The 57,671-nt window shown below is 61.9% G+C and carries 35 protein-coding genes (1 of these 35 running past the window's edge); 13 read left to right on the top strand and 22 right to left on the bottom strand.

Annotation, left to right across the window (positions count from 1 at the left end; translation table 11 throughout):
- Nucleotides 1-311: the 5' end (the start) of an L-fucose:H+ symporter permease gene (gene fucP / locus AADW18_RS17020; protein ID WP_337344595.1), read on the bottom strand. The gene continues 976 nt to the left of window position 1, outside the view; the window shows 311 of its 1,287 coding nt (coding positions 1-311); its start codon is at nucleotides 309-311; its stop codon lies beyond the left edge, outside the window.
- Between the two features lie 262 nt (nucleotides 312-573).
- Between fucP and AADW18_RS17015 the strand changes: the two genes are divergently transcribed.
- Nucleotides 574-1,338: a helix-turn-helix domain-containing protein gene (locus AADW18_RS17015; RefSeq protein WP_337344594.1), complete on the top strand. Its 765-nt coding sequence runs from the start codon at nucleotides 574-576 to the stop codon at nucleotides 1,336-1,338.
- 163 nt (nucleotides 1,339-1,501) lie between these two features.
- Here the strand turns inward: AADW18_RS17015 and AADW18_RS17010 are convergent, their stop codons facing one another.
- On the bottom strand, nucleotides 1,502-3,571 hold the full coding sequence (locus AADW18_RS17010; protein ID WP_337344593.1) for a hypothetical protein: 2,070 nt from the start codon (nucleotides 3,569-3,571) through the stop codon (nucleotides 1,502-1,504).
- Nucleotides 3,572-3,747: 176 nt separating this feature from the next.
- Entirely contained in the window at nucleotides 3,748-6,315 is a 2,568-nt protein-coding gene (locus AADW18_RS17005) for a TonB-dependent receptor (RefSeq protein WP_337344592.1), read from the bottom strand.
- Between the two features lie 264 nt (nucleotides 6,316-6,579).
- On the opposite strand from AADW18_RS17005, the gene treF reads away from it, so the two are divergent.
- The gene (gene treF / locus AADW18_RS17000) at nucleotides 6,580-8,247 is read left to right on the top strand and encodes an alpha,alpha-trehalase TreF (RefSeq protein WP_337344591.1); all 1,668 of its coding nucleotides are present in this window, start codon (nucleotides 6,580-6,582) and stop codon (nucleotides 8,245-8,247) included.
- A gap of 26 nt (nucleotides 8,248-8,273) precedes the next feature.
- Here the strand turns inward: treF and AADW18_RS16995 are convergent, their stop codons facing one another.
- From AADW18_RS16995 to AADW18_RS16980, 4 genes are all read right to left on the bottom strand, one after another.
- Complete coding sequence (locus AADW18_RS16995; protein ID WP_337344590.1) at nucleotides 8,274-9,494, bottom strand: hypothetical protein; 1,221 nt, start codon at nucleotides 9,492-9,494, stop codon at nucleotides 8,274-8,276.
- Nucleotides 9,469-10,887 carry an MBOAT family O-acyltransferase gene (locus tag AADW18_RS16990; protein ID WP_337344589.1) on the bottom strand — a complete coding sequence of 473 codons (1,419 nt, stop codon included), beginning with the start codon at nucleotides 10,885-10,887 and terminating at the stop codon, nucleotides 9,469-9,471. The genes AADW18_RS16995 and AADW18_RS16990 overlap by 26 nt, the downstream gene beginning before the upstream one ends.
- A 230-nt stretch (nucleotides 10,888-11,117) precedes the next feature.
- Nucleotides 11,118-11,711: a glutathione S-transferase family protein gene (locus tag AADW18_RS16985; protein ID WP_337344588.1), complete on the bottom strand. Its 594-nt coding sequence runs from the start codon at nucleotides 11,709-11,711 to the stop codon at nucleotides 11,118-11,120.
- Nucleotides 11,712-11,925: 214 nt separating this feature from the next.
- Entirely contained in the window at nucleotides 11,926-12,570 is a 645-nt protein-coding gene (locus AADW18_RS16980) for a response regulator transcription factor (RefSeq protein ID WP_337344587.1), read from the bottom strand.
- Nucleotides 12,571-12,847: 277 nt separating this feature from the next.
- Here AADW18_RS16980 and AADW18_RS16975 point away from each other — a divergent pair, with 277 nt between their 5' ends.
- The 5 genes from AADW18_RS16975 (at nucleotide 12,848) to AADW18_RS16955 (ending at nucleotide 20,274) form a co-directional block, all read left to right on the top strand.
- Nucleotides 12,848-16,450, top strand: coding sequence for a transporter substrate-binding domain-containing protein (locus tag AADW18_RS16975; protein WP_337344586.1), 3,603 nt, complete (start codon nucleotides 12,848-12,850; stop codon nucleotides 16,448-16,450).
- Nucleotides 16,451-17,104: 654 nt separating this feature from the next.
- Nucleotides 17,105-17,722 (top strand): PIG-L deacetylase family protein, encoded by a 618-nt coding sequence (locus AADW18_RS16970; protein ID WP_337344585.1) that lies wholly within the window; start codon nucleotides 17,105-17,107, stop codon nucleotides 17,720-17,722.
- A 5-nt stretch (nucleotides 17,723-17,727) separates the two neighbouring features.
- On the top strand, nucleotides 17,728-18,873 hold the full coding sequence (locus tag AADW18_RS16965; RefSeq protein ID WP_337344584.1) for a glycosyltransferase family 2 protein: 1,146 nt from the start codon (nucleotides 17,728-17,730) through the stop codon (nucleotides 18,871-18,873).
- The gene (locus AADW18_RS16960; protein ID WP_337344583.1) at nucleotides 18,830-19,465 is read left to right on the top strand and encodes an acetyltransferase; all 636 of its coding nucleotides are present in this window, start codon (nucleotides 18,830-18,832) and stop codon (nucleotides 19,463-19,465) included. The genes AADW18_RS16965 and AADW18_RS16960 overlap by 44 nt, the downstream gene beginning before the upstream one ends.
- A 92-nt stretch (nucleotides 19,466-19,557) precedes the next feature.
- Complete coding sequence (locus AADW18_RS16955) at nucleotides 19,558-20,274, top strand: YaiO family outer membrane beta-barrel protein (protein ID WP_337344582.1); 717 nt, start codon at nucleotides 19,558-19,560, stop codon at nucleotides 20,272-20,274.
- A 335-nt stretch (nucleotides 20,275-20,609) separates the two neighbouring features.
- Here AADW18_RS16955 and AADW18_RS16950 read toward each other — a convergent pair whose 3' ends face one another.
- Nucleotides 20,610-21,881 carry a tetratricopeptide repeat protein gene (locus AADW18_RS16950; protein ID WP_337344581.1) on the bottom strand — a complete coding sequence of 424 codons (1,272 nt, stop codon included), beginning with the start codon at nucleotides 21,879-21,881 and terminating at the stop codon, nucleotides 20,610-20,612.
- Between the two features lie 445 nt (nucleotides 21,882-22,326).
- On the opposite strand from AADW18_RS16950, the gene AADW18_RS16945 reads away from it, so the two are divergent.
- Nucleotides 22,327-23,331, top strand: a complete 1,005-nt coding sequence (locus tag AADW18_RS16945; protein ID WP_337344580.1) for a N(4)-(beta-N-acetylglucosaminyl)-L-asparaginase — start codon at nucleotides 22,327-22,329, stop codon at nucleotides 23,329-23,331.
- Nucleotides 23,332-23,367: 36 nt separating this feature from the next.
- Here AADW18_RS16945 and AADW18_RS16940 read toward each other — a convergent pair whose 3' ends face one another.
- Nucleotides 23,368-24,657 carry a right-handed parallel beta-helix repeat-containing protein gene (locus tag AADW18_RS16940; protein ID WP_337344579.1) on the bottom strand — a complete coding sequence of 430 codons (1,290 nt, stop codon included), beginning with the start codon at nucleotides 24,655-24,657 and terminating at the stop codon, nucleotides 23,368-23,370.
- Nucleotides 24,658-25,725: 1,068 nt separating this feature from the next.
- Between AADW18_RS16940 and AADW18_RS16935 the strand changes: the two genes are divergently transcribed.
- A complete protein-coding gene (locus AADW18_RS16935) occupies nucleotides 25,726-28,647 on the top strand; it encodes a TonB-dependent receptor (RefSeq protein ID WP_337344578.1) in 2,922 nt (973 codons plus the stop codon).
- 575 nt (nucleotides 28,648-29,222) lie between these two features.
- Nucleotides 29,223-29,861, top strand: a complete 639-nt coding sequence (locus AADW18_RS16930) for a hypothetical protein (RefSeq protein WP_337344577.1) — start codon at nucleotides 29,223-29,225, stop codon at nucleotides 29,859-29,861.
- A 410-nt stretch (nucleotides 29,862-30,271) separates the two neighbouring features.
- On the opposite strand, the gene AADW18_RS16925 is transcribed toward AADW18_RS16930, so the two are convergent.
- On the bottom strand, nucleotides 30,272-31,717 hold the full coding sequence (locus tag AADW18_RS16925) for an alpha-L-fucosidase (RefSeq protein WP_337344576.1): 1,446 nt from the start codon (nucleotides 31,715-31,717) through the stop codon (nucleotides 30,272-30,274).
- A 272-nt stretch (nucleotides 31,718-31,989) separates the two neighbouring features.
- Here AADW18_RS16925 and AADW18_RS16920 point away from each other — a divergent pair, with 272 nt between their 5' ends.
- Nucleotides 31,990-32,736 carry a copper homeostasis protein CutC gene (locus tag AADW18_RS16920; RefSeq protein ID WP_337344575.1) on the top strand — a complete coding sequence of 249 codons (747 nt, stop codon included), beginning with the start codon at nucleotides 31,990-31,992 and terminating at the stop codon, nucleotides 32,734-32,736.
- Between the two features lie 133 nt (nucleotides 32,737-32,869).
- On the opposite strand, the gene AADW18_RS16915 is transcribed toward AADW18_RS16920, so the two are convergent.
- The 12 genes from AADW18_RS16915 to glk all read right to left on the bottom strand — a co-directional run bounded on the left by AADW18_RS16915 (nucleotide 32,870) and on the right by glk (nucleotide 55,818).
- On the bottom strand, nucleotides 32,870-33,865 hold the full coding sequence (locus AADW18_RS16915; protein WP_337344574.1) for a carbohydrate kinase: 996 nt from the start codon (nucleotides 33,863-33,865) through the stop codon (nucleotides 32,870-32,872).
- A gap of 35 nt (nucleotides 33,866-33,900) precedes the next feature.
- Nucleotides 33,901-34,941 carry a LacI family DNA-binding transcriptional regulator gene (locus AADW18_RS16910; RefSeq protein WP_337344573.1) on the bottom strand — a complete coding sequence of 347 codons (1,041 nt, stop codon included), beginning with the start codon at nucleotides 34,939-34,941 and terminating at the stop codon, nucleotides 33,901-33,903.
- Nucleotides 34,942-34,945: 4 nt separating this feature from the next.
- Nucleotides 34,946-36,229: a sialidase family protein gene (locus tag AADW18_RS16905; protein WP_337344572.1), complete on the bottom strand. Its 1,284-nt coding sequence runs from the start codon at nucleotides 36,227-36,229 to the stop codon at nucleotides 34,946-34,948.
- 239 nt (nucleotides 36,230-36,468) lie between these two features.
- Entirely contained in the window at nucleotides 36,469-37,851 is a 1,383-nt protein-coding gene (locus tag AADW18_RS16900; protein WP_337344571.1) for an alpha-L-fucosidase, read from the bottom strand.
- Between the two features lie 89 nt (nucleotides 37,852-37,940).
- Complete coding sequence (locus AADW18_RS16895) at nucleotides 37,941-39,773, bottom strand: beta-galactosidase family protein (RefSeq protein WP_337344570.1); 1,833 nt, start codon at nucleotides 39,771-39,773, stop codon at nucleotides 37,941-37,943.
- Nucleotides 39,774-39,980: 207 nt separating this feature from the next.
- Nucleotides 39,981-42,323 (bottom strand): GH92 family glycosyl hydrolase, encoded by a 2,343-nt coding sequence (locus tag AADW18_RS16890; protein ID WP_337344569.1) that lies wholly within the window; start codon nucleotides 42,321-42,323, stop codon nucleotides 39,981-39,983.
- Nucleotides 42,324-42,366: 43 nt separating this feature from the next.
- Nucleotides 42,367-43,821, bottom strand: coding sequence for a glycoside hydrolase family 125 protein (locus AADW18_RS16885; RefSeq protein WP_337344568.1), 1,455 nt, complete (start codon nucleotides 43,819-43,821; stop codon nucleotides 42,367-42,369).
- Between the two features lie 117 nt (nucleotides 43,822-43,938).
- Nucleotides 43,939-46,533 carry a glycoside hydrolase family 3 C-terminal domain-containing protein gene (locus tag AADW18_RS16880; protein ID WP_337344752.1) on the bottom strand — a complete coding sequence of 865 codons (2,595 nt, stop codon included), beginning with the start codon at nucleotides 46,531-46,533 and terminating at the stop codon, nucleotides 43,939-43,941.
- A 161-nt stretch (nucleotides 46,534-46,694) separates the two neighbouring features.
- Nucleotides 46,695-49,310 (bottom strand): glycoside hydrolase family 2 protein, encoded by a 2,616-nt coding sequence (locus AADW18_RS16875; RefSeq protein WP_337344751.1) that lies wholly within the window; start codon nucleotides 49,308-49,310, stop codon nucleotides 46,695-46,697.
- A gap of 101 nt (nucleotides 49,311-49,411) precedes the next feature.
- A complete protein-coding gene (locus AADW18_RS16870; RefSeq protein WP_337344567.1) occupies nucleotides 49,412-51,778 on the bottom strand; it encodes a family 20 glycosylhydrolase in 2,367 nt (788 codons plus the stop codon).
- Between the two features lie 329 nt (nucleotides 51,779-52,107).
- Nucleotides 52,108-54,705, bottom strand: coding sequence for a TonB-dependent receptor (locus AADW18_RS16865; protein ID WP_337344566.1), 2,598 nt, complete (start codon nucleotides 54,703-54,705; stop codon nucleotides 52,108-52,110).
- Between the two features lie 141 nt (nucleotides 54,706-54,846).
- Nucleotides 54,847-55,818 (bottom strand): glucokinase, encoded by a 972-nt coding sequence (glk, locus tag AADW18_RS16860; protein ID WP_337344565.1) that lies wholly within the window; start codon nucleotides 55,816-55,818, stop codon nucleotides 54,847-54,849.
- Nucleotides 55,819-56,276: 458 nt separating this feature from the next.
- Here glk and AADW18_RS16855 point away from each other — a divergent pair, with 458 nt between their 5' ends.
- Both AADW18_RS16855 and AADW18_RS16850 read left to right on the top strand, forming a co-directional pair.
- Nucleotides 56,277-57,374: a LacI family DNA-binding transcriptional regulator gene (locus tag AADW18_RS16855; protein WP_337344564.1), complete on the top strand. Its 1,098-nt coding sequence runs from the start codon at nucleotides 56,277-56,279 to the stop codon at nucleotides 57,372-57,374.
- A gap of 154 nt (nucleotides 57,375-57,528) precedes the next feature.
- On the top strand, nucleotides 57,529-57,671 hold a 143-nt coding region (locus AADW18_RS16850; RefSeq protein ID WP_337344750.1), incomplete at its 3' end, for a nicotinamide phosphoribosyltransferase domain-containing protein.

Raw genomic sequence — 57,671 nt, 5'->3', positions numbered from 1 at the left:
TAGAAGAGAAAGGCGCCCGCGGCATAGAGGGCCAGTCCGGCCAAGACCGCGCCCTTGTAGCCGAAGCGCCGCATGAAGAGCCCGGCGGGCAGGGCGAAGAAGAAATAGCCCAGGTAGAACGCGCTTTGGACCAGACCTGCCTGGAAGTCCGACAGCACGAAGGCTTTCTTGAACTGGGTGATCAGGATGTCGTTGAGATTGTTCGCCACGCCCCACAGGAAGAACAGGCTGACGATCAGGACCAGCGGTATGACCGCGATGCGTGCTGTGCTTGCGGCGGTGCCAACATCCGCGCGAATACCGTCGTGCATGTCTGTTCTCCCTTTCCCATCCGGACCTTATCGCTTCGATCAGTTAATGTAAATATGAAATGGAACTTCATATAAGAGGCGAAATGGGTTGTAATTCCCTTGACAGGAACGTTGGCAACTCGTCTTTTATTCGCTTGATTCCACCTTTGGCCAAGTCTTCGCCGGCCGGCCTGCCGCCAGACCACAGGCGCCGGGCCGGCTCCACAGAGGAGCCCCGCGAAGGATCGTTGGACGCTTTGTTGCACTGCACCGGAAGGACCATATGCCGCAGCCATCACCGAAATACCGCGCGCCCGCCTTGGACAAAGGCTTGGATATCCTGGAACTGCTGGCGGCCGCGCCCGCCGCGATGAGCATGCGGGAAATCGCGGACCGAATAGGACGTTCCAGTAGCGAGATCTTCCGGATGATGCAGGTACTGGAAGGTCGCGGCTACATCGCGCGCGACGCGGGCGACAGCTTTGCGTTGACCAATCGACTATTCGTGCTCGGCATGGAGCGCCCGCCGGTCAGGAGCATGGTGGAGACGGCATTTCCAGCAATGCACAGGCTGGCCGACCGCATCCGCCAGCCTTGCCATCTGGTGGTCCCCTCGCAGGAGCAGATAGTCGTCATCGCGCGGGTGGATGCGCCGGGCGATCTGGGTTTCGTGGTTCGCGTCGGTCACCGCCGCCCACTGGAAAACTCCACGTCCGGCCTGGTGCTGTTTGCGTTCCAGAACCAGGAAACACGCGAGCGATGGCTGGCAATGTTGGCCAAGGGCAAGCCGAGCGCCAGCCTGGCCGGTTTTGAACGCCGCGCTTCCGCGGTGCGCAATCAAGGCTATGCCAGCGCGCCCAGCAAAATGGTCGATGGCGTGGTGGATCTGTCGGCGCCATTGATCGTCCACGATCACGCAGTAGGCGCGTTGACCATTCCCTTCATCGAACGGCGTTCCGGCGGTGTCAAGGTCGACGAGGCCATCGAGCAGTTGCGCGAAACCGCCGACGAGGTCTCTCGGCAGCTGACGACGTATGGGGCTTCTTGAGGTGGGATCTGATTTCTACCCATAAACGCAACGCACGGAAGTCTTTGCTTCTGACTAGCGGCATCTCGGACTAATTTGATTACCCAGAACAACAACTTCTCGTCATCCCGGCCTGCGCCGGGACGACGTCATGACCCGCACGCAGCCCCCACTCCCCCGACTTCTACTTCTGGCTAGCCGCCTTCCCCACAGGAACACTCTCAACCGGCGCCGGAATCGCCAGATAAACCGTGCTCCACAACTGCGCCGCATTGGATTCATCGGCGTCGCCGCTGCTCTGCCCGAATGGTTCGGGCTTGTATCGGCCACCGGCATATGACCAAGACCACAGTTCGGAGGTGCGCATTGCGCGACTGGCATCGATCACCTGCCACAAACGCGTTTGCGCATCGCGCAACCGAACGCGAGTAGCAGCGGGCAGGTCCTCACGCTCCAACTGGCGCGCCAGTCCCGCGGCCAGCAGCGCCTGTTGCCACGACCACACCACGGTGCCGTGATAAGCGGTACGGCTGAACTTCCTTGTGATTTCGGCATCGGCATACACCGGATTGGCGACCACCAAGCCCGCACCTGTCAGCAGGCCGGCAGGAAAAGGCCGCAACATGCTTTCGACCATGGTGTCCAGCGTTATTGCGTCAGGCTTCTGGAACAGCAGAGCGAAACCGCCATCGGAATGCAGCACTGGAATCGGTTTTCCTTCCGCATCCAAGGCCAACGCATCGAAACGCAATCCGCCTCGCGGCAGACTGTCCAAGGCGGGCGCTGGATCGATGCTGAGTGCCTTGGCATAGCGGACGACGGCACCCCGCGCCGCCATCGCTGTTGCTTCCGTTCGGAACAGAGGCGGTGCTTGTGCGGACCATGCCGCCGCCCACTCACGCGCTGCGGAAAGCGCTTGTCGTTGCGAGGCAGCCAAATACGGTTGCAACAAACCGGCCTCCTGAAAGCGGGCAATGGCGTCCAGCGCCGCCGGCATGAATACCGCGTTGACGTCGTAGGGGTAACGTCCGCCTGCCAACCCGTCCTCGCTGTCTCGCCATTGGCCTGTGTTGCGCTCTGGTTTGAGCGACATCAGGTTTCGCGCAATCGGCTGTTGCGCGAACGCCTGCGCGGCTTGGAGGACGAAATCGACATTCCGGGCCAGCGCTGCGCCCAATGGCTCGCCACCGCTAGTCGTATATGCAAGGAATGCCGCGGCGCGGCTGCGGCCTTCGGGATGATCCAGCAGATACGCCGCCGCCACCGGTGCAAGCATCAGGTCATCGTCGATCATGGCGTAGTCGTAGATCGGCGCGTCGGCAGGTGAAGCAGAATCATCTTGTTGGCGATGGCGCAGAACAGCGAACTCGCCGATGTCTTCCTCGTGCGCGACTTCTCCTTGCGCATTGAGTCGATCGAGCACGGAAGCAAGCCCGCTTTCGATGGCCTCCGGTTGCAGGCTGGGCATCAGCAGCCGCAGCGACATCAAGGTGTCGCGACCAAAGTACGTGTCGAAACGCCAGGAGCCGGCCAGGAATTTCTCTCGGTAGCTCAAGAATTGAAGCACCTGGCGGCTGCGCACGTCTGCGCCGGCCCTATCGTTGAGCAGGTTCTCGGCGGCCAGCGGCGTGAGCGATCGTTCGCCGGTCAACGCAGTAATGCGCAGCCGCAGCGGTTTGCCGTCGCTATCCGGTGTGAGGATTACAGGCTCCTTATGGCCCCCGCGGATGTTCCCATCCAGCAACTCGATCGAGAGGGAATATCCCGGCGCGCCGTCCAGGCGCGCGCGCGCCCAGGTCACGCGCTTCGCCGAGACGCGTGCCGAAGTACGCACCGAAGCGGGATAGGCGACACCGAGCTGGAAGTCCCGCAGCACGCGCACACTACCCAATACCGCGTCGCGCACCACCAAGCGTTTCGCGGCGACGCTTGCCTCCGCCACGATGCCATGCAGCGGCCTGCCGGTTTTGTCTGGCTGCTGGACGCCTTTCACCTCAGCCAGTGTCCATTGCGCCGGTGCGTCGCTGTCCTCGAACCAGACACCCACACCGCTATTGCCCGCGGGAAACGCCACCAGCACGCGCGGCCGGCGCCCGGAACTGAGCAACAGATGAGCCGCTACGGACTCTTGCTGGTGGAAAGCATTGAGTACGTTTCCCTCAGCGACCTGAAACTGCAGCGGTTCATCGGCCGCGGTGGCAGGCCCGCCGAGGGCCGACGAGAACAATAGGACGACCAGCAGAAATCGCTTCATCGTAAAAGGACTCCGGTGCGGGTAAGCGATGCACGGGTGCTACGGACGCGGTCAGTCGCTCGGATGAGCAAGCGGATGGCCAGAGCGAACCCATACCGATTTCCGGTTGCGCGAGAGACAACGTGCGCCGAGCATTGCAGCCTCGGCGCACGATGACAAGCCGCATTCAGCTGATATCACCACATGTACTTGGCCTGGAAGTTGACCTCACGGCCTTCCAGTGGTCGCGCCAGCAACACGCCACCGGCGCCGGCGGCCGAGCCGAAAATGCGAGAGTTGCTTTCGGTCAGGCCCAGCTCGTCTGTCATGTTGGTCCCGCGCAGATTGAACTGCCAGTGTTCGCCGACATTCGAGGTCACGCCGAAATCGATCGTCTTGTACGAACCCAACTCCTGCAGGCCGGACTGGTCCTGGGTGTGGTCGCCTACGTGGGTGTAGGTGACGTACGGCATGATGTCGCCCCAGTCGAAGAGGAATGTGTAGCTGGGCGTGAACATGAAGCGCACCTTGGGTTGCCGTTGCAACTGCTTGCCTTCGATAGGCTCGCATTGCTGCACGTCGTTGATGTCGGTGTACTGGATGCAGGCGTCGTAGTCGGTGTACTCGCCGTCCAGGTAGTTGGCGACCAATTGCAGGCGCAGATTGTCGATCGGCGTCAGCACGCCGATGAAGTTGACGCCCACGGATTCGGATCCGTAGATCAGCGGACTGCCCACCGGAGTGCCGGCGTTGTCGGTCGGTTGATATTGAAGCCCGCTGAAAACACGGCGATAGGCGCTGATGTCCGCGTACAACAGATCGGACTGGTACTTGAAGCCTATTTCGTAGTTGCGGATCTTCTGCATGGGCGGCGTGTTGCCGGTGGTGCTGCCGCGGATGCCGTTATCGAAGTCCAGGAAGTGGCCGCCCGTGTTGACACGGCCGTACATCGACATGCGGTCGGTGAATGAATAGTTCGCGCCGGCGGTCCAGGACGGATGGGTCTTGTCGTATTCGATTTTTTGGAAAGTGCCGTCGCAAACCGTGTAGTTATCCGCATTGTCGTATTCGGTCAGCGGATTGCCGTCCCGATCCACGTTGATGAGGTTGCAGACATTGTTGGTCGCATCCTGGTTCTCGATGCGTCCGGAAAGATCCAGCAGCCATTTGCCGATTCGCCAGGAGTCCGACAGGTACAGCGCAGTGTTGGTCGAACTGCCGTACTGGGCGATGTTGAAGCCGCCATAGTCGAGGAAGCCCTGGGTGTCGGTGCGCTGCCGGACGTTGCCATCGGCGTCGACGTAGGTCACCGTGATTGGCGTGGCATTGGGTTCGTTGGTCATCAACATCTGGTTGCCCAGTGCCCATTTGTCGCTCATCGAATAGTGATTGACATATAGGCCGACGGTGAGCGTGTTGCCTTCGAACAGTTCCTTGCTCAGGCGGAAGTCGTTGTTGAAGCTCTTCAGATGCTTGTGGATATGCCACCAGCCCTGCGCGATCACGCTCTGATCCAACGGTACTGCCCCGCCACCGACATAATTGGCGGTAGCCGAGCCGGCCGGCAACTCAAGACCGCCGGGAGTATCGGCGGTGTACAGAAAGTCGCCCAAGGTGGCCGGATTGTTGCCCGAGAACAAAGCATTGGTATCGGCGTCGCCTTCGTCGAACAGGAACTTGTCGCTGATCGACCAGCCATTGTCGAAGGCATACTCGAAATTGCCGCCGAAGAAGAAGAACTTGGCACCGCGGCCATCGGAAAGGTCCGCCCGGGTGCCGCCGTTCGGATAACCCGGCAGCACGACATGCTGCATCGCCTTGCTGTAGTAGGTGGAAGTGAGCGGATCGAACCCGGGGTAGGCGCTGAAATTATCTTCGCCGCGCTGGATCAGCGGAATCGGCGTGATGAACTGGTTCTTGTCATTGAGGTAGCGCGCGTAGAGGACCAGTTTGCCCTTGTCGAACTCACGCGCGATCGTGGCGGTCAGCTGGCCACCTTCATCCGCCTTGAACTCCGGGTCGCGCACGCCGTCGGAAGTACGCCAGAAACCACCAATGCTGCCGTACCAGCCCTCGGCAAGCTTGAATCCGGTGAACCCGTCCAGCCGCCACAGTCCTTCGTCGCCGTAGGTCAGCCCGATGCTGCCGGTCGGTTCCTCGGTGCCGGTCTTGAGGAAGAAGTTGGCGGTGGCGCCCATCTGGCCATCCGCGAAAACGACGGATGGTCCGCCTTGCAATATCTCCACCGATTCAACGGTGTCGTCGAGCCGGAACAGCGTCGTGGTCTCGAAGAACGACAGCGTCGGCATGCCGTATATCGGCGAACCCATCACCAGCGTCGAGAAGTAGGGCGCATCGCCGCCGCCCGGAAAGCCCGCGATTTCTATGTTGGCACCGGTCTGGCCGCCGGTGGATTCGGGCCACATGCCGGGAGATATCTTGAGGAGATCCGCGGTGCTTTTGGGATTCGCCTGCTGGATCTGCTCCGCGGTGGCTGTGACGATGTTGAAGCTGGCTTCCAGTTTCTTCACGCCTCCCGCGGCGCTGCCGGTGACGACCACCGTATCGAGCGTGGTGGCGGATCTTTCTCCGGCGGGGGTGGCTGCCGGAGCTGCCTGCGTGGGTGTGACGGTCGTTGGTGACTGCGTTTGTGTTTGCGTCTGCGTCTGCGTCTCGGTTTGTACCTGTGCCTGCGCGCAGACAGGCAACAAGGCTGCGGCGATAGCGGCCGACAGCGCATAGCGTGTGCTGTTGAAGCGGGTCATGGTGCTCTCCCTCCAGAGTGTTTTTTGAAACTGCTTGGCTGGTTATTCTTCTGGGCGAAACGGCGCCGGTGTGCATCGAACGGTGTGGCCCTGGGCGGACGCGGTTTGTGTGCAATCCTGGGCAAGTAGGTATGCAGAAGGGGCTGCTGCGTCATTTCGGCTTTTCAATACGGCGAAGTAGCGTGAAAGCACTGTGAAATGCCGCCTTGACGTAGGTTGTTTTATGCTGGGGTCGCGCCAGTACCGTCTTTTTGAACAGGTTTTATGGAGAAGCCGATGATTGCCACCAAGGTCGCAAATCCAAGGTCTGGGTTAAGAAGTGCGGCGGCAGGTTTTCTTGTTGCCTGCCTGTTGCTTCCACTTCCGCGGGCAATGGCGGAAACCTGCGTGGCAGGACTTCCGCAGCTTTACGGCGACCTTTTCGAAGACGCGCAGCAGGTGCTGACCGATACCAAAGGTTTCGTCGATGCGACGCCGAAACAGCCGCCCGCCGGTATCGCGGCCGAGTATGAAAACCTTCGCGGTACACCGGGCTTCGATCTGCGTGCTTTCATCGCCAAACAGTTCGTCATGCCGCCATTGGCGGGAGGCGACTATCGGACCGACCCGAACCATGATGTGCGCGAACACATCGATGCGCTTTGGAGCGTGCTGGAGCGCAAGCCCGAGCCCGCCGATTCGCGTACAACCTTGCTGCCGCTGCCATATCGCTACATCGTTCCTGGCGGGCGTTTCAATGAAATCTACTACTGGGATTCCTACTTTACCATGTTGGGGCTGGAGGAAAGCGGTCGCCATGATCTGGCGGTCGACATGGTGAAGAACTTTGCTTGGTTGATCGATCACTACGGTCATATCCCCAACGGCAATCGCACCTACTTCCTAAGCCGTTCGCAGCCGCCGTTCTTTGCGGCCATGGTGAACTTGCTCGCCGAACGCGACGGCCCATCGGTGCTGGCGACCTATCTGCCGCAGCTCGCCAAGGAGCACGAATTCTGGATGCAGGGAGGCGAGGGACTCGCCCCAGGACAGGCGCACCGCCGCGTCGTGCGCCTGGCGGATGGATCGTTGCTCAATCGCTACTGGGACGATTGCGATACGCCGCGCGAAGAAAGCTACGGGCGCGACGTAGAAACCACGAGGGCATCCGGGCGTCCCGCCGCGGAGGTTTACCGCAATCTGCGCGCAGGCGCTGAAAGCGGGTGGGATTACAGCTCGCGCTGGTTGGCCGACGGCAAGACGCTGGCGACGGTACGCACGGTGGAAATCGTGCCGCCCGATCTGAACAGCCTGCTTTACAACCTAGAGCTCACGCTCGCCAAGGCCTATCGCACCGCGAAGCAACCGGCGAAGGCAACGGAATTCCAGAAGCGAGCCGAGGCACGCAAGGCGGCGATACGGCGCCATCTATGGAACACGGAGAAGGGCATGTTCGCGGACTACCTGTGGAAAGAGGACAAGCCGACCGATCATGTCACCGCCGCCACGCTGTATCCGCTGTTCTTCGGCATCGCCGACCGACGCCAAGCCGATCAGGTGGCGAAGCGCGTGCGTGCCGACCTGCTTCAGCCGAATGGACTGGCGACCACCATGCTTCGGACCGGCGAACAGTGGGACATGCCCAACGGCTGGGCGCCCTTGCAGTGGATCGCCATCCAGGGGTTGAACGATTACGGGCACAAGGAACTGGCCGAAACCATTGCCGAGCGTTGGATTCGCAGCAACGTCACGGTGTTCGAAAAGACGGGAAAACTGGTGGAAAAATACGACGTTACCGGCCACGCCGCCGCGGGTGGTGGCGAATACGAATTGCAGGACGGGTTCGGCTGGACCAACGGCGTGCTGCGCAAGCTCATCGCCCTGTACCCGGCGGCGGCGGGATCCGGAAAATCGCAGACCGATAAAGCTGAGCGGGCCGCAGGGCAGCCGTAGCCAGATGCGTCTTCCTGGTGGACGCTTCAGCGCACGGCCACTTCTTTCCCGTCCGGCGTCTCGCGCGCGAACTCGTTCTCGATCAACGGCGCCAAGGCAGTGGTGAAGCGTTTGGCGTCGGCGGCGCCCAGGTGCGACCACTCCGGGAGCACATAACCCTGCAGCTGCGGATGGTCCTCGAAGTGCACGCCGCTGACGCCCGCGCGCTGCAGCAGGTCATCCCACGTGTCCTTACGCGGCGTCAGCAATTGTTCCTGCGCCTGCCAGGGCCCACTGCTGGGCGGACGTACGAACACGACCCGTACGCCACGTGCGCGCAGTTTGGCAACGGCGGTGGCAATGCGCTCGATCACTTCATCCCGCAACTTCTTTCGCTTGGCATCCGTATCTATCATCGGCTGCAATGGCAATCCCAATTGCACCTGCCAGATCCTGCGCGTCAGTGCTTGATAGTTCGGGTCGCGCTCGACCTTGTGCCACAGGTAGGTGTTGCGATCGATCTCCTGTACCGACAGCTTGCGCACCAGGATTCGCCGCGGCAGGCCCGCACGGTCGGGCCAGGCTTGCCTGCGCACGACCACCGGCAACGCGAAGTCCGGGTCGTAGAACGCGAACCAGGGTTCGAGAAACTGCCGGGACAACCAATGGCCGCTGCGCTGCGACGGCGACTGCTCGTGGTAGTAGGGCACGACGGAAGCGCGCCGGCCGCTCTGGCCTAGAAACAGGCTCACGGGTGTTGTATCCACCACCAGCCGCCCGGTGAAATCCGGATCCGCGGCAAGGTCCTCCAGTACCGGCAAAGGCGAGGTTCCTTCCAAGGCAAGCTGGATCGGGCGCTCGCCGGTGGCGCGTTGCCACTCCGGCAGCTGCACGTCGAACAACATGCGCGAACTGCCGATGAGTACGGTCTTGCCACCTTCACCCGCATTGATGCGGCGCCGCTGATCGGCCCATGCACCATCGCTGTTGCGGTATCCGGGCGCGGCCCCGTACGCGCGCCAGTGCCATTCCCATGCTGCCATCAGCAGCAGGAACAGCCCCAGCGCACCGAGCAGGATCTTTCCCCACGGCTGCGGCGGAATATCGCGTTCCGGCACTGGTTGCGCGACGCCGGGCCGGTCGGACGCGGTGAGCCGCACAAATCCTGGACGCTCAAAGCGTTCCTCGATCGCGGGACCGCCATCGTCAGCCATTGCAGTGATCACCGCGGAACCGGCCAACTCAGAATTGGAAATAGATGAAGGCATTGCCCGCTCCCTGTGCCGTGACGATTGCGAACGCCATTGCGCCCAGTGCTGCCGACAGCGGCACCGCATGTTGCCGGGCTAGCATCGCTTCCAACGTGCGGCTGCGCATCAGCCAGTGAGCGATGACGATGCCGCCGACAATCAGTGCCACCATCGTCAGATGCGCCGTGGTGAGGATGGGTCGTGCATCCGGGTTTCCGCCGAACATGCCGCGCAGGATCACCCAAGCCTGTTCGAATCCCTTGGCGCGGAAGAACACCCATGTGATGTTGATCAACGCATAGGTCAACAGGCCCAGTGCCACCATCGCCAAGGGTCCTGGCGTATAGCCTCTGAAGCGTGCGCGTAGTGCGCGTTCGGTAGCCAGGTACAGTCCATGCAGGCCGCCCCAGACCACGAACGTCCAACTTGCGCCGTGCCACAGGCCGCCTAGCAGCATCGTCGCCATCAGCGCGAAATAGGTGCGTACCTCGCCGTGCCGATTGCCGCCCAGCGGAATATAGAGATAGTCGCGCAACCACGACGACAAAGTGATGTGCCAGCGTCGCCAGAAATCGGAAAACCCCACCGCCGCATACGGAAAGCGGAAATTGTCCGGCATGGCGAAACCCAGGCACATCGCCGCGCCGATCGCGGTGGTGGAGTAGCCAGCGAAATCGCAGAAGATCTGTCCGCTAAAGGCGAGCGTGCCCATCCATGCGTCCAGCGTGCCGGGGATCCTGCCCGGCGCGTCGTACACCGCCTCGGCGGCGGGTCCGAGGAACCCATCGGCCAGCACGACTTTCTGGAACAACCCCAGCGTCATCAGCGCCAGGCCAAAGAGCAACTGGTCGGCGCTGGCGCGGCGTTCGCGTGCGAACTGCGGTACCAGCTCCGTTGGGCGCATGATCGGCCCCGCCACCAAGTGTGGGAAGAAGGTGACGAACAGCGCGTAGTCCAGGAAGTTGTCGGCCGGCTTGGCGCGGCGCAGATAGATGTCGAGCGTGTAGGACAACGTGGCGAAGGTATAGAACGAGATCCCGACCGGCAGCACGATATCGAGTTCGGGCGGCTGATAAACCACGCCCAGCGAGGCCATCAGCACCTGGAAGTTCTCCATCAGGAACCCGCCGTACTTGAAGTAGGCGAGCATGCCCAGGTTCACTACCACCGACAGCAGCATCCACCCGCGCCGAGCATGCGGGTTCTCCGCGTCCACCAGTTTCTTCGCGGCCCACCAATCGACCAGTGTCGATACCCATAACAGGATGACGAACGGTGGATTCCAGGCCGCGTAGAACAAATAGCTGGCGACCAGCAGATGGGTCTTCTTCGTGGTCCAGCGGAAGGGCAATGCGTGAAGAGCGAGCACCAGCGCGAAGAACACGATGAAGGTGAGCGAGTTGAAGACCATGTCGCGCGACCTCTCCGGCGGGGGCCGGACATGACTTGCAACGCGGTAAGCATGCAGCGGCGGACACTGCGCAGATGAACGGAATGAGCGTTACCGCCGGGTCACGGACTTGGAAGATGGAGTTGCACCACCCTCACGTTTGTCACCGCCCCCTCATGTAGGAGCGCCGTCCCGGCGCGAGCTTTTGATTTTCGTGTTCGCGGTGGAAGAGCTCGCGGCCCGAGGCGCACCTACAGCACCGGCACAGGCGGCAACTCAGGCGCATCCAGCCCTTCGAAAGGGTTGCGCCACGCGTCGATTTCTTCGAGCCGGCGATACCAGCGGCCGACAGCGGGATAATCGCCTAACGGCAATCCGGCGGAATCGTTGAAAGGGAGGAACGTCGCCATTCGAAAATCCGCATAGGAAGGTGAATTTCCGACCAGCCATTCTCGTTCGGAAAGCTCGACTTCAAGTAGCGCCGCCGCCGCGTGAAACTGCGTTAGCCCTGCCTTCACCAGGTTCTGATCGACCGGGCCAAGTCCATACCGCTGTTTGGTCCCGCGCTCGAAATGCACGATGTCGCAAGCCCTCGCGAAGTTGTCCTTGCCCCAGCTGATCCACCGGATCATCTCGGGCTGGTCCTCGCCGGTGCGCCAAAAGTCGGAATGTGCATCACGTGAAAGCCGGCATGCGATGGCATCGGTCTCCCAAAGGCTTCTGCCGGTGCCTACGAGAATGGGCAATGAAAGATTTGGATTGATCGGACGATAGCGCTCAGCCTGCCCAGGTGCGAAAGGGGCGGCGAATTCAAACTCGATCTCCGCGTCCAGATAGCGCGCCACCGCGACCGCTAGACGAGGATTGGGGTTGCGGCTGAAGAGCAGTTTCATTCCATGGCACCTTGAGAGCAAACCGTCGGACAATTGCAGGATTTCGTTTCCCAGCTTGTTCGCTCGCGCGGCCATTGGGACCCGTCGGGTTATTCAACGAGTCGGCGGGAAGCGGCGCGGAACTTGATTCATTTTCAAACCCGGACGATTTTCGGCGTCCTGCGGTTCAGCCGCTCAAGCCTTCCGTCTTCAGGAACTCGAAAAGTTCGGCGTCGTTCTTGATGCCGAGTTTGCGCATGGCATCGCTTTTCTGGCGACTGATCGTGGTGACACTGCGATGCAATTGTTCGGCAATCTGCGTGACGGTCATGCCCGAAGCAAGCAGGCGCAGGACTTCCGATTCTCTGGGTGAAGGCTTTTTCTTGCCATCGGCGGACACGTCTTCGGTTCCCATCTCGGCGACGCGTTGCTTCAGTGTTCTACTGACATACGGCGCGCCGCGATGAATCGTTTGTATTGCAATGGGAAGCTCGTCCATGGAAGAGCTTTTGTCCACCAACCCCAAGACGCCCGCGGCGACGACCATCCTGAGAATGCCCAGGTTGCTGGCCATGCTGAGCATCAGGACCGGCAGGGAAGGGTAACGGCGCCGTATCAGTTCGATCATGGCGAAGCCATCGGCCTGTTGCCCACCGGGCATCGAGAAGTCGGTGACCAGCACGTCGCAGGCATGCGCCGACAATGCGTCGAGCAACTCGTCGGTGCCACTCGCTTCAGCGACGATGTCGCCGATGCCACTGGTTTCGATGACCGCGCGTGCGCCGATGCGCACTACCGGATGATCGTCGGCGAGGATGATGCGAAGGCGCATGGTTTAGGGCCTGTTGACGCTTGTGGAGCATGCCGCGCCGCATCTGTGAGCGTGCGGGGCAGGCTCTTCGGGTTGTTTTCCAATCGCCGCCATGCGGGACCGCGCAACATAGTCTTGCCGCAGGCAAGGTGCTGCGCTACGCAAGGGTACTTTGCGACCATTGGGAAACAACGTGGCATGTTCCATAAGCGTCAACAGGCCCTACTATGGGCCGCCGAAACACATGGACGTCTGCCGTGGCAGGCGAGGACAGATGGAGCCGAGGAGGTCTTGCCACATGCGTTCGCACCTTGTCTGTCGATGGCTGTTGACCGTCACATTGCTGTTGGCCCCGCCAATGCAGGCCGGCGAGAACGAACATGATCTGCCGTTATCCGAGCGGGAGATGGCGTGGTTGCAGCAGCACCCCACCATCGTGCTGGGATTGTACGACAGTGGTTGGCCACCGTTTGAATCGCTGGAGAACGGTCAACCCACGGGACTGGCGTACGACTACCTGAAGGTGTTGGCCGGACGTTTGGGACTGGAAATACGGACTCGCCGTTTTTCCAGCTGGGGGGAACTGCTGCAAGCCGCTTGTGCCGGTGAGATCGACGTGGCGATGAACCTGGCGCTGACGCCGGAGCGGACCCGATGCGTGGTCTTCACCCGCCCCTATGTCGAGGCGCCGGTGGCGCTGGTCGGGCGACCGCGGGACTCCCGGTTGACCGTCGATCCCGAGCTGAAGGGCGTCCGTGTGGTGACGGAAAAGGATTTCGCGACCGGCGATGCCGTTCGACAGCGATATCCGGCAGCCCGGCACATGGAAGCGGCGGATACAGAAGAGGCGTTGCGTATGGTGGATTCGGGCCAAGCCGATGCGCATCTGGGCAATGCCTATGTGGCTTCGGCTCTGTTGGCCAGCCAGGGCCTCACCCGGATCGGACTGGTGCGGCAAAGCGATCTGCCGCTGAACACGCTGCATTTTGCCGTTCCCAATGCCAAGCAGCCGTTGGCGGAGGCGCTGGATGCCGCACTGGCATCGCTACCCGACGCGCAGCATCGCGCCATCCGTGGCCGCTGGCTACAGCCGCTGCATTGGGCAGGCAGCGCACAACTGCCGATCAGCGACGCAGAGGCAGCGGCCATGGCGCGGCCTTTGCGGCTGGGCTTCGCACCGAACTGGGCCCCCATCTCATTTCTCGACGAAGACGGCTTGCCGAGCGGTTTGGCGGAAGAATATCTGAAACGTTTTCGGGCGGCTGGCGCCAACCTGCAACGGGTTCCCGTCAAGGATTGGCGGGAAATACGCGACAAGATGCGTAGCGGCGACTTGGATGTGGTGATGGGGGTTCCAGCCGAAGGCGTGTCGCCGGAGAGCGGTTGGGTGTTCAGCCAGCCATTCCTGACCGTCGCCAACGTGATCGTCACGCGCGATGGCAGCGACAGCGTGCTCGATATCCGCGACCTGGATGGAATGCGGGTAGCACTGTCCGATCCGGAACGCCTACAACCGTTGGTACTGGCGCAGGCTCCACAGGCCAGCACGCTATCGGTGGGTAGTGCGGCGCAGGCGCTGGAGCTGCTGAGCGCAGGCAAGGTCGATGCATACATCGGCAATCTGGCAGCGGTGGACGGATTCCTGCGCGAACGCTATTCGGGGCAGCTGCACATTGCTGCGCCCGCTGGCATCGAGGACCAGCTGACACTGGCGGTGCGCAAGGAATATGCACCGCTGGCGACCGCATTCGACCGGTTGCTGATGAGCATGGCGCCACGCGAACGGGAAGCCATACGCGGCGACTGGCTGGCGGTGGAGTACCGCACCGGACTGGAGTGGCGCACGCTGCTGAAATGGGCGATTCCATTGGCGCTGGTGTTGCTGACCGCGGGCCTGGTGCATGGCGTCGGACATTGGCGCCTCCGCCGCGAGGTGGACGAGCGGCGTCGCGTCGAGAAGCGTCTTGCCGAAGTCACCGGCAACCTGCCGGCGGTGGTCTACCAAGCCAAGCGAGCGGATGACGGCACGCTGACGTTTCCTTTCATCGTGGGCGACGTGCCGTCGTTATTCGGCCTGACGGTCGAACAGGCGCTGCGCAACGAGCGCGATGTGTTCGCACGTGTGCATCCGGACGATCAGCCGCGGCTTATGCAGGCGATGGAAGCCGCGGCGGCGGGTTACGGTCCAATCGATATCGAATTCCGTGGTTTGTCCAACCGCGGCTGGCGATGGGTGCGCTCGCGTGCCTTGCCGCACAGGGCGGAAGATGGTGCCTTGCTGTGGAGCGGTTATTGGATCGATGTCACCGAAGCGCACGCGCAATCCGATGCCCTGGAAACCGCCAAGGCCATCGCCGAGCGAGCCACCGCTGCCAAGGCCGAGTTCCTGGCCACGATGAGCCATGAGATTCGCACGCCGATGAGTGGCGTGCTCGGCATGCTGGAAATGTTGGCGCACACACCACTGGATAGTGAGCAGCAGCGCGTGCTGACGACCATCGAGGATTCCGCGCAGATGCTGCGGCAGATACTCGACGATATCCTGGATTTCTCCCGGATGGAGGCGGGTGCTTTGGCGCTGGAAACCAGACCGGTCAGCCTGCGGGAGGTCATCGACAACGTGCAGCAGATGCTGTCCGCGCAAGCGTCAGGCAAGGGTTTGCGAATGCATGGTCATGTCGACGCGGAAGTCGCGGAACGGCATCTAGGTGATGGCGTACGACTGCGCCAGATTCTGTTCAACCTGCTAGGCAACGCAATCAAGTTCACCGAACATGGCGACGTGTCGGTCTCGCTCGTTTTGCTTGACGACAAGAATGGCGTACAGCGGCTCCAACTATCGGTATCCGATACCGGCATCGGCGTGACGCCCGAACAACAGGCACGGCTATTTCAACCTTTTGCACAGGCGGAAAGCTCCACCATGCGGCGCTATGGCGGTACTGGCCTGGGGCTAAGCATCTGCAGGCGGCTGGTCGACTTGATGGGCGGCGAACTAAGCATGCACAGCATGCCCGGGCGGGGAACGCGCGTGGACGTGGTGCTGAGTATGCCGATGCTCGCTGCGGGCGATGTCGCCGACAACAATGCAGCATCGATGCGGAGCGCGGTTACCGCCACGGACGACTGGCGTGGCCGGCGTGTGCTGATCGTCGAGGACCACCCCGTCAACCGGGATCTGATGGTTTGGCGAATGCAGCAGCTCGGCTTGCAAAGCCAAGTGGCGGTGGATGGCCAGGAAGCTTTGGCGGCACTGGAAGCCGGGAAGTTCGATGCGGTGATCACCGATTGTCAGATGCCAGGCATGGATGGTTACGCACTCACCCGCGAAATCCGCCGGCGTGAGCGCGAGCAAGGTTACGCGCATCTTCCCATCGTCGCTTTGACCGCCAGCGCCTTGCCGGAGGAAGCCAAGCGTTGCCGCGAAGCGGGCATGGACGATTTCCTCGCCAAGCCCGCTTCCTTGCCCGTGCTGCGCGAGTGCCTGGCACGCTGGCTGACAGATACGGGTCAGATCGCTAGCAGCGAGATCCGCCCGGCCGCTTTCGATGCCGTTGTCGACGACATCTCGCCATCGCCAGTCATCGATCGCCAAGCATTGAACCTGCGCTTCGGTTCGGCGGAAGTCGCGCAGCGTCTGTTGAATAGCCTGGCCGCGACAACCCGCGAGGATCTGGCCGGGCTACACGCCGCTTTGCAGGTGGATGATGCGAAGCGCGTCAATGAGCGCCTGCACCGCATCGCGGGTGCGATCGGAACCATTGGAGCGGAGAGCCATGCCGCTCAGGGCCGCGCGCTGATAGATGAAATCGAACGCGACGGCCTCGCCTCCCACGCCGCCGCCGTTACCGCCTTCAGCAAGCAGGTGGCGTCGCTCGTACAAGCATTGGCAGCGGATTAGCGTGCCTCGTCATGGAATGTACGTTCCGAATCGATAGGTGCCCTTCGCCCTTGTAGGAGCGGCGTCCCGCCGCGAGCTCTTCCTGTCAGGTCGCGATAAAGCCAAGGCAATTGAAGCCCAAGCGTTCGCCATCCGGACGCGCTGCGGCGCGCTCTGGGTTGCGCGCCCTGATGGGCTATCGAGGCGCGGAGCGGCGTCCCGCCGCGAGCTCTTCCCACAACGACCGGACAAATCAAAATCTCGCGCCGAGACGGCGCTCCTACAAAATCACAGGCTTTTTTTCTGCAATGGCTCTTGTAGGAGCGGCGTCCCGCCGCGAGCTCTTCGCCATCTAAGCGTCGCGGTGCGAGCACCCAAATACCACACAAGCGATTGAGAGAATCTCTCGCTGCGATATGCCGTCGCAATGAACGCTGTTGGGTCGTATCTATTTCGAGTTATCTCCATAGAGATATGCCGCAGCCCAAGACAATATCGGCGCCGGCGCTGTCGTCGAGAGGCAATGCCACAGTCCGCATGCACATAGGGCAAGGGGATCTTCTGATCAGGATGCGGATATTCCGGCGGCTGCGACTCTCGAATCCTGCAGCGCCGACACGGTGAACTTTCCCAATGGATACAGGGCACCGAGTAATCACCTTCTACTGGTTGAGTATGAAAAAAATTGAACGAGTGTTGGCTATCGGCGCTCACCCGGACGATATCGAACTGGGTTGCGGCGGTAGCTTGGCCAAGCTTGTGCAGGCAGGCGTCAAGGTAAGTGCCCTGATTCTGTCCCACGGCGGCAGGGGAAACGTCACTGGCGAAGACCGTTGCGCCGAAACGCGCGGCTCGCTCCAGGCGCTGGGCATACGGGACATCGTGCAGTGCGACTTCGCTGATACGCGGCTGGCCGAAGCGCTCGGCGACATCGTCGATGTCATCGAGCGCGAATGCGCCCGGGTCCAGCCGGGCCGCGTTTACACCATGTTTCGCGAAGACCGGCACCAGGATCACCGCGCTGCGTTCGAGGCCTCGATCGTGGCCTGCCGCAGCGTGCCGCAGGTCCTTTGCTATGAAACGCCTAGTTCCTGGCCAAACTTCGTCCCCACCGTATTCGAGGACGTCGAGCTGTTACTGGGCCGGAAGATCGCCGCGCTCAAGCTCCACACCAGCCAGCGGGCACGCACTTACATGCAGGAGAGTCAGATTCGCTGCTTGGCGGACTTTCGTGGGCAGCAGATCAGCGCTGGCCCGTGCGAAGGATTCATTCCCTATCGGTTGGTCCTGTAGCCACCATGAAAACGATCTTTTTCTTCTCGATGTGCGCGATCGTACTGACTTACCTCATCGCAAGTTGGCGACGAAAGCCAAGCAGAAAACACCGCTCCGTCGATGCGATCATTCCGGCATTCAACGAGGAACCCTGCCTGGAGTCCTCGTTGACGAATCTGCTGCAAAATCCCTACATCCATCGCGTGATCTGCGTGAACGACGGCTCGACCGACGACACCGCCGGCGTGCTCGCACGCATGGTCGATGAGTGGGATGGACGCTTGATCGCTGTCAATCAGGACAACACCGGCAAGGGCGGGGCGATCATGCATGGGTTGCGGTACGTCTCGGCCGACCAGGTTTTCCTGAGTGATGCCGACACTTACGTGCCACATGACAAAGATGGGTTGGGTTACATGCTGGCGGAGATAGAGGCCGGTGCCGATGCGGTCGGCGGCATTCCATCTTCGAACCTGCGTGGCGCCGGTCTCCTGCCGTGCATACGCGCCACGGTCAAGCTGCCGATGATCGTCATCAAGCGCACATTCCAGCAGCTGTTGGGCGGCGCACCATTCCTGATCTCAGGGGCCTGCGGCATGTTCAGGGCGGAAGTCCTGCGAAAGAACGCATTCTCCGATCGCACCAAGGTGGAAGATCTCGACCTGACTTGGACCCTAGTCGCGCGCGGTTACAAGATCCGCCAGGCCAATCGCTGCATCGTGTATCCGCAGGAGTGCAATACGTTGCGCGACGAATGGAAGCGCTGGCGCCGATGGATCGTTGGCTATGCCGTCTGCATGCGTTTGCATAAGCGCCTTCTGTTTACCCGCTATGGGATCGGCAGCATCTTGCCGATGGTGATGGTGGTCCTTCTCGGGCTTTGGACCTACGCCGTGAGTTGGACGAACACGCTGATCGAAGATGGCCCTCAGGGTTTGGCATTCGTCCTGTTTCCGCTCCTTTGGGTGGTGGTGGTCACGCTGGTCGGTGTGTTCAGCGCTGCGCATCACCGCAAGTGGGCGCTGATCCCGCTGGCGCCGCTGGCGGTGTTCTATGTACTGCTTGCCTATGCCGTCTGGCTGGTCCACGGAATCAAGGGTTTGGCGACGGGTAAAGAACCAATGCGTGACAAACCAACGAGGTACCGCGATGTGGTGGAAAGCGCTTGACCAGCAAGCCGGCGAACTGACCCGGCATTTCGAGAACAATCCATGCTCCGTGCATCCAACGGCGGAGGTGGCGCCCACTGCCACGCTGGCCGGTGATGTCCATGTGGGGGCGGGAGCCAAGATCTGCCACGGCGCCTACATACAGGGCCCGGCTTGGATCGGCGACAACTGCCTCGTCGGCAACCTGGCGATGATCCGTGGCCCGCTACGGCTTGGAGCGGGTAGCCGAATCGGGTTCGCCACGGAGGTCAAGAACGCCATCATTGAAGAAAACGTATCGATCGGTCCGCAGTGCTTCATCGCCGACAGCAAGATCGAAGCCTGCGCCTATCTGGGCGCGCAGGTGCGCACCAGCAATCACCGCCTCGACCGCCAGACCATCCATGTCATGGTGAATGGCGAGCTTGTCGACACCGGTCTCGAAAAGCTGGGCGCGTTGATCGGTGCGCGCGCATCGCTTGGGATCCAGGTGATTGTGCTGCCGGGCCGGGCCATCGCCCCGGACACGCTGTTTGAACCCCGCATCACGGTCGCCAAGAACCTGCCGACGGGCAGGTACCGATTGATGCAGCAGACCGTCGCTCTAACATGATCAAACTACAGGACACTAATGTGAGAACTCCTTCTTGTTGCGCCATCGCTATCCTCGCTTTCGCGTGCAGTTCGACCGCGGCACAGGCTGGCATGGAAAAAGCGACGGTATCGATCGAACACGTCGATTATTCCGACGGCCATGGCCAGCGCAATGTGGCGAATGTCGAAGTCGTGGGTTCATTCGATGCCACCACCGTTGTCCTCAGCGCGGCCACGGGTAAGCGGGACTACGGCGAGAACGTTGCGTTCTCGGGTTCGCGGTTCCAGGCGGTGGCTTACCACGACTGGCACCCAAAGCTGTCCACGCGTACTGCCGCCACGTTTTCCACGGATGATCCGGTGTTCGTGAATCGCGAAGTGGTTCACGACTTCAACCTCAAGGTTATTCCGAACACGGTGCTGACTGCGGGCGGCAAGTACTCGAAATACCACTGGGACGTTTCCGTGGTCGGCTTGTCGGTAGGCGCGACTTACTATTTCAACAGACTGTCGACCTCATATCGCTATACCGGCTACCGCCGATCCTCGGGCGGCAACAGTCATGGCAATGTTGCGTCGTTACGGCTCAAGGACCATGGCGGTGGTGGCTCGACCCAGCTGTGGTTGGGCAAGGGCACGTCCGTTCATGAATATGAGTGGATGGACGAACTGCAGGACGGAAAGCTCCGGAACGCATCGCTTCGTCGAGTCCAGCCGCTGACGCAGAAATGGACGCTGGATGCCTCCATCGGCAAAGTCTGGTATGAAACTCCCGCCACGAAATTCGATGGCGCAGCCGCCAAGGTGGGTGTCACGCTGGCCTGGTGATTTGCAGGGCGCCGCTCATGCAGGGGCAGGCGTTACTTTTGTGGGAGCGACCATTGCGCTTGCATGAGCCGTTGCGCTTGTAGGAGCGGCGTCCCGCCGCGAGTTCTTCCTGTCGGATCGCGATAAAGGCAAAATCAAGAACTCGTGCCGAGACGACACTCCTACACGAGCTTGGGTCTTCGCTCTTGCATGACTTTTGCGCTTTTAGGAGCGGCGTCCCGCCGCGAGTTCTTCCTGTCGGATCGCGATAAAGCCAAAATCAAAAGCTCGCGCCGAGACGGCGCTGCTACAAGAGCCTTTCGCGATGTCATGGTTTCTCTCTGACTATCGGTCTCTCACCCTTCCAGCGCCGTAATCTTCAGGCGCCCCGCCGAATATGCCTCGACAAGAAAGAACGGCAGGTCAAGTCGCCATTGACCATTGCGCACCGCCGCTTCGTATTCTCGCGGCCCTTGCTTATCCTCAAACAAAACCCGCTGCAATTTCCCGTCGGTCAGCGTGCTAGTCGCACCAACCTGCTGGTAACTGGCGTTGCTTCCGACATGAAAAGCGGCGCCACTCCACCGGATTGGCGAATGCGGCGGGAATGGTCGTGCATCATGAAAGCCGAATAATTCGTCGTGACTCAGCAGGCTCTTTCGCATCGTCGGCCAAACGCATTCGCGCAGAAAGCTTTGATCGACAAAGCGCGCCTTGTCTTGGTAACGGGAAGAATATTCCGCGATCATCTGCCGCATGTTACCGAGTGCGCCGTGGCATCCACCCCAGGTGCCGGCCAGCACCAGCGCCGTATGAGTGAAGTAGTCACGCATATGGTGGAACCAGAGTCCACTCCGCAGCCACTCATCGACCGCGGCCTGTTCGCGTTCCGACAACAGCGAATCCGCATCGCGGATCAAGAAGCGTTTGACGCTGGCATCGTCGACCACCAGAAAGCGCCAAGTCAGCGCCGGCAGTGAGTCGTCGCTCCCATCCATCCTCACCAGCTGCGCGCCTGCGGCCTCAAGCCGTGACGACACATGTGCAGGCACGCTGTCATCCAGATACACCCGACACGTCCAGCCAGGGAAGAGTTCGCCGCAGACGCGGGCATTGAGCACCATGCTTTCGCAGTAACGTGGACTGGAACCGAACAAGGTGTAGACGACGACGTTTTCGGACGGGCGTGTCGGGTCAAATGGCGGTGGTGTGCCCGGTAACTCGAACGCCTTGCCGTTCGCGAAACGCCGGTCGTCTTTCTCAAGCGCCTGCAATCCGTATTCGCGCAGCTCGCCCATCCGTCCCAGCCAGCCGCAGACTTCAGCCAGCCCGTCCAGCCAGGTTTCCGAAGCCTGCCGCTGCCGCTCAGGAGCAGCGTCGAATATTTTCCGATAAACGGCATACGCTTCTTCGTAACGGCGCGTGCGCATCAGGCACAGCGCGTAGTCGGATAGCACTGTGAAATCGTTTGGCACCAATTTCAGTGCCTGTTCGGCGAAGCCCGCACCGGCGGTGTGATCGCCAGCGGCCATCGCGCTTCTGAAGCGTTCAGCGAGTTCCTGCAGCCGGCGTTGGCCGTTGGCATTTCCTGTTCGCCTGGGTATGCGAGGCGGCGGTCTTCTGACCATATCGTGCTCCTGGTGTGCGGTTTTCAGCATGTCAGAGCGATGAGCCTGATGCAATCAGCCGACGGGAGCGTTCATGTAACAGAACCATGTAGGAGCGCCGATAGGAATCCACGTAGGAGCGGCGTCCCGCCGCGAGCTCTTCCCTCCGCCGCCAGATAAAGCGATATAGAACGTTCGCGCCGGGCATGGCGCTGCTACCCAGCCTCGCATGAAAGATCGCGTAACCGTTCCTACTAGAAGATCTAGGACCGTGGTGCCATCGAGGATGGTCATGAAACAGACGCTCGTCCTCGGGTCGGCCAAAGAGTTGGCGTATGAGTTTGTGCCTTGCGCTTGTTCCGTTCCTGGGGTGACGAGTAAAAGCGGTATGGTTAGGATGAGCCGAGCAAAGCTCATCGTTCGCAATTGCGGGCGTCCCCCTAGTTGCAACCCCACGGAGATCCGCATGCCTACGCGCCGTCGCTTTCTGCATTCAACCCTGCTTGCCGGTGGTGCGCTGGCGCTGCCCCATGGTGCCGCTGCTGCCGGTGCCGTGGCCACGCCGCCGCGCATGCGGGTGGTGTCGACGTGGGACTTCGGGGTTGGCGCCAATCAGGCGGCGTGGCCGGTGCTGACGGGCGGTGGCAGTGCGCTGGATGCGGTGGAAGCCGGCGCGCGCTGGGCTGAGGCAACGTTATGCAACAGCACCGTGGGTCGTTGTGGCTATCCCGACCGCGATGGGGTGCTGACGCTGGATGCCAGCATCATGGATGGCGACGGGCGCTGCGGTTCGGTAGCGGCGCTCGAGGATATCGGGCACCCGATCTCGGTCGCGCGCGCGGTGATGGAGAAGACGCCGCACGTGATGCTGGTCGGCAATGGCGCGCAGCAGTTCGCGGTGGAGCAGGGCTTCGAGAAGAAAGCATTGCTGACGCCGGAGGCGAAGCAAGCCTGGCGCGATTGGCTGAAGACGGCGAAGTATCAGCCGCAGATCAATGCCGAGCGCGCGAAGACGCCGGGCAATAGCGACAATCACGACACATTGGGCATCCTGGCGCTTGACGGCAACGGTCGTCTGGCGGGTGCATGCACTACCAGCGGCATGGCGTGGAAGCTGCATGGCCGTGTAGGCGACAGCCCGATCATCGGCGCCGGGCTTTACGTCGACAACGAGGTTGGCGCGGCTACGGCTTCCGGCGTGGGCGAGGAAATGATCCGCAATGCGGCCAGCTTCCTGGTGGTCGAGTTGATGCGCCAGGGCCGGTCGCCAATGGATGCGTGCCGCGAGGCGATCGAGCGCGTGGTGCGCAAGCGTCCGGAAGCGAGCAAGACCTTGCAGGTGTGCTTCTTGGCGATGAACAAGGCGGGCGAGGTGGGTGCGTTCGCGCTGCACTCGGGCTTTGTCTATGCGGTTTGCGATGCCGGACAGCGGGATGCGTTGTTGGATGCGAAGTCGGTTTACGGTAAGTAGGTCGGCCCCACGTGGCCGACGGACGGACTGAACACATCACGAAACGGTCCAGTAAAAATTCCTGCCAACGGCGGCTTGAATGTCGATGTCATCGGTGTACTGGATGTGCTTCCAGAGCCGCGACTCCCATCCGGTAATCTCTGCAGGAGTGTTGGTCGCTGGCGCCGTGGTGTGGTTGTTTGAGAAGTAGTTTCCGCTGACCTGGTAGTTGCTTACACCAGCTATCAATGCCAGACCCCTTAGACCATTGCTGCGAATCTGATTCAGTGCGATAAACCCATTGGACACGCGGTCCCCTTGAACACGGATTCCGTGCGTGTTGTATTCCGCTCGGCATTGCCGGATGGTCACCCCGGTTATCGTGGCTGTCGCTCCGTCTTGAACCAGCGTTACCACGTGAATTCCTGCGCCGAAGTTATTGCGGGCTATGCAATTCTCGATATGAATTACATCGGCGGCGCCGGTGCCATCTGGTTCGACGACGATTCCATTTCCGGAACCGGAGATGCCGGTGCCAAAGATATTGTTGAATTCAGAGTCATAGACGCTTACACGGCGCGTAGTGCCGATCGTAAGGCCCTGACGGCGAGCACCGCTACACACGACGTTGGATATGACGATGTCGGTTGAAGGCATGCTGCCATCCACAAGGCTTGTTCGGCCGAGAGTAATGCAATCCCCCCAGCAGTCAGAAACCTCCACATCGCGGATCGTGGCGCGCTGGACGCCACGGAACTGGATGCCGTTGCCCCACTCGCTTTTCTTTCCCGCTATAGCCTCATGGCGGGTACGCTCGCCGACTATCTTGCCGCCGGAAATCTCCAGCTCGCTGGCCATGTAGGCATACAGAATGTAGTTGCGATCCGTGGCCCGATTGGGATCATCGCTATTGGGTATCGCCACCAGCTCCGCACCTTGCATCAGATCCAGACGCATGTTGCTGCGCAGCCTTACTCCGTAGCGCTCTTCCTCATGGTTCCCTGCCGCTCGGGTCGCGTTGATCAAGTAGATACCTGCGGGTACTTGGACGGTACCGCCGCTCGCCGGAAGTGCGTTGACTGCATTCTGCAATGCGACGGAGTCGTCGTGTACACCGTTGCCGCGAGCACCATAATCGCGCACGTTGAGTACGGCGGAGCCGATCACCCGGGTGGGAAGAGTACGGCTGGGGTTGGGATTAGGACAAGCCGCTTTGGCGGTAGGCGCCATCGCCATGAGGCCCAACGCAGGTAAGGCGCCTCCTGCCAGCGTCAACGGTACGCCGATGCCGGAATGGCGCAGAAACTCTCTTCGTCCAGAGAAAATGCGGTCTTCGATCTGGTCCATAGCGATTGGCTCTGCAAGTGGATGGGTCGTAGAACGGTAAAAGCGGAGCGGCGAAAGAAGCGCTTCGCCATATCGGCGGAACGGAATACAGGTGTATGCGGACGAACTGCGGAGCTGCCGGCGAAGAAGGTCACAAGCGTGGGCGCCGGGCGGAACTCCGGAAACGAAAAGACCTGCTTGCGCGGCGGGACGCTAGCGTTGGTAAGGTGAATACTTTGTGATTACCCGATTAACTCGAGCATCTGGGATTTGCACGCTTGGGAGCATGGCAGTACGGAGCGAACGCGACAGGATATGCACGCGGTGAGTCGCGGCGGAGTCAGGGAAATACGGCTTTTTTTCCGAAGACCTGCATTCGACGAAAAGGACTAACGGATGTTACCGCTTTCCGTGACGGCCGGAACTTCTGCTGGAAATATTCCGACGCTTCGCTCTCGTTTATCGCATGATGCTGACCGCGATAAACGGACCGTGGATGGTGGTCGCGTGCTTGGTGCGCAAGGGTCCGGAAGCGAGCAAGACCTCGCGCGTATCTTTTGGCGATGAACAAGGCGGGCGATGTGTGTGCGTTCGCGCTGCGCTTTGGTTTTGTGTATGCGGTTTGCGATGCCGGGAAGCAGTTGTGCGGCCGCCCGCTGTCTTAGAAGCGGCGTCCTCGCCGCGAGCTCTTGCTGTTGGGCCGAGGAGATAGAGGCAAAAAAGCTCGCGCCGGGGACGGCGCTCCTACGGGCGGGTCGCGCGGACTTGTCGATCTTGCTGCCAACCCATGGCTGCGATCTGCGGACGCAAGGACGCATAGGTTGCCGGTATTGCATGTCTACGTCGCGTGAGTGGAAACGCTGCAGCCGTAGGGCCGGTTTCACTGATGAAATTCATTTTTAGATCGTTCTAAAAGGGTGATCTGTGCCACATATTTTTAACGATCTTGTCGCGTATGTTCCACACCGAGGGATCGATGTCACACGGCTGACATCTCGATATGTCGAGCGGACGCGATGGTTCCGGGGTCGGAATACTGCTCATCGCGTTGACCATTTAGGCCTAATTCAACGTCCGGAGGGGGCACTCATGCAGCACTCAATTGTTCACCGCAACGCCTTGGCGAGCGCACTCGCGCTGGCGCTGTTTTCGCCGCTATTGGCGCTGGCGCAGGATACGCCCGCAGAGCAGACGGACGCACCCGCTGCAACCGCCGAAAGCGCCAAGACACTCGACTCGGTCCTGGTCACCGGTTCGCGCATCAAGCGCGCGGAGGTCGAAGGCCCGGCGCCGGTGACGGTCATCACCGGTGATCAGATGAGGAAGGAAGGCTTCACCACGGTCTATGAAGCGCTCGGCTCACTGACCGAGGTCACCGGCAATGTGCAGAACGACTACGACTGGGGCCAAAGTTCGGTCAACGCCAGTCCGCTCAACCTGCGCAACCTCGGTCCCGGCCGCAGCCTGCTGCTGATCAACGGCCACCGCGTGGCCGACTACCCGATGCCGTACCAGGGCAAGAGCAACTTCGCCAACTACAACAATATTCCCACCGGCATCGTCGATCGCATCGAGGTGCTCTCCAGCGGCGCATCGGCGATCTACGGCTCCGACGCGGTGGCCGGCGTGGTCAACGTCATCCTGAAGCGGGACATCGACGGCGACACCCTGCGTGCGCGCTACGGCACCACCACCGAGGGCGGACGCGACGTACGCGACGTCTCCTGGTCCGGCGGCCGGTCTGGCGAGGACTGGAGCGTGGTGTACACGCTGCAATACTTCGACCGCGAGCCGCTGTGGTCGCACGAACGGCCGTTCATGGATGAGGAGAACGATGCACCGCGCCGCACCTGGAGCTATGGCGGCGTGCAGGAAGGCGGCGCGACCAACACCCCGCAAGTCGGCATCCGTCTCTTCGACGCAACCAACGGTGTGCGGCTCAGGCCGCCGACCGGCGCCTGCGACCAGTTCGGCGGCGATTTCTACGAGCACAATCGCGTGCTGTACAACGATTTCAATGGTGCGCGGACCGATACCGGCTGGCAGTGCGCTGACCGGTCCGTGTTCCAGCACTGGACGCTGCGCAATGCCAGCAAGGACCTCTCGCTGTACCTGTACGGCACCAAGCAGTTCGGCAACGTCGAAGCCTGGGCGACCTACGGCTATTGGGACTCGACCGGCAAGAGCAACACCTTCATGCCGTCGTGGGGCAGCCAGAACTACATCGACCGCGACAGCGGTCAGGAGCGCAACCTGGCGCGTGCCTTCGTGCCCAGTGAGATCGGCGGCGAAGACCGCGCGTTGACCAAATCCAAAGAGACGAACTGGGATTTCAGTGCCGGCCTGCGTGGCACCGTCTTCAGCGATCGCTTCGACTGGGAAGTGATGGCCGGGCGCGCCGAGTATGAGATCCAAGAGCTCTTCCCGATCATCCACAACACCCGCGCCACGGAATTCTTCCTGGGCCCATCACTGGGTACGGATGCGGCTAGCGGGCTGGAAATCCATGCTCCTGACTACAACCGGCTTTGGAATCCGGTCTCCCGCAGCGACTATGAAGGCGTTCGCGCCGTCGGCGACAAGAAATCACGCACTTGGCTTACCCAGGCCAGCGCTGTACTCAGCGGTGATCTGTTCGAGGGCTGGGCCGGGCCGATCGGCTTTGCCGGCGTGCTGGAAGCCGCGGAGCAGGGTTACAAGCTGACGCCCGATCCCAACACCATGGGCCTTAATCCCGTATACGAAACGCCCTTCGGCAACGTCGAGACCGGCGGCGGCGAGCGCAAACGCTACGCGGCGGGCGTGGAATTCAAGATCCCGTTGCTCAAGAGCCTGACCCTGTCGACCGCGGGCCGCTACGACCGCTATGACGCGGTGGCCGACGATGCCGCCACCACCTACAACGTGGGTCTGGAGTGGCGTCCGTTCTCCAGCTTGCTGCTGCGCAGCAGCTACGCCACCAGCTTCCGCGCGCCGGACATGCATTACGTCTACGCCGATCCGAGCGAAAGCGTTGCCGACCAGGTTGACTACCGGACCTGTCTGACGGACCCCAATCGGCAGACCAGTAATTGCCCAGGCGGTGTGGGCGATCCGTACCACATCGACAATCCGGTGATCGCGCGACAGGGCTCCGAAGACCTGTTGTATGAAACCGGTGATTCGTTCACCTACGGCTTCGTGTGGGACGCGTTCGAGAACTTCTCGGTCAGCGCAGACTATTGGCGGATCAACATCGACGATGCAATCGACGACGTCGGCGCCGACCAGGTGTTGCTGGACGAGGCCTACTGCATCACCGGGCAGCAGCCCGCCGATAAACCCGCCCGGACACCGCCCAGCCAGGCGCTGTGCGACCTGCAGCTCAGCCGCGTGACGCGCGACGCCAACGGCGTGGTCACCCGCGTCGAGATCGGCCCGATTAATCGCGCCAAGCAAAGCGTGAGCGGCGTCGACGTGGCTTCGCGCTATAGCCTGCAGACTGAGAACTGGGGAAGCTTCGATTTCGCGCTTAACTACACCCGGCAGCTGACCTACAAGTACGCTCAGTTCGAAGACGACCTGTTCGAGAACGTCCGTGACCGCGAGCGCCAGATCCGTTATCGAGGCCGCGCCAGTGCGACCTGGACTTTGGATCCCTGGACCGCGGTGCTGTACGTGGACTGGACCGCAGGCACGCGTAGCGATCGGTTCGACGGGTGTACCGCACTGCCCAACGGGTTCCGCCCGGATGTGGCCACTGACTGCACGGATCTGCGCGAGAACGACGCTGGCGAGCGCAGCATCAGCTACGGCCAGCAGAGCGAATTGGTGGACTACTACAATCAGGACAGGATCTACTGGAACGCGAGCCTCGGCTATCAGGCCACGGATGCCCTGCGCTTGAACTTCTACGTCAACAACATCCTCGACGATCACTATCAGGACAAGTGGTGCGGTGGCTTTGCCTTCTGCGTGGCTAATCCGGTGGGTCGTGAGGTAGCCGCGGAGGTTGTTTACCGGTTTGATTGATGTAGTTGCTGGAATAGGTGTGGAAAGGAAGAGCCCGGCGTGAGCCGGGCTCTTTCTGCTTCAGGGCGGCAGTGAAGGTTTCGGCGCAAGACCGGAATACCATAGCTGGGCCGACCGCCCATGATATTGAGTAGCTCGAAAGCCGTTCCGTGTCCTACATGCTCGGCGACAGGAAGTAGTCAATTTGAACTGGAACGCTCTTGATCGACCTGGGTCGTTCGCGCTTCCAACCAGCTCGTATGTAGCTACCTTGTGGGAGCGACGTGAGTCGCGACCGGAAACATCAACGTCGCGACTCACGTCGCTCCCACAAATATGGCTCACCGCTGGAGAGCGTAGCCGGTTGCAGCGGAGCGACTTTTAACAGCCGAATGGCTGGTCACTGGGTCATTTCGAATCCAGCTTTCCCCTTCGGAGGTGGGGAACTGGCGCAAGCTGGCTAATGTTCAGGTAATGGCACATCTTCGCTGCTCCAGTTAGGTGTCGTCGTGCCAGATAAGCGGCTGTCCGAAGCTCATCAGCCTCCACCCAGCTGCGCTACTATCCGTCTGGGGAAAATCGGGAAGGGGCATGTCATGTCGCAGATCGTCCGTTGGCTGATGCTCGGTACGGTGATGCTATGCATCGTGGCCACGGCACGGGCATCGGAGCTGGCCGCCCTCGAGATTTCGCCTTCGCTGCCGGGTGCCGAGCATGTGTTCTCCGGTTGGCGCCAGGCGGCGCCGGTGCCGCGCACGCAACAGGTGTCGCTGGAAGTGGGCGACGAGATCTATGGCGCCTTCTTGCGGCTGACACCACGCGATGCTGGCGGCGAATACCGCGTGCGCGTGCAGTTCGAGACCAGTCTCGCCGTAGGTGATGACGGTCCGCATATCGACCTCGTGGATTGGAAGCACTGTGTCTCGGAATGGAAGCTGGCGGATACCGCCGGCCAGTTTATGTTTGTCTTGCCTGCGCCCAACGAGCAGGAGTCCGGTTGTTTTCCGTCGGTGCGTGCAACGGATATAACAGCCGCGACGCGTGCGGCATTGGTGCGCGAAGGAATGGAAGATTCGGTGTCGCATTGGCTGGGTCTGTTGGCGCCGGTAAGTAAGGCAGGCGATCATCCGACCTATGTGGGCATCAGCAAGGTGCGCATGCGGGTGGAAGCGCTACGCAAAGGACAGTGGGTGGAAGTCACCACGGTGGAGTTTTTGATGCCGCTGGGATGTTGATGAGAGCGCCGTGCGCTTTTGCTTTTGTAGGAGCGGCGTCCCGCCGCGAGCTCTTCCCGTCAGAATAAGGCAGAAGCTTGTTCGCCATCCGGACGCGCTGCGGCGCGTTTGTGGTCGCGCATGCCGAATGGCTATCGGGGCGCGGAGCGGCGTCCCGCCGCGAGCTCTTCCCGTCAGAATGCGGCAGAAGCTTGTTCGCCATCCGGACGCGCTGCGGCGCGTTTGTGGTCGCGCGTGCCGAATGGCTATCGGGGCGCGGAGCGGCGTCCCGCCGCGAGCTCTTCCGCCAGATCGCGGCAAAGATCAAAAGCTCGCGCCGGGACGGCGCTCCCACAGGATCATGATGGCTACCGTGGATGAAAAAAAGCCCGGCGTTAGGCCGGGCTTTTTTGGTGCATCTTGACCGCCAGTCAGTTAGGCGTCACCGCACCCGGCAAACGAATAGCCCAGGCATAAGCGTTGGCCGTGTCTTTCCGTAGCGCTGCGGGAATCTCCACCACCGTGGTGTCGCCCTCGCGACGCCAGGTCAGCTTCGCGTCATTGCCGAGCAGCTTCACTTCCGTGCCCGCAGTCGGTGCAGGGCCGGGAATACGCAGCGTTGCCGGCAACTTCGTTTCTTTCGCGTCGGGCAGGTAGATCGCATACACGGTGCCATCCTTGAGTCGCGTGTAACGGAACTTGCCATTGCGGTACGGTGCGACGGATCGGCTGGCGTAGATTGCTTCGCCATTGACCTTCATCCATGCGCCAATTTCCTTCAGGCGTTCCACGGCGACCGGTGGAAGTTCACCGTTGGCGTCGGGACCGACGTTAAGCAGGTAGTTGCCACCCTTCGCGACCACGTCGACCAGCATTTGCACCACACTGCGCGCGGATTTGTAGTTGTCGTTCGGCGTGTAAGACCAGGAATCGCCGAGGGTCATGCAGGTTTCCCACGGGTAGAGCAAGGGTTCGTCGGGGATTTTTTGTTCCGGCGTGCGGTAGTTTTCGAAACGTCCACCGACTGCACGATCGACGACGATCAAGCCGGGCTGGTTCTTGCGTGCCATCGCCGCTATGGCCGGCATGTCGATGTCTTGCTGCCACGGAACGCCGGCATTACCTCCTGCCACGTCCCCCATGGTGTCGGTTGGGCGCACCCAGCCACCGTCCAGCCACAGGATGTCGACGGGACCGTATTGGGAAGTCAGTTCGCCGAGCTGGGCGTGGGTGAAATCCACGAAGCGCTTCCACATATCCGGATGCTTGCGGGTGTCGTAGTTGTTGTGGCGGTTGGGCGTGGCCCAGCGCGGCGACCAGTAGTTGTCGTTGTGCCAATCGGGTTTGGAAAAATAAGCGCCTATTCCGAAACCTTCGGAGCGGAACGCATTGAAAACTTCCTTGGTGATGTCGGCACGCGGGCTGGTATGGAATGGCACGTTCGGCGCGGTGATGCGGTAGTCGCTCTGCCGCGTGTCGTACATGTTGAAGCCGTCGTGGTGCTTGGTGGTGAATACCACGTACTTCGTGCCGGCATCCTTCGCAACCTGCGCCCACTTTTCAGGGTCAAATTTGATCGGATTGAACGTGGTCGGCAACTGCTCGTAGCGTTTGACGTAGTCGACGTAGGCCTCGCCCTCGGGGCGCTTGCACCACTCCACATCCTCGGAGCAGATAGACCACGACTCCACCACGCCCCATTGGCTGTATGGGCCCCAGTGCATCATGAAACCGAACTTCCAGTCCTGCCATTGCTCCAGCTTCCGCACCACCAGCGGATCGGTTTCCGGCACGTAATCACCGGGGCTGTCGGCATGGGCGGCGGAGAAGGGCGCCGCGCACAGCAGTGCGGCCAATAAGAGTCGTAGCGGTTTCATTCGTTGTTCCCGATTGGTGGTTGCTTTGCGTTGCTGCATGGCTCAGCCGAATCCCGGGCGCCTGCAGTTAGATTCGAGCCGGCCGTGTCCATGCCGGTATTGGATGACGCGAGAATCGATCCCGGAAAGGGCCTTGGTTTTTCCTTTTTCTGCATAATCACCGTTCTTCGCCAGTGAACACCTGTTGCACTTGTTGCAGTGGCATCATTGTCTGGTCAGAACAGGAGCCGACACGTAGTGAACGGAACACCCTTCGAACAGGAGCGTGCCTGATGAGCACCCCGTACGTCCTTGAAATCGCCGCCAATTCGCTTGCTTCTGCACTGGCCGCGCAGGAGGGTGGTGCTTCGCGCATCGAACTATGTTCGGCGCTGGAACTCGGTGGCCTGACACCTTCGCCAGGACAGGTCGCATTGGTGCGCGACAAACTATCTATCCCGGTGTATGTGCTGATACGGCCGCGCGCCGGTGATTTCGCATACGCAGAAGAAGAGCACGCAACGATGCTCGCCGACATTGCGCACTGTGCCGCAGCCGGTTGCGACGGCGTGGTGGTCGGTGCGCTGACCGCGGATGGCGACGTGGACGTAACGCGTTGCCGGGAGCTGGTCTCCGCTGCGAACGGCATCGACGTGACGTTCCATCGCGCCATCGATGTCTGCCGTGATCCTGCGGCTGCGCTGGAGGCGATCATCGGCCTCGGCTGCGCGCGCGTTCTCAGTTCCGGCGGCGCGGCCAGCGCAATGGAAGGCAGTGCCAACCTGCGACGGCTGATTGAACATGCCGCTGGACGCATCGAGATCATGCCGGGGGCAGGCATCGGTGCCGGCAACATTGCCGCGCTCATGGCCGCGACGGGTGCGCGTGAGTTCCATGCTTCGGCCAAGCGCGCGCTGCCACCGCGGATGCGGTTCATGCCGGCGGACGCATTGGGGATGGCGGGTGGTGAAACCCGTAGCGATGCCGCCGAGGTACGTCGCATCGTCGAAGCGCTGCGCGAGGCCGCGGCGAAGGCATAAGCAACGCATTTCTCCTGATCGCCGCTGAGCGTTGGCGACAGATCCCGCCGTACAGGTTCGACGCCGACACGGAGTGCGAACTGCCGCGTTCGTGCACCGTAGGATGCAGGCAGCGGCAGGGTTCGCTTCATCGTTATGCATTCACCACAGAGGCACGCAGCAGCGCGACCGCTTCCGCATGCGTGGGTAGCGCGGCAAACGCGCCATGCCGGGTGACCGCCAGCGCGCCGCAGGCCGAAGCAAAGCGCAGGCAGCGTTCGAGTTCTTCCGGCTGCGCGAGGAACGCATCGAATGTACGCGCATCAATCCCTTCGCGTTGAAGCCGCAACAGCAGGCCGCCGATGAAGGCATCGCCGGCGGCCGTGGTGTCGACGGCCTTGACCTTGATGGTCGGTAGTTCGCCGCTGCGTTCACGCGCGAACCAGCGCATTGGCGCGGCGCCGTCGGTGATCAGCACCAGCCGTGCGCTGCGAAGCAGCCGGGCGACGATGTCGTCGTCGGAGAATCGGCCTTCCTTCAGGTACTCGAGTTCCTCGCGCGCCAGCTTGATCAGGTCGGCGGCTTCGAGCGCACCCCACAGCACCGGCAGCGCGGGCGTCGCATCTGGCCACAACGCGGGGCGTAGGTTGAGATCGATGCTGACCAGTGCCCCCGCGGTACGTGCACGGGCCATGCCCGATAGTGTCGTGGCGGCGATGTCGGCGTCGGTCAGGCTGTTGCTGCAGGCATGAAACACGCCGGCTGAGCGGAAGCAATCGGCATCGAAATCTTCATCGCGGAACAGCAGGTCGGCGGCGGGCGGGCGATAGAAACTGAAGCTGCGTTCGCCGTGCGCATCCAGCGAGACGAAGGCCAGCGCGGTTTTCGCCGCCGAGGTGCGGCGTACGTAGCGAACACCGGCGCCGGCTTCGCGCAGACTCTGCAGCAGGAAGTCGCCGAACATGTCCTCGCCGAGCATGCCGACGAATTCGCACCGGCCACCCAGTTTCGCCACCGCGACCGCGGCGTTGGCCGGCGCACCACCGGCGAACTGACGGAAACTGCGCGCTTCGCCTTCCGACGGCTCACTGGCGAGAAAATCGATCAACGCTTCGCCGAAGCAAAGAATGGTGTTGTTGGCGGCGCTCATCTATCAGCAATCACTTCTTGTTACCGGTGGAGTAGTCAAATATGGAGCGCACGCGGAGTGCTCTCTCGTTCGGTCAGCAGCACGGGCACGATGACCGAACGTCGCGGCATGGACGGCGTGGCGGCACGCTGCAGGACAAGTTCGGCCACCTGTCGACCGCGCGCGCGCGGGTCGGCATCCAACGTGGTCAGTGGCGGGACGCCGACCGCGGCTTCGGGAATGTTGTCGAAACCGGTGACAGCGAAATCGACGCCAGGGTGGCGGCCCAGCCGGGTCAGCCCTAACATCAGGCCGAGTGCCACCGCGTCGTTGTAGCAAACGGCCGCTGTCGGCGCCGGATCGATAGCGAACAGCGCGTCGGCGTGTGCACTGGCTTCCAGGCGCGTAGGCGTGGTCTCGATCATCCAGCGGGGATCGGCGGTGATGCCGGCTTCACGCAGCGCATCCTGATAGCCCAGGCGGCGGCCGCGACAAGAACTGGAATCAGCGTGGCCGCCATAGAAGGCGATGTGGCGATGGCCCAACTCCAACAGCCGCTTGGTCGCTGCGTGCGCGCCGGCGCGATTGTCGAGTCCAACAAAGTCGTATTCAAAACCCGGAACCGGAGCGCCGGTCAGTTCGCGGTTGAAGACCAGCAGCGGTGCATGCCGCCCGATCGCCAGTTCCACATCGGCGACGTCGCTGTTCTCGGCCGGCGACAGAATGATGCCGGCGGGATGATGCTCCACCATCGAACCCAGCAGCTGGCGTTGCCGCGCGGGCGACTCGTTGCTGCTGCCGAGCAGGGTGACGTAGCCCTTGGCGCCGAGCGCTTCATCGACACCAGCGGCGAATTCGGCGAAGAACGGGTTGGACAGATCATTGATGATCAGCGCCACCGTGGTGGACACGCGTTGGCGCAGGTTGGCGGCGGCGCGGTTATAGACGTAGCCCTGACGCTGCATTTCCGCCTCGACCCGGCGGCGTGTGTCGGCATGCACCAGCGGACTGCGGCGCAGCACCAGCGACACCGTTGCGCGGGAAACCCCACAGGCGTGTGCGATGTCGTTCAGGGTGATTCTGCGCGGTTTGTCCAAAGCGTCACCAAGTCCGTTTTAGATCGATCCAACCTCTCGCATCCTGCGGCAAACGGGACATGCCTGCAAGTCGTGCGGGGTCGTTATTGTGGGGCGCCGGTGTGCTTCTGTGGCGTACGTCACTGGCGCGACTGGCCGTGCGTGGCTGAGCCCCGGCTGCCAAAGCATAACCGCCAAACAAGCGGGTGGTCTGGCGCCGTTCGTGATCGGGCGGGAGCATACCAATTGGGTCCGGAGTGGTGTGTTCTGGCGGGACAGTCTTACCTTCAGGGAAGGGAAGCAGCGCCGGATCCAGCACCACATGTTTGATCCGCTGCCGTTTCCATGTGTAGCTGATGTGCACCAACCCGTCGCGGGTCTGGATAACCGCCGGATAGGAGAATTCGTCCGCGGGACTGTTCTCCAATGTCAGTGCACGCTGCCAATGCACACCGTCACTCGACAATGCCACCGCCAGCACACCGCGGCCCTCCCACCAGTCCTTGCCGGCCGCCGTGGGGTTGTAGACCAGCAATGCGCGGCCGTCGTGCAGCATCACCGCATCGGTGCCGGCATTGGGGTTTTCTATATCCAGCAACGTCATCGGTTCCCAACTGATACCGTCGTTGTGGGAGAAGACACTGAATACCCGGTTCTGTTTGCTGCGCCCGAGCGCTTGCAGGCGACCGTCGCGGTGGCGCAGCAGGCTGGGCTGGATGGCGCCGATATGCGCAGGGTTATTGAGGGCCGCGCCGCGTAGCCAGTGCGCGCCGCTGTCGTCGCTGGTTTCGATGTGTACGCGCCAGCCGTCGGCTTCGTCTTCGCTGCTGCTGGGCGCAAGGATGCGACCGTTGGGTAGTTGCAGCGGTTTGTTCTTTATCGGTCCGAGAATGCCATCCGGCAGATGCGTCGGTGCGGACCAGTGCATGCCGTCGTCATGGGACACGGTAAGCATTCCCCACCATTGCCGCGGGTTCGGTCCGACCTTGAAGTACAGCTGCAACGGGCCTTGCGCGGGTTGGAACAGCACGGGATTCCACGCCGGGCGCGGTGGACCGCTGTGCTGCGCGCCATCGGCGACGCGCTGCGGCGGTTGCCAGCCTCCGGCGTCGCGACGGGCGAGCCAGATGCCCACATCCGCCGCGCCTTCATGCTCGCCGCCGAACCACGCTGCGAGCAGGGTCCCGTCATGGGCTTCGACCAGAGTGGAGGCGTGGCTTTGTGGCGTCGATGGATGCGTCGCGATGAATTCTTCCAGCATGAGGGGGGAAGGCGAAGGCACGCGCGGGGTGGCGCATGCCGTGAACATCAAGCAGATGAGTGGAAGAAGGGCGGGTAGATTGCTGGCGCGTTGAGGATGCATGTGGGTTTGAAGTGCTGACAAATCGTTGCCATGGTTGGTCTGGTTTTCTTGCTCTGGCTGGGAGAAGGGCAAAAGCAAATCCCCCTCAGTCCCCCTTTAAAAAGGGGTAAAGCAAAGTCGTCTTTCCCTCTTTCCTTCTTTCCTTCTTTCCTTCTTTCCTTCTCTTCCCTCTTCCCTCTTCCCTCTCACTGCGCTTTGGGCGCGCCCTTGCCGGTATTGAACAGCTGGAACTCGCGGATGTGTACCGGATCGGAGCTGGACAGGATGTTCAGGCGGACGCGCGAGGTGGTGACGGGGGCGAAATGATCGATCTTCATCCGCCCGATGGCCTGGGCCTGCGCCAGCCGTACCCAGCGTCCGTCCTGCCAGGCTTCCACTGCGTATTTCTGCACGCGTTGGCCGGCATTGATCCATTCCATGCCCAAGGCGCTGTCGAAGGTCACCGGTTGCTTGAAGTTCAACTCCAGCGTTGCGTGGTGCGACCCGTCTGACGCGCTCCAGAACGTGTCGCGATCGCCATCGACCGCGGCGGTGATGCTGCTCGCGCTTTTCAGATTGCCAGGCACCAGATTCTTCGCCGGCCCGTACAACGCCTGGATCGCTTCGCCGAGCTCGCGCAGCCGTTGCACATCGGCTTCCGGTAGCAGGCCACGCTTATCCGGTGCGATGCCGAGCACCAGCTGTCCGCCCAGGCCCACGCTTTTCTCCCAGATCTCCACCAGCTCATCCAGGCTCTTGAGGGTCTGATCGCTGTTGGGATGCCAAAACCATTGCAGATGGTGTAGTGGCGTATCCACTTCGATGGGCCGCCAACGCAGATAGCCATGGCGATCGATCACGTTCCAGTTCTCGCCCTCAATGAAGCCGCTTTCGTTGCCGACCCAGCGGATATCGCCATACTCGAACAACGCTGTGTCAGCGAACACCATCGCGTTGGGCTGGTAGGTGCGCAGTTCTTCGATGTACTTATCGAAATCATAGACATGGCCAGCGCTGCCGGCGCCATCCAGCCACCATTCGGTGATCGGTCCATAGTTGAGTGCCAGCTCCACCAGCTGCGCCGCATAGAACTTGTCGTACGCCTTGGAATCCGCGTATTTCGGTTCGTGCCGGTCCCATGGCGACAGGTAGATGCCGAAGCCCATGCCTTCCTTGCGAACTGCTTCGCTGGTCATCTTGACGAGGTCGCCCTTGCCTCCCAGCCAGGGGCTCTTCTTGACCGAATACTCGCTCTGTCCGGTAGGCCACAAAGCGAAGCCATCGTGGTGCTTGGCAACCAGGATCAGGTAGTTCGCGCCGGCGGCCTTGGCGGCGCGCGCCCATTGCGCAGGATCGACCTGATCGGGATTGAACACCGAGGGTTTCGCGGTGCCGTCGCCCCATTCCTGGTCCAGCCAGGTGTTGGGATTGAAATGGACGATCACGCCGAACTCCATCTCCTGCCACGCGACTTGTTGTGGCGACGGGCGCACATCGGAGAAGTTCTGCGTCGCGGCCAGCGGCAGGGACAGGAGATACAAGCTGAGCGCAGCCAATCGGCGGAATGGGAAGCGAGCGGGGCGAGTCATCGGGGGATTACCTCATGGACGATGGAGCGGCCAAGAGCCGCTCGAATCAGGGAGTGGATAAGAGAGTGGCAGGAAGCGCGGCGCGCACCTCAGTCAGCGGTACTCCATATCGGGTCTTTCACGCCGCGAACGTGGGCGGCGTCGACGCTGTCCAGGTCGAACACCACGATCTGGTTGTCGCCTTTACGCTGCCACGGCGCGGGGAAATACAGTGTGCGTTGCGGACCGATATTCCAGTGGCGGCCCAGGTTGCGGCCGTCGACCCAGGCAAAGCCCTTGCCGAACGCACTCATGTCGAGCCAGGTGTCAGCGGGCGCAGCGATGCGCAGGGTGCCGCGGTGAAACGCCGGACCTTCCACTTTGTTCTTTGTCCACCCGCGCAGCGTGTCAGGCGAACGCATCGGCAACGGAAACACCTGCCAGCCCAGTAGCCGTTCGCCACCCAGCAGTACCGGATCGACCAAGCCCGCACGGCCATCGACCATGCGCGTGCCGTAGTTGATGCGCCCGCTGTTCTCCACCAGTACGTCGATGGTGTGTTCTCCCGCCGGTATGTCCAGCGCCACCGACACCTGCTTCAATCGGCGCTCAACGCTACCGCTTGCCCTACGGTCAAGATAGACGCGCGCGTAGTCGCGCACGTCGCCCAGGTACAGCTCGCCTTTGCGCGGGCCGGTGACCGTGGTGCGGTAAAGAATGTAGCCGTAGTCCTGGCCGTAGGCTTCCATCGGCAGCGGTGTTTCGCTGATGATCGGCGCGGGCAGGTTGTCCCATAGCGAGGCCGATTCGCTCAGCGCGATCTTTGGTATCGAAGCGAAGCGCACCGGCGCCGGCAGCGGCGGCGGCTGTACGCCGGTCGCGCGTGCGATCACGTCGCGGAACAGCGTGAACTTCAGTGTCGGCCGCCCGGCCTCATCCAACACTGCGTCGTAGTCGTAGCTGGTGGTCTGTGGTGCGTAGTGGTCGCTGGGATTGTTCTGAAAGTTGGCGCCATTCATGAAGCCGAAACTGGTGCCACCGATGAACATGTACAGGTTCACCGAATGGCCCTGACGCAGCATCCATTCCAGTTCTTCTGCTTGCTGTTTCGCGTTGGTGTTGGCGTGTGGCTTGCCCCAATGATCGAACCAGCCTGCCCAGTATTCGCCGACCATGCGCGGCTTGCCTGGCTGAAATTTCTCCAGCTTCTCAAATGCGCTCTTGGCTTCGCCGGGGGCGAAGTTCACCACGGCCAGCGTGCCGGGCAGGGTGCCGTTGGCCAGCATGTCGGCGCCATCGGAAGTGAATAGAAGTGCCTTGTCGAAGCCAGCTTTCACAAACAACTCGCGGTTCGCCTGCATGTAGGCACGGTCGTTATCGAAGGAGCCGTATTCGTTCTCGACCTGCATCGCGATGATCGGACCGCCATTGCCGTTGAGCAGTGGACGTACCTGCTCGGCGACGGCTTTCAAGTACGTACCGCTGGCGGCGAGGAAGCGCGGATCGCGGCTGCGCACGCGCATGCCCGGCTCGGTGAACAGCCAGGCCGGATAGCCACCCGCTTCCCATTCGGCGCAGACGTACGGGCCGGGACGCAAAATGACGTTCAGGCCTTGCGCGGCAGCTTCGCGGATGAAGGCGGCGACATCGTTATTGCCCTGGAAATCGAACTCGCCGCGTCGCGGCTCCACCAGGTTCCAGAAGACATAGGTCTCGACCGTGTTCAGACCCAGCGCACGCGCCTTCTGCAGGCGGTCTTTCCAATACTCGCGTGGAATGCGTTGGAAATGAATCGCACCGGAGACGATCTGGTAGGGCTTGCCGTCGCGGGTGAAGTCGGCAGCGTGGGTTGAGAACACCGGCCAGGGTTCGGCAGCGATGCCTTTGGCGGGTGCTGCCAGCGCGAGTGCAAGGACGAGTGATGTGAGGATGTTGCGTAGCATGGAAAATCTCTTCAGTCTTTTTTTTCGGCGTAGAAGAGGAAAGCGGCAAGTTCTTTGCTTCCGCCTCCCCCTTCGAAGAAGGGGGACTGAGGGGGATTTGCTTTTGCTCCTAAGAAGCAACAGCAAGAGCAAATCCCCCTCAATCCCCCTTTTAAAAAAGAGGGAAGAAAAGCGGCCAGCGATTCGTCGCAGCCCACCTCCCGACCTTCAAACAAACGACGGCGGCAAATCATCCGGCGCACTACCAAACTCCCGATTAGGCTCCGGCGCCATCACGAATTCCAACGTGCCGCCTGCCACCAGATCCGCATGACGCAGCCAACTGCGTGTATACGGCTTGCCGTTCCAGCGCACGCTTTGCACGTAGATGTTTTGCGCGCTGTTGCGACGGGTGACGATGCGCAGGGTGCGGCCGCCGCCTACATCCAGCTCGGCGCGGCGAAACAGCGGACTGCCGATCACGTAGTTGGCGCTGACCGGGTCGACCGGGTAGAAGCCCAGCGCGCTGAGCACGTACCAGGCACTCATCTGCCCGCAATCCTCGTTGCCGGACAAACCGTCGCGCGCGTCGCGGTATTGCTCGCGCAGCAACCGGCGCACCATCGCTTGCGTTTTCCATGGCTGGCCGGCGTAAGCATAGAGATAGGCGACGTGATGGCTGGGCTCGTTGCCATGCGCGTACTGGCCAACCATGCCGTCGATGTCCGGCGGCGCACCCGCGGGTAGCTCGGAGCTTGTAGTGAATAGTTCATCGAGCTTGCTCACGAAGCCGTCGCGGCCACCAAACAATTCCATGTAGCCGTACAGATCGTGCTGATTGAGAAAGGTTGCCTGCCATGCGTTGGATTCGGTGAAGTCGTGCCAACGCTTCATGTGGCCGAGTGCGCGCGGGTCGAACGGCTTGGCCCAGCTGCCATCCTCCAGTTTCGGTTGGATGAAGCCGCTGTCCTCGTTGAACAGATGGCGATAGTTGCGTGAGCGGGCCACGAGTGCGCGATAGTCGTCTTCGGCGCCGGCCGCACGGGCCAGGTGCGCGCTGGCCCAGTCGTCATACGCGTATTCCAAGGTGCGGCTGGCCGCTTCGCTGACTTTGTCGCTAGGGACGTAGCCGAGCTTGCGGTAGTACGGCAGGCCATGGAAGTCGTCATCCATTGCGCGCTTGCGGAACAACGGCCAAGCCGCGGCATAGTCGATGCCATCGAACCCTTTGGCGTGTGCTTCGGCCAGCGCCACCACGGAGTGGTAGCCGATCATGGTGCCGGTCTCCACCCCCTGCAGCGGCCAGATGCCGACGCCGTCGGGACATTCCGCCGCGCCACGCACCAGGCCCTGCATCAGGTCAGGAACGCGCTCGGGCTGCACCAGGGTCAGCAACGGATGCAGCGCACGATAGGTGTCCCATAGCGAGTAGGTGCTGTAGTTGTGGTAACCCGCAGGCGCGGTGTGCACCTGCAGGTCCATGCCGCGATAGCGACTGTCCACGTCGCTGAATAATGTGGGTGCCAGCAGCGAGTGATAGAGACCAGTGTAGAAGATGCGCCTTTGTGCATCGTCGTCGGTTTCTATGCGAACCCGCGCCAATTCCTTCTCCCAGGCCGCGACTGCCTCGGCGTGCACGCGCGCGAAGTCGAAGTCCGCCAACTCGGCATCGAGGTTCGCCAGCGCGTTCTCGGCACTCACCGCGGAGATACCGACCTTGACCAGTAACGGTGCGGCGCCCGCATCCGGAAAATGCAGTGCCGCCTTCAACTGGGTGCCGTCTACCTGGCGTGCATCCTCAGCCAGCGGCTTTTCATCGCTGTACAACTGTGCCTGCGCGAACGGGTGCGACAGCCGCATGGCAAAGAAGATATAGCGACCTTTTGCCCATTGGTGGACACGGCGGCCGCCCGTGATAGTGCGTTCGTCGACGATATGCAGCTGCGCGTCGGTGATTCGCGTCGGGGTGGATGCGTTGTCCTGGAAGCCGTGGCACAGGTCGAGCAATAAATGGCCGGGCTTGCCCTTCGGGAAGTGATAACGGTGCAGGCCGGCGCGCGCGGTGGCGGTCAGTTCGGCGTGGATGCCGGTGTCTTTCAGCCGCACCCGGTAATAGCCGGGTGACGCGGCCTCATCGGCGCGGTCGAAGCGCGAGCGATAGCCGGTGTCCGGCGCATTCAACGGACCCGGTTTCAGTCTGACCTCGCCCGTCCGCGGCACCACCAGGAAGTCGAGCATGTCGCCGATGCCGGTGCCGGATAGGTGGGTGTGCGAGAAGCCCATGATCGAGCCGTCCGACTCGTGATAACCGCTGCACGCATCCCAGACCGCGTTGTAGGTATCCGGACTGAGCTGCACCATGCCGAACGGCAACGTGGCGCCAGGAAACGTGTGGCCGTGACCGCCGGTGCCGATGAACACATCGACGTGGCGAGTGAGGTCGGCCTTGACGCGCGCGTCAGCCGGCATCGCGTAGCTGCCCGCACGCGCGAGCGCGAGACCGGACAGGCCGGTGCCGCCAAACAGCGCGAGAGCGATGGCGCTTTGCAGGAATCCGCGTCGGGTTGTCATTGGGTGTGTTCTCCGTGAAGCATTGAATACGTGTTTCGACTCTCTACAAGGGCACTCGCAACAGATGCGGCTTGCGCCGCGCCAAATCGACAATCAGTTCGCCAAACTGGGTGTTCGCCCAGGCAAACCAATCGCGGGTGAACTTCGTCGGGTCATCCTTATCGAAGGATTCGTGCATGAAGCCGGTGTTGGCATGGGAGGTCTTGAGCCAATGCAGGCACTGGCGGATCTGCGCATCGTCGTCGCTGGCGAGTGCGTACTGGACGATCGCCATCGGCCAGATCGTGCCCATGCCGCTGTGCGGACTGCCGACGCCTTGCGCGGCGCGGCCACGGTAGAAATAGGGATTGCGTTCGCTCCAGGCCAGCTGGCGAGTGCGCTGGAACATCGGGTCGTTGCGTTCGCAGCAACCCAGGTACGCCAAGCTCAGCAGGCCCGGCGCATTGGCGTCATCGATGAATAGCTGGTTGCCGTATCCGTCCACCTCATAAGCCCAGAATGGCTGGCCATCGGCGTCGCGCATAACCCCATGCTGGCGCGTTGCTTGTTCCACTTCATCGGCCAGCGTGCGGCACTCGGTGGCGAAGTCGTTGTCGCGATGGATCGCCTCGCTCATCGTGGCCAGCTGCCGCAGCACCGTCACCGCGAACAGATTGGCCGGCACGAATAGCGGATACAGACAGGCGTCGTCCGACGGCCGGAACATCGAATGGATCATGCCGTTGGGTCGGGTCGGCTGGCCGTAGCCCCCCAGGACCAAGGTTTCGGTAGCGAACGGCGACGGCCGCTGGAACTTGTACGGGCCAAGATCGTGCAGGCGTTGCTGCTCGCGGAAAGTGCGCACGACTATGCGCATCGCCTGGCGCCAGTCGTCGTCGAACGGGGCGGTATCACCGGTGGCCCGCCAATATCCGTGCGCCAGACGGACCGGGTAGCACAGCGAGTCGATTTCCCATTTGCGTTCGCCCACGCCGGGTTTCATCTCGGTGATGTCGTTGACCGACCACTCCAGGCGCTGGGTCACGCCATCGGGCAAGAAGGCGTTGGCGTATGGATCGAGCTGGATGCAGAGCGATTGGCGCCGGATCAGGCCATGCAGCATCCGCCGCAGCGCCGCGTCCTGTTTCGCCAGTGGGAGATAGGGATGCACCTGCGCGGACGAATCGCGCAGCCACATCGCGTCGATGTCGCCAGTGACGATGAAGGTATCCGGCTTGCCGTCGCGGGTGCCGGTCTGCACGGTGGTATCGAGCGTGTTCGGATAGCAGTTCTCGAACAGCCAAGCCAATTCGGGATCGGCGATCTGCTTCTTGATCTGCGCCAACTGCCGTTCTACCGCGGCGCTGACGAAGCGGCGTTCGCCCTTCGGTGGGCGCTTGCTGGGAAACGCGCCTTCCTTCGCAGCCGAGGCAGTGGCGAGGACTGGCAATGCACCAGGAAGCATGCCGGCGCCTGCGCTGGCGCCAAGAAATTGAAGGATGTCGCGACGAGTGGGCATATCGGAAAATCTCCTGTTGCCGCGCTCCCTGTAGAGCCGAGCTTGCCCGGCTGCTTTTTGCCGGGAAAGCTCCAGCCGAGCAAGCTCGGCTCTACAAGGGCGCGCGACAGAGCTTGGTTACTTAGGTAGCGGCATCCGACCCTGAATCGAAAACGCAGCTTCGCTGCCGGGTGCACCGGTGCCGGGCTGGCCGCCGCCGATGAATACGCGGTAGTCGCCGGCTTCCACCGCGCGTTGACCGGCGCGGTCGACGTCGCTGAGTGCGCGTGCGTCCAGTTCGAATTCCACCTCGCGCGATTCGCCGGGATTCAGTGTCACTCGCTTGAATCCGACCAAGTTGCGGATGGGCGATTGCGGCCGTTCCGGGTACTCGAGGTAGACCTGTATCACTTCGTCGCCAGCACGTTCGCCGTTGTTTCGTACCCGCGCGCCCACGCGCAATGGTTCACCCGCTTTCAATGTCCGCGTCGACAAAACGGGCGCGTCATAGGCAAACGTGGTGTAGCTCAACCCATAGCCAAACGGATACAACGGCGTACCCGTGAAATAACGGTACGTACGGCCTTTCATGTCATAGCTGACATAGGCCGGAAGATCCTTTGTCGAGCGGTAGAACGTCACCGGCAGGCGACCACCGGGATTGAAATCGCCGGCCAGTGCCTGTGCGATGGCGGTGCCGCCGGACTGGCCTGGGTACCAGGCAGCGAGGATCGCATCAGCGTGTTCCTGCGCCCAGTTCAGCGCCACCGCGCTGCCGCTCATCAGCACCGCGATCAGCGGCTTGCCGCCAGCCTTGGCGCGTTCGAGCAGCGCCTGCTGCATTGGCGGGAGGCCGATCGCATTGCGGTCGCCGCCGTCGAATCCGAGCACGTCCACCTTCAGCTCCTCGCCTTCGACATCCGGCGACAGGCCGACGAAAGCGACCACCGCATCGGCCTTCGCGACCACGCGCTCAGCCTCGGCCAATTGCGCATCCGCTGGTGCCAGCCATTCCAGACGCAATCCCTGGTCCTGGCCCTGGTGTTCGATTTCCAGGCGGATGCGTCGCGGCCGCGCATCTTCGAAATGCAGCTGTGCTTCAACATTGCGGCCATCGGCATTGTGCACGCCCGCGGCAACATGCTTGTCTTCCGCGTTGCCGGCGATGATCAGTTCGTCATCCACGTACAGACGTACTGGGTCGTGGCCGGTGCAGTCGAAGCAGCGTGCCACGCGTACCGCCAACATGTAGTCGCCGGGACCGGGCGGCAGCAGTTCGCCGGTCCAGCGCACGGAGTAGCGATCCTTATCCACGCCGGGAGCCGGTGCCACCTGGTCCCAGTTGAAACTGACCACGCGGTCCTGACGCACCACCCGTGGTTTGCCGGCCAGGTCGGGATTGTCGAAGTACTCGCCCTTCAAACCGATCTTTCCGTCATTGCGCAGTGCGGTTTCCGGAATCATCACCGGTACTCCCTCCGACAGCGGCGCGCCTTGCGCATAGCTTACGCGCTGGTTGCCGAAGCGCTGCCGCAGGCCGAGCAAAGGTGTCACCGGATCGACTGACGTCCCTTGATAGTTGGCTTCCAAGGCGCCAAGCGCATCCGCGTTGGGGCCGATCACCGCCAGCCGTGCATCGGATTTCAACGGCAGCGTCGCATCCTTGTTCTTCAGCAACACCAGCGACTGCAGTGCAGCCTCGAGTGCCAACTTGCGGTGAGCCGGTGTGCCGATGTCATTCGCATCTAGCTTCGCGTAGGGATCCTGTCGCGGCCGCTCCAGTTCGCCCAGTCGGTAGCGCGCGGCGAACAGGCGAACCAGTGACTGGTCCAGCGTCGCTTCGTCGACTTCGCCACGATCGATCGCCTGCCCCAATGCGCGATAGGTGGTACCGCAATTGAGATCGTGTCCGGCTTTCAGTGCCGCTGCTGCCGAACCCGCGTCGTCGGCGCGGTAGTAGTGGAACTGGGTCATGTTGTAGAGCGCGTCGCAGTCGGAGACCACGAAGCCTTTGAATCCCCAGTCCTTGCGCAGGCGGCCGTTGAGCAGCCAGTCGGCGGCGCAGACCGGTGTGCCTTGCAACGAGTTGTAGGCGCACATTACTGCGCCGGCTTCGCCATCGACCAGCGCCGCACGGAACGCGGGCAGATAAGTGGCTTCCAGATCGCGCGGGGAGACATCGACATCGAAGCCGTGGCGGCCGGGTTCCGGCCCGCTATGCACAGCCAGATGCTTGGGCGTCGCGATCGTGCGCGGGTGTTGCGGATCGTCGCCCTGCAAGCCGCGAATGAAACCAACCGCGAGTTGGCCGGTGAGGTAGGGATCTTCGCCGTAGGTTTCCATGCCGCGGCCCCAACGCGGGTCACGAAAGATGTTGATGTTCGGCGACCAGATGGTCAGGCCTTCGTAACGCTTGTGGTCGCTGCCAGTGCCGCCCGCCATGTTGAACTTGGCGCGCGCCTCGGTGGAGGTCGCGGTACCGACTTGCTCAAGCAGATCGGTGTTCCAGGTCGCCGCCAGTCCGATCGCTTGCGGGAACACCGTGGCATGGCCGCTGCGGGCAACACCGTGCAGGCCTTCGTTCCACCACTCGTAAGCCGGCACGCGCAAACGCGGAATCGCCGGCGCGGCGTTCATCGTTTGGGCGATCTTCTCCTCACGCGTCATTTTGGCTACCAGCGCGGCGGCCTTGTCCTCGGCTTCATCCGCGTGGGCGGGCGCGATAACCAACATCGCAACCAGCACCGTCACGACCAGCCGTTCGGCTGTTGAAAAAGCGCTTCCGGCGAACGTCGGAGCCCAATACCTCTTGTTTTTTCCGCTCGCAAAGTCGCTGGGTCCCGGCCACCGACTACGGCATTCGAGGGCAGGCCTGCGCCGGGATGACGACTGGATCATTGCTTTGCCTCCTCAGGTTCAGCAGGCGCACCGGAAAGTGTCGAAGCCAGGTCGCGCACTTCCAGCGCAGCGCGCAATTGTTCCAATGCCAAGTCGCTTTGCACACGCACCGTCAGCGGTTCGCCGGGCAGCAGGTCGAAGGCGTTGTCCGAAACACGCACGTCCAGGTCGCCGAACGACAACCATACATCGCGCACCAGCGTGTCGCTGGACAAGGTCAATTCGAAGCCGTCGCTGGCGCTCTTCCACTCACTGCGGACCTGCGGCGCGGGCAGGGAAAGGTTTTTCGCGGCATCGAAGAACACCAACTGGCGCGACAGTACGCGGCGTGCACCATCGAGCAGTTCGAACACCGCGAAGCTTCGCTTGGGATTCGCGCGTCCGAGCAACTGCGCATCGCTGTGCTCACCCACGCGGGTGCTGCTCAGCGGTGGCAGCGTCACGGCCTTCTCACGGCGGCTCAATTCCTTTCCATCGAAGTCCAGCACGCGCAGCCGCCAACGAGCAGCCAGTGGCGTGGTGCGATCGGACACCAGCGACAGCGTCGTCTTGCCATCCTTACGCAGCGCGGCGGCAAGCTCCGGCGCATAGAAATGGCGAGCGTGATAGTTCAGTGCTTTCCAGCGCCCGTAGTAGTCCACGCTGGACCACGATGCGCCCGGCCACACATCGTTGAGTTGCCAATACAGCGAACCCATCGCCTGCGGGCGCGATGCGCGCAGGTATGAGGCGGCCAGGCCGATGCCTTCGGCCTGCATCAGCTGGCTCAGGTAGACGAAGCTTTCGAAGTCCTTCGGTTCACCGAACTGGCGGCGGATGTACAGGAGCAGGCGCTTGTTGCCGTTGCCTTTGTCGTACTTCTGGTGCGCGCGCATCACCGGCGATTCCGGATTCATGTCCTGCGGGCCGGCGAAGGACCGGATGGTGCGCATGTCGGGAAAGGATTGCAGGCCGTATTCGGACAGGAAGCGGGTTTTGACATCCATATATGCTTCGACCGGCTTGGCATCGCCGCCCCAGACCTGCCAGTAATGCATGTCGCCGTCGTCGCTCAGGTCCGCGCCGCCATCGAAATCGGTGCCGGGCGAGGTTGCCCAGTACGGCACATCTGGGTCGTGCACGGCGACCACTTCGCGGAAGACGGTGCCGAACAACGTGACCATGCCGCGCTCGATGCGGGCGCGTTCCTCGGGGTCGATCGATTGCTTGAAATTGACCCGATCGCCCCAGTGGTCCCAACCGGTCTGCACTTCGTTGTTGCCGCACCACATCACGATGCTGGGATGATCGCGGAGGCGCTTGACCTGTTCGATGGCCTCTTGCCGCGTGTTCTCGCGGAACTCCACGTCGTACGGCGGAATTGCGCCGCCGAACATGAAATCCTGCCAGATCATCACGCCCAGTTCGTCGGCCATCTCGTAGAAGCGGTCATCCTGATAGTGGCCGCCGCCCCACATGCGCAGCATGTTCATGTTGGCGTCGCGCGCATCGAGCAGCGTGCGGCGCATGCGTGCCTCATCGACACGATGGGGAAAGCTGTCCAGCGGAATCAGGTTGGCGCCCTTGGCGAAGATCGGGATGCCGTTGATCACCAGCTCCATGCTCTTGCCCCACTTGTCTTTTTCGCGGCGCAATTCGACGGTGCGCAGACCGGTGGTGCGCTGGATCGTGTGCGAGTCGCCACCGGCGTCGCGCAGCGTCGCGGTGAAGGTGTAGCGATCCTGGTTGCCATAGCCGAAAGGGAACCAGCGCTTGGGATCAGCGATACGCAGCGGCAAGTCGATACGGTTGCTGCCGGGGTCGACTACGGCATCGCGTTCGAGTCGTGCCACGGTGTCGCCACTCGGGTCACGCACTTCCAGCACCAGCTGCACCGGTCCGCTGGTACCGGCTTGCAACTCAATCTGGGCTTCGAGGTGTGCCGATCGCGCATCCACACGTTGCTGGGCGATGTGCAGGCTTTCCACGCGCACCGCGTCCCAGGCTTCCAGGCGCACGTTCTTCCAGATGCCGGCAGTGACGATGCGCGGACCCCAATCCCAACCGAAGTGGTAGGGCGCCTTGCGGACATAGGTGGTAACGAGTCGTGCGTCCGGCTCGTCGCCGAAGGCCGAGTCGTAGCCGCCAGGCAGCGCATACGGCTGTTTCGCCAGCCACGGCTGGAGCTTCTTGATCGGTGAGCGGAAGCTCACTTCAAGCACGTTCTCACCACGCTTGAGCAGCGGTTTCGCATCCACTCGCCAGCGCCGGAACATGTTGTCGGTGTTCAACAACGGCTTGCCATTGAGGCGAACCTCGGCAAACGTATCCAGCCCCTCGAACACCAGTTCGACATGCTCGCGCGCCAAGGTCGCCGCATCCACCTTGAAACGGCCGCGGTACTGCCAGTCCGTCAGGCCGACCCACTGGATCGCACCTTCATTGTTGCTGACGAACGGATCGGGCACCACACCGGCGGCGATCAGGTCGGTCTGCACCGTACCCGGCACTTGCGCCGGCAGCCACGTTGCCGCTTTCGGATGTTCCTTCGCCTGCGTCTGTCCCGGTACCAACCGTATCTGCCAACCTTCATCGATATTCAACGAAGTGGGGGGCGCTGCCCAGGCGGGCATGGCCAGCGCCAGACAGAACAGCGCGACCAGGCGAGGGTGCCGGCGGAAACGAAAGTGGCAGAAACGAAAGCGGACGTGTGGCGAGAACATGCGGACTCCTTTCAACGCTTAGCGGGTGGCGACTGCGCCGTAGCTTCGATCAATTCGACGGCTCCGATCGCGTACAGCGGGCCGTTGATGGGTGCGGTGAAACGCAGGCACAGGTCGTGAATGCCTTCTTGCGGCGGCAGCGGTACTTCCAGATCGAACTGCTCGCCCAAGGCGGCGCCAGCCGGCAGCGGCACTTTGGCCAACGTCTCTCCCTTGCAACCGAGCAACACTTCAAGCTCGCCCTGGGACGTACTCGACGGATACTGATGCACCTTCGACTGATCGTGCGCCAGTCCATAATTACGCGCCAGTCGCGCGGCATCGACATGGATTTTCGTAATACCGTCCAATCGCGCCTGAGGATAGGTCCAGCACGCGTAGAACAGATCGACGTTGTAGACCTGTGTGTCCATGCCGGGCATATCCGGCAATAGCGGCACGCGCAGACCCAGCGGACCACCGTCGTGGCAGTTGCGCAGGCCCTGGGTATCGACACTCAACAGTGCTTGGCGATCGAACTCGCGACTACGCGTCCGCGCGAGCGGCTGTCTATCCTCGGTGAATACCGCGGCTTTGACCGTAACCGGCAGCGTCACGGGGAAAGGCGTGCTGTAGCGCGAGGACTGCAACGTCGGTTCGCTGCCGTCGATGGTGTAGTAGATCTGGCCAAACCCTACCTGGTTGCCCAGTGCGATCTTGGCCGGGCCACCGCTCAATACGGTGTTAGGGCCGCCATCGATCTTGATATCGGCGGCGAAGGCGCCATCGCTGTAGCCGATTCCCAGCGCACGGTAGCGCTGCAGTTGCGCCGGCAGGCGCGCAAGGAAACTCTTCCAATCGCGCGCGGCCATCGGTGACCACGCCACTTCGGCCACCGCGGCCAAGCGCGGGAACAGCGCGTGGTCGACATGACGGGGCGAGGGAATGTATTCGCTCCACAACGCGCCCTGCGCGCCGAGCACGTGCTTGGCTTGGTCGCCTGTCAGTTCCGCTGGCACGGGATCCAGTTCGTAGACGCGCGACAGCGGCAACATTGCCAAGCGGCCGTTGGGTTCATCGCTGCGCTCGGTCTGCAGATTGTCCAGATACATCCAGCCGGCCGGCGCCAGCACAACGTCGTGACCCAGCTTGGCCGCGGCTACTGCGCCATCCACGCCGCGCCATGACATCACCGAGGCGCTCTCAGGCAGGCCGCCTTCCAGGATCTCGTCCCAGCCGATCAGCCGCCGTCCCTTGCCGGTCAGATACGTCGCGAGTTGCTCATTGAACCAGCCCTGCATCGCGTGCGCGTCCTTCACGCCGAGCTGCCGCATCTGCGCACGCACCGCTGGCGAGGCTTCCCACTGGTCCTTGACCGCTTCGTCGCCACCGATGTGGATGTAGGGCGAGGGGAACAGCTCCAATACTTCATCCAGCACGCCTTCGATGAACTTCATGCTGCGTTCGTCGGTGTCGAACAGGTACGGATTGACACCCCAGTCCACGCTCACCTGCGGGCGTTCGCCGGTCACGCCGACTTCTTCCGGATAAGCCGCTACCGCTGCCTGTGCATGGCCGGGCATGTCGATCTCGGGCAGGATGGTGATGTGGCGGGCGGCGGCATAGGCGACCAGTTCGCGAATCTGTTCCTGCGTGTAGAAGCCGCCGTAGCGCTGCGGCGTACCGTGGCGACCCGCACCCGGCGGCGTGCGCCAGGCGCCGATTTCGGTGAGCTTCGGGTAGCGCTTGATTTCGATGCGCCAGCCTTGATCGTCGGTGAGGTGCAGGTGCAGGACGTTGAGCTTGTGCTGGGCCATCGCATCGATCACATGCTTGACCGTGCCCACGTCGTGGAAGTGGCGAGCCACGTCAAGCAACTGCCCGCGCCAACCGAAGCGCGGCCAATCGCGGATGGCTACTGCCGCTACATCGACGGCGTTGCGGCCGGCATCGGCGCTCGCCAGTTGCCAGGCGCTGATCGCACCATAGAACAGACCGGCGGCGTCGCGCGCGCGGATGCGCATGCCCTGCGCATCGACGTCCAGCGCGTAGCCCTCGGGTTGCGTTACCGGCGACTGGGAATCCAGTTGCAGACGGATGCTGGCGGGTGACGCCGCGGCTTCCTCACTTACCTTCAGACTCAAGCCACGTGTGTCGCGAAGCAGCTGGACGAAATGGTTGGCGGCATCGCGTGCCGGCGCATCGTCCTGCGGGATCGAGACAAGCGTCTCGGCGGTGATCTTGAAGTGGCCGTCGCCGCGTTTGGCCTCGACCGGCGCTGGGATCAGCGGCAGTACTGCGGTGTCCGCGGTGGCCACCGCCGCTGGGGCCGAGCGGTCAGCGCAGCCCGATAGCAGCACGCCGATGATAAGAAGCAGCACGAATGCGCGTATCAGCATGCTTGTGCGCGTGGAACGAACGGGAAACATGATCATCGGTCGCCTTCTTCATCGTTGTTGATGCGGCCGGCCGCTTGGCGACCGTGTGCGCCAGTATCGGCTTGGCGGAGCAGGTAATCCTGCCGCGCCGGCGTAAAAGAGGGAAGTGCGAGTGTGGCGGCAGCTAGCGTGCCGCCAGGTGAAACAGCGGAACGGCGCTGTCGTGCTGCAGTCGTTGTCAGGCGTCATGGGGAACAGCAATCCTCATGGATAAGCGATGGAGCTGTGTAGCGGACCCACAAAAAAAGAGCGGGCCATCGGGGAGGGAACGATGGCCCGCTCGAACCGCATCAGAACTTGAAGTTCAAGGTTACCTGGTAGCCACGGCCGGTCTTGTAGGTACCCAGCGGTGCGTACTTGACCTGGTTGTACCAGTAGTAGGTCGAGTCGAGCAGGTTGGTGGCGCTTAAGTTGACTGCCATCCAGTCGTTGACCTGATAGCCCGCGGTGAAGTCCAACTGCTTGTAGTGGTCGGTGAACACCTCGGACTCCAAGCGACCGACCTGGGTGAAGTACTCGGAGCGGTAGCTGTAGTTGAGGCGCGCGCTGAAAGGCCCGTTCTCGTAGTACGGGATGATGTTGTACGTGGTTTTTGACACGTACGGCAGATTCAATCCCTCGCTGGTGTCGGTATGGGTGTAGGTGTAGTTGGCCTGCACGCCGAAGCCATAGGCGATGTCCTGCGTATAGGACAGTGCCAGGCCGCTGACCTTCGCATCGGCCACGTTGACCGGCGAGCTGACCTGATAGACGCCGGGCACCCCGGTCGTCGGATCCGTCAGTTGTTGCTCGGTGGTCGTGCTGACGATGTAGCTGCCGATGTCGCGGTAGAACACCTCTGCCGCCAGCATGCTGGACGGTGCAAAGTACCACTCGAAGCTCAGCCCGTAGTTGGTCGCCTCGTACGGATCCAGATCCGGATTGCCGCCGCTTGCGGTCATTCGTTGAGTGTCGAGAGTGACTGAGCCGGCCAGGTCGGAGTAGCGTGGGCGTGCGATTACCTTGGCCGCGGAGAAGCGTGCGACCTTGGTGTCGTCGATGTCGTAGGCCAAGTTGAAGCTGGGCAGCGGCTTGTAGTAACTCTTCTTGGATACGGTGGGGACGTAGCCGAGACTGATGGTATCGTCGGAGTCGGGGTCATCAACCCTCAGTTCGCGCCAGTACCGCGACTTGTCCATGGTGTCGACGTAACGCACGCCCAGGTTGCCGCGCCACTTGCCGGATTCGAAGTTGAGCTGCGCGTACAGGTCCTGGGTGATCTCCTTGACGTCGAACTCCTGGCCATACTTGGTCTCGAATTCGCCTGGCGGCAGGGACCTGAGGTACCCCAGGATCGAGTTGAGATTGGCGGTCTGCCAGTTGACCAGGTCGCTGCTGGCACCCAGGCCATCGTAAAGGCCACTCGGCGTGGTGCCGGGATTGAAAGCGGTCAGCAGGATGTCTTCGTCGGCAAACAGTGCATTGCCACGCGAGGACTGGCCATTTTCATGGTTGATGTATTTATAGCCGACCTGCAGCTTGTTCAGCGGGCCCCAGTCGAGCGCGCGCTCCGCGTCGAACTGGAAGTACTTCTCCCGGTCTTCGGTGGTGGTGTACTCGATGCCGCCAGCTTGCTGTCCGGTTGCCAAGCCCCAGTTGGATGCGCTGCCGTCGTCGTAATTCACGCTGGCGTTCTTACCGTTGTAGCTGAAATCGTAGCCACCGGACTGCAGCAGGAACTTCATCAGGTATTCCGGATTCTTGCCGCCGGTCGCGCTGGTGGTGCCGGCCTGGGTGGTGAACACCCAATTGTCGCCATAGAAGTCGTGACGCAGGTTGAGGCTCTTGGTCTCCACTTCGCTCTGGCGAAAGTTGGCGTCGAACTGCGCGTAGGCATCGCCGCCCACTGTCCCGGCGGTGATATAGCCGTTCTCGATGGTTACGTCGGTGAAATTGCCAGCTGAGCAGCCCGGGCAAACGTAGCGTGACTCGCTGAAGTTGTCGTACTTGCCCTTGACGTAAAGGCCGGTGAGGTTGAACTCGTGGCGATCGTTCGGCTTCCATTGCAGTGCCGACTGGATGCCATCACGCTCGCGGGTTTGCTGGAAAAACGCGCTGTTCTCGCCGAAGGGATAAAGGGCCTCATTGGGATCGCCGCTGCCGGTAACGTTAACATCAGCGGGCAAACCACCCCTGGCGTAGCCCCAATACTCGATACCGGCGCGCCAGATCTCCTGCTTGTCGTGGGTGACCGTAGTCAGGAAGCCGAAGGTCTCGTCGGCGTTCTTCCAGCTCCACAACACCGAGCCACGCGGGTTGCCCTGCTCAGAACGGTCGTTGTAGCTGTAACCCAGCGATCCGCGCAGCGTATTGGCCGGGAGTTCCAGCGGCTTGCGGGTGTGCACGATCACGGTGCCGCCGATGCTGCCCTCGTCGATACGAGCTTCCGACGATTTGTAGACTTCCATCAGACCGATGATTTCTGGCGAGAGCAGCGTGTAGTTGAACGTGCGGCCGCTGGTGTCGGTGGGATTGCCGCCCCAATCGCCCGAAGCGATGGTCTGGCCGTTGATCAAGATCCGGTTGAGTGCCGGGTCGGTACCGTTGATGCTGACCTTCTCGCCTTCGCCGAACTGGCGGTCAACGGTGATCCCGGGTAGATGCGACAGCGATTCGGCGGCGTTGGTGTCGGGGAACTTGCCGATATCCTCGGCGCTGATCGCGTCGACGATCGCGTTGGCGGAACGTTTGACGAGTTGGCTCTTCTCCAGCGATGCCCGATACCCGGTAACGGTAATGGCGTCCAGCTGCTGGACCTGCTCGTTGGTACTGGTGGCATCCTGCGCATAAGCGTTGAACGTAATACAGGCAACGATGGCTGCCGATAGTGCTGATTTACGGTACTTCATGCCACTCTCCCGATCGATACTGTTGGTTGCTGCGGTGGTTGTGTTGTTGCCGAGCTGTTGTTGCTCCGTGATTCCCACCGGGCGCCGATGCGCCCCCCTCCGTGTTTGTGGTGTTGCGTTGAAAGTCTTTTCGGATGCCTCTTAGTTCAGGTACCACTGCGCCGCGCCGACCACGCCCAGTTGCCCGTGTTCGACCAGGCGTACGGGAATGCGCTCCAGCGCAGCGCGCATTGGGCCCTTGTTGAGATAGCGCGCGACGAAATCGCTACTCAGAAGAAAGTCGCGGATTTGCGGAAGGACACCGCCGGCCAGGCGGATGCCGCCTTGCACGCCGTAGGTCAGCGCCATGTCGCCGACAACGCTGCCGAGGAAGCTGCAAAAGGTCTTGAGGGTTTCGCGCGCCAGCGCGTCGGTGCCGGCTTGCGCGGCCGCGGTGATCTGGCTCGGTGTGGACAGGGTGGGCTCCACATCGCGCAATACCGCCAGTGCGTTGTACAGGTTGAGGATGCCGGGTCCGGACAGCACATGTTCGATCGTCACGTGCGGCTGCTGCTTCAGCAGCTGCGCCACCACCGCCAGTTCAAGTCCATTGTTGGCTGCCAGTGAGGCTTGACCAGCTTCGGTCGCCAGTACGAAGGGACGTTCGCCGTGGGGAATCCACAGCGCCGCGCCAAGGCCGGTACCCGGGCCCAGCACCAGCACGGGACCGCCTGCTGATGCCTCATCCGGTCCGGCAATGCGCGTGGTCTCCGGGGCGGGGAGGGCAGCCGCGGCGTAGGCCACGGCTTCGAAGTCGTTGACCAGGCGAAGATCGGCGAAACCCAGGTGCTCGCGTGTCTCGCGGATCGACAGTGGCCAGGGCAGGTTGGTGGTGATGACGGTGCCGTCGTCCAGTTCGTAGCCGGCGCTGGCGACCACGCCATGGTTCACCTCTTTTGCGTCGTGGGTTGCCAGGAAGTCGGCGATGAAGTCGACCAGCGACGGATGGTCGGTGCAGTCGTACTTTTGAAATGCCAACACCTCGACCGACTGACCCGCAGCCCCGGCACGAACCAAAGCCAAGCGCGCGTGGGTGCCGCCGATATCAGCGGCAAGGAACGGCGTGCCGTTCACCAACGAATCCGTTGAGACTGGACCGACCATTGCGAACACACATCTCCCATGTCCCGCATCGCCATGGCACCTGACAGAGGTGCCTCACACAATTGGCCCGAGTTTGGATCGATCTAAACAACGTTGTCAATCACCTGTCATCGGTTCTTGCTAGGAAGTGTCGGATAGGAAGTAACGCCCCCTGTTCAGGTATATGAAAGCGTCGATTAAATCCAAATTTGTTGGTATTTAGCTCGATTAGATCGTTCCAATCTCACATTTTGCGGTAGGGTAGGCGCCTCAGAAGCGCCCGTTGAAGCTTGGCAAGCAAGCTCGCGCACGCCGCTGAAGGGAGGCTGGAGACAGATGAAAGTGGGAAGCGATGACAACGTAGGTCAGGGCTGCACTTGTGCGGCATCCGACTGCACGCCCAGTGCATGCTGGAGCTATCGGCGGCCGCTGGCGGAGGGCGTGAACCCATGACCCCGCGCCGTAAAAGCCAGGACCCAGCGGGGACGCCGGTCGACGCGGTCCCGCGCAGATTCACCATCAGGGACGTTGCCGAACGCGCCGAGGTTTCGCTGAAAACCGTGTCCCGGGTGATCAATAACGAACCATCTGTGGCGCAGGCGACGCGCGTGCGCGTAACGCAGGCGATCGCCGAACTCGACTACGAGCCCGATCCAGCTGCGAGAAACCTGCGCAACGGCATGTCGTTCGTCATCGGCCTGGTCTACGACAATCCCAATCCGCACCACATCATCGCGATGCAGAAGGGCGTGCTGGCCGCTTGCCGCGAGACAGGCTTTGGTCTGCAGATCCAACCGGTGGATTCGACTTCGCCGGCGCTGGCCGACGAAATGGCCGACTTCGTGCAGCGCTCTCGCCTGGCGGGATTGGTGCTGACCGCGCCGATGTCCGAGCGCAAGGACCTGGTCGACGCGCTGGCCGCGCGCGGCATTGCGCTGGTGCGGATCATTGCCGCGACCGAGGATCCGGACGATGGCCTGCCCTGCGTATACGTGGACGATCGCGGGGCTGCCTACGAAATTACCGAGCACCTGATCCAGCTCGGCCATCAACGCATCGGTTTCCTGTGGGGCGGCGCGCAGCACCATTCCAGCGGCGAGCGCTACGCCGGCTACGAAAAAGCATTGAAGGACTACGGCATTGCTGTCGATGAACAGCTGGTGGTGTCTGGCGACTACACTTTCGACGACGGATTCCGTGGGGCGCGGCAGTTGCTCGGACTGTCAGAACCACCCACCGCGATCTTCGGCAGCAACGACGAGATTGCCGCGGGTGTACTGGCCGCGGCCAAATCCGCCGGCGTCGACGTACCGTATGAACTTTCCATCGCGGGCTTCGAGGACAGCCCGTTCTCGCGGCAATCCTGGCCACCGCTGACCACCGCCAAACAGGCCACGGACGACATCGCCAGGCAGGCCACGCGCCTGCTGATCGCCGGCTTGCGCCAGCCCACCTATGCCAGCAACTCCGCACCGCCTCGCAACCAGGGTTTTTTGCCGCAGCTGGTGGTGCGCGGATCGACCGCGCCGCTACGCCCGCGGTCGTAGGGCGGGCGTAGGATGCGGTAAGCCGTAGGCGCACCGCATCGTTCGCGAGTGATGGTTCGCTTTGCTCACCCCATCCTATGTGTTTGGTCTGCCGGCAACTTGAAAAGCCGCGTGCGCGCGACGATGCTCGGCTTCATGCGAAGGAGCTTCCGTCATGCAATGCCTCGACAACCTGCTGCTCAATACCGACAGCTATAAAGCTAGTCATTGGCTGCAATACCCGCCCGGCACCGATGCCACCTTCTTCTATGTGGAATCGCGCGGCGGCACCTACGACCGCACGTTGTTTTTTGGCTT

The sequence above is a fragment of the Pseudoxanthomonas sp. CCNWLY206-1 genome (assembly GCF_039710385.1).
GTDB lineage: Bacteria > Pseudomonadota > Gammaproteobacteria > Xanthomonadales > Xanthomonadaceae > Pseudoxanthomonas_A.
The sequence above is the reverse complement of the archived record's forward strand: the minus strand, read 5'-3'. Positions and strand labels throughout refer to the sequence as shown.

Excerpts from the sequence above, each read along its gene's own strand:
- AADW18_RS17015 (WP_337344594.1), top strand. The coding sequence starts at position 574 with ATGCCGCAGCCATCACCGAAATACCGCGCGCCCGCCTTGGACAAAGGC.
- AADW18_RS16930 (WP_337344577.1), top strand. The coding sequence starts at position 29,223 with ATGTCGCAGATCGTCCGTTGGCTGATGCTCGGTACGGTGATGCTATGC.
- AADW18_RS16945 (WP_337344580.1), top strand. The coding sequence starts at position 22,327 with ATGCCTACGCGCCGTCGCTTTCTGCATTCAACCCTGCTTGCCGGTGGT.
- AADW18_RS16990 (WP_337344589.1), bottom strand. The coding sequence starts at position 10,887 with ATGGTCTTCAACTCGCTCACCTTCATCGTGTTCTTCGCGCTGGTGCTC.
- AADW18_RS16915 (WP_337344574.1), bottom strand. The coding sequence starts at position 33,865 with ATGAGCGCCGCCAACAACACCATTCTTTGCTTCGGCGAAGCGTTGATC.
- AADW18_RS17005 (WP_337344592.1), bottom strand. The coding sequence starts at position 6,315 with ATGACCCGCTTCAACAGCACACGCTATGCGCTGTCGGCCGCTATCGCC.
- AADW18_RS16880 (WP_337344752.1), bottom strand. The coding sequence starts at position 46,533 with ATGTTGGTTATCGCGCCCGCCCACGCGGATGAAGCCGAGGACAAGGCC.
- AADW18_RS16995 (WP_337344590.1), bottom strand. The coding sequence starts at position 9,494 with ATGCCTTCATCTATTTCCAATTCTGAGTTGGCCGGTTCCGCGGTGATC.
- AADW18_RS16895 (WP_337344570.1), bottom strand. The coding sequence starts at position 39,773 with ATGCTACGCAACATCCTCACATCACTCGTCCTTGCACTCGCGCTGGCA.
- AADW18_RS16955 (WP_337344582.1), top strand. The coding sequence starts at position 19,558 with ATGGAAAAAGCGACGGTATCGATCGAACACGTCGATTATTCCGACGGC.
- AADW18_RS16900 (WP_337344571.1), bottom strand. The coding sequence starts at position 37,851 with ATGACTCGCCCCGCTCGCTTCCCATTCCGCCGATTGGCTGCGCTCAGC.
- treF (WP_337344591.1), top strand. The coding sequence starts at position 6,580 with ATGGAGAAGCCGATGATTGCCACCAAGGTCGCAAATCCAAGGTCTGGG.
- AADW18_RS16975 (WP_337344586.1), top strand. The coding sequence starts at position 12,848 with ATGCGTTCGCACCTTGTCTGTCGATGGCTGTTGACCGTCACATTGCTG.
- AADW18_RS16965 (WP_337344584.1), top strand. The coding sequence starts at position 17,728 with ATGAAAACGATCTTTTTCTTCTCGATGTGCGCGATCGTACTGACTTAC.
- AADW18_RS16870 (WP_337344567.1), bottom strand. The coding sequence starts at position 51,778 with ATGCTGATACGCGCATTCGTGCTGCTTCTTATCATCGGCGTGCTGCTA.
- AADW18_RS16920 (WP_337344575.1), top strand. The coding sequence starts at position 31,990 with ATGAGCACCCCGTACGTCCTTGAAATCGCCGCCAATTCGCTTGCTTCT.
- AADW18_RS16950 (WP_337344581.1), bottom strand. The coding sequence starts at position 21,881 with ATGGTCAGAAGACCGCCGCCTCGCATACCCAGGCGAACAGGAAATGCC.
- AADW18_RS16935 (WP_337344578.1), top strand. The coding sequence starts at position 25,726 with ATGCAGCACTCAATTGTTCACCGCAACGCCTTGGCGAGCGCACTCGCG.
- AADW18_RS16855 (WP_337344564.1), top strand. The coding sequence starts at position 56,277 with ATGACCCCGCGCCGTAAAAGCCAGGACCCAGCGGGGACGCCGGTCGAC.
- AADW18_RS16875 (WP_337344751.1), bottom strand. The coding sequence starts at position 49,310 with ATGCCCGCCTGGGCAGCGCCCCCCACTTCGTTGAATATCGATGAAGGT.
- AADW18_RS16940 (WP_337344579.1), bottom strand. The coding sequence starts at position 24,657 with ATGGACCAGATCGAAGACCGCATTTTCTCTGGACGAAGAGAGTTTCTG.
- AADW18_RS16885 (WP_337344568.1), bottom strand. The coding sequence starts at position 43,821 with ATGCCCACTCGTCGCGACATCCTTCAATTTCTTGGCGCCAGCGCAGGC.
- AADW18_RS16925 (WP_337344576.1), bottom strand. The coding sequence starts at position 31,717 with ATGAAACCGCTACGACTCTTATTGGCCGCACTGCTGTGCGCGGCGCCC.
- AADW18_RS17010 (WP_337344593.1), bottom strand. The coding sequence starts at position 3,571 with ATGAAGCGATTTCTGCTGGTCGTCCTATTGTTCTCGTCGGCCCTCGGC.
- AADW18_RS16905 (WP_337344572.1), bottom strand. The coding sequence starts at position 36,229 with ATGTTCACGGCATGCGCCACCCCGCGCGTGCCTTCGCCTTCCCCCCTC.
- AADW18_RS16980 (WP_337344587.1), bottom strand. The coding sequence starts at position 12,570 with ATGCGCCTTCGCATCATCCTCGCCGACGATCATCCGGTAGTGCGCATC.
- AADW18_RS16970 (WP_337344585.1), top strand. The coding sequence starts at position 17,105 with ATGAAAAAAATTGAACGAGTGTTGGCTATCGGCGCTCACCCGGACGAT.
- AADW18_RS16865 (WP_337344566.1), bottom strand. The coding sequence starts at position 54,705 with ATGAAGTACCGTAAATCAGCACTATCGGCAGCCATCGTTGCCTGTATT.
- AADW18_RS16890 (WP_337344569.1), bottom strand. The coding sequence starts at position 42,323 with ATGACAACCCGACGCGGATTCCTGCAAAGCGCCATCGCTCTCGCGCTG.